This window comes from Plantactinospora sp. ZYX-F-223, from assembly GCF_039649625.1.
In the GTDB taxonomy this organism is placed as follows: Bacteria; Actinomycetota; Actinomycetes; order Mycobacteriales; family Micromonosporaceae; genus Plantactinospora.
The window spans coordinates 115,343-173,013 of the sequence record NZ_JBDJAV010000004.1; the positions used below are offsets into that span (position 1 = coordinate 115,343).

At 70.1% G+C, this 57,671-nt stretch carries 46 protein-coding genes and 1 pseudogene (2 of these 47 running past the window's edge); 26 read left to right on the forward strand and 21 right to left on the reverse strand.

Annotation, left to right across the window (positions count from 1 at the left end; genetic code table 11):
- Positions 1 to 382, forward strand: partial view of a glycosyltransferase gene (locus tag AAH979_RS05570; RefSeq protein WP_346256936.1) — the final stretch only. It extends 689 nt beyond the left edge of the window; the window shows 382 of its 1,071 coding nt (coding positions 690–1,071); the start codon falls outside the window, past its left edge; the stop codon is at positions 380 to 382.
- A gap of 152 nt (positions 383 to 534) precedes the next feature.
- Here the strand turns inward: AAH979_RS05570 and AAH979_RS05575 are convergent, their stop codons facing one another.
- The gene (locus AAH979_RS05575) at positions 535 to 1,755 is read right to left on the reverse strand and encodes a DUF6596 domain-containing protein (protein ID WP_346256937.1); all 1,221 of its coding nucleotides are present in this window, start codon (positions 1,753 to 1,755) and stop codon (positions 535 to 537) included.
- A complete protein-coding gene (locus tag AAH979_RS05580; protein ID WP_346256938.1) occupies positions 1,752 to 2,084 on the reverse strand; it encodes a YciI family protein in 333 nt (110 codons plus the stop codon). Before AAH979_RS05580 ends, AAH979_RS05575 begins: the two co-directional genes overlap by 4 nt.
- A gap of 253 nt (positions 2,085 to 2,337) precedes the next feature.
- Here AAH979_RS05580 and AAH979_RS05585 point away from each other — a divergent pair, with 253 nt between their 5' ends.
- Positions 2,338 to 2,778, forward strand: coding sequence for a hypothetical protein (locus tag AAH979_RS05585; RefSeq protein ID WP_346256939.1), 441 nt, complete (start codon positions 2,338 to 2,340; stop codon positions 2,776 to 2,778).
- A gap of 7 nt (positions 2,779 to 2,785) precedes the next feature.
- Here the strand turns inward: AAH979_RS05585 and AAH979_RS05590 are convergent, their stop codons facing one another.
- Complete coding sequence (locus tag AAH979_RS05590) at positions 2,786 to 3,265, reverse strand: MarR family transcriptional regulator (RefSeq protein WP_346256940.1); 480 nt, start codon at positions 3,263 to 3,265, stop codon at positions 2,786 to 2,788.
- Positions 3,266 to 3,377: 112 nt separating this feature from the next.
- Here AAH979_RS05590 and AAH979_RS05595 point away from each other — a divergent pair, with 112 nt between their 5' ends.
- On the forward strand, positions 3,378 to 4,484 hold the full coding sequence (locus tag AAH979_RS05595; RefSeq protein WP_346256941.1) for an epoxide hydrolase family protein: 1,107 nt from the start codon (positions 3,378 to 3,380) through the stop codon (positions 4,482 to 4,484).
- A gap of 124 nt (positions 4,485 to 4,608) precedes the next feature.
- Here AAH979_RS05595 and AAH979_RS05600 read toward each other — a convergent pair whose 3' ends face one another.
- Positions 4,609 to 5,616 carry a hydroxyacid dehydrogenase gene (locus AAH979_RS05600; RefSeq protein WP_346256942.1) on the reverse strand — a complete coding sequence of 336 codons (1,008 nt, stop codon included), beginning with the start codon at positions 5,614 to 5,616 and terminating at the stop codon, positions 4,609 to 4,611.
- 163 nt (positions 5,617 to 5,779) lie between these two features.
- Here AAH979_RS05600 and AAH979_RS05605 point away from each other — a divergent pair, with 163 nt between their 5' ends.
- The 3 genes from AAH979_RS05605 to AAH979_RS05615 are packed head-to-tail and all read left to right on the forward strand — an operon-like array spanning position 5,780 to position 9,322.
- Entirely contained in the window at positions 5,780 to 6,757 is a 978-nt protein-coding gene (locus AAH979_RS05605) for an ABC transporter permease subunit (protein ID WP_346256943.1), read from the forward strand.
- Entirely contained in the window at positions 6,754 to 7,653 is a 900-nt protein-coding gene (locus AAH979_RS05610; RefSeq protein WP_346256944.1) for a carbohydrate ABC transporter permease, read from the forward strand. Before AAH979_RS05605 ends, AAH979_RS05610 begins: the two co-directional genes overlap by 4 nt.
- Positions 7,654 to 7,681: 28 nt before the next feature.
- Complete coding sequence (locus AAH979_RS05615) at positions 7,682 to 9,322, forward strand: extracellular solute-binding protein (RefSeq protein ID WP_346256945.1); 1,641 nt, start codon at positions 7,682 to 7,684, stop codon at positions 9,320 to 9,322.
- Positions 9,323 to 9,334: 12 nt separating this feature from the next.
- On the opposite strand, the gene AAH979_RS05620 is transcribed toward AAH979_RS05615, so the two are convergent.
- Together AAH979_RS05620 and AAH979_RS05625 are read right to left on the reverse strand one after the other, a co-directional pair.
- The gene (locus tag AAH979_RS05620; RefSeq protein ID WP_346256946.1) at positions 9,335 to 10,378 is read right to left on the reverse strand and encodes a LacI family DNA-binding transcriptional regulator; all 1,044 of its coding nucleotides are present in this window, start codon (positions 10,376 to 10,378) and stop codon (positions 9,335 to 9,337) included.
- A gap of 80 nt (positions 10,379 to 10,458) precedes the next feature.
- The gene (locus tag AAH979_RS05625) at positions 10,459 to 12,399 is read right to left on the reverse strand and encodes a DUF2264 domain-containing protein (RefSeq protein ID WP_346256947.1); all 1,941 of its coding nucleotides are present in this window, start codon (positions 12,397 to 12,399) and stop codon (positions 10,459 to 10,461) included.
- A 172-nt stretch (positions 12,400 to 12,571) separates the two neighbouring features.
- Between AAH979_RS05625 and AAH979_RS05630 the strand changes: the two genes are divergently transcribed.
- Together AAH979_RS05630 and AAH979_RS05635 are read left to right on the forward strand one after the other, a co-directional pair.
- Entirely contained in the window at positions 12,572 to 15,349 is a 2,778-nt protein-coding gene (locus tag AAH979_RS05630; RefSeq protein WP_346256948.1) for a hypothetical protein, read from the forward strand.
- Entirely contained in the window at positions 15,346 to 17,580 is a 2,235-nt protein-coding gene (locus tag AAH979_RS05635; RefSeq protein WP_346256949.1) for a carbohydrate-binding protein, read from the forward strand. Before AAH979_RS05630 ends, AAH979_RS05635 begins: the two co-directional genes overlap by 4 nt.
- A gap of 245 nt (positions 17,581 to 17,825) precedes the next feature.
- Here the strand turns inward: AAH979_RS05635 and AAH979_RS05640 are convergent, their stop codons facing one another.
- Entirely contained in the window at positions 17,826 to 19,292 is a 1,467-nt protein-coding gene (locus AAH979_RS05640; protein WP_346256950.1) for a fibronectin type III domain-containing protein, read from the reverse strand.
- 262 nt (positions 19,293 to 19,554) lie between these two features.
- Here AAH979_RS05640 and AAH979_RS05645 point away from each other — a divergent pair, with 262 nt between their 5' ends.
- Positions 19,555 to 20,574: a DUF3500 domain-containing protein gene (locus tag AAH979_RS05645; RefSeq protein ID WP_346256951.1), complete on the forward strand. Its 1,020-nt coding sequence runs from the start codon at positions 19,555 to 19,557 to the stop codon at positions 20,572 to 20,574.
- Positions 20,575 to 20,604: 30 nt separating this feature from the next.
- Here the strand turns inward: AAH979_RS05645 and AAH979_RS05650 are convergent, their stop codons facing one another.
- Positions 20,605 to 21,225, reverse strand: a complete 621-nt coding sequence (locus AAH979_RS05650) for a TetR/AcrR family transcriptional regulator (protein ID WP_346256952.1) — start codon at positions 21,223 to 21,225, stop codon at positions 20,605 to 20,607.
- A 106-nt stretch (positions 21,226 to 21,331) separates the two neighbouring features.
- Between AAH979_RS05650 and AAH979_RS05655 the strand changes: the two genes are divergently transcribed.
- Positions 21,332 to 23,545 (forward strand): MMPL family transporter, encoded by a 2,214-nt coding sequence (locus tag AAH979_RS05655; protein ID WP_346256953.1) that lies wholly within the window; start codon positions 21,332 to 21,334, stop codon positions 23,543 to 23,545.
- 85 nt (positions 23,546 to 23,630) lie between these two features.
- On the opposite strand, the gene AAH979_RS05660 is transcribed toward AAH979_RS05655, so the two are convergent.
- The 3 genes from AAH979_RS05660 to AAH979_RS05670 all read right to left on the reverse strand — a co-directional run bounded on the left by AAH979_RS05660 (position 23,631) and on the right by AAH979_RS05670 (position 26,215).
- Positions 23,631 to 24,002 carry a hypothetical protein gene (locus AAH979_RS05660; protein ID WP_346256954.1) on the reverse strand — a complete coding sequence of 124 codons (372 nt, stop codon included), beginning with the start codon at positions 24,000 to 24,002 and terminating at the stop codon, positions 23,631 to 23,633.
- Positions 24,003 to 24,152: 150 nt separating this feature from the next.
- Entirely contained in the window at positions 24,153 to 24,623 is a 471-nt protein-coding gene (locus AAH979_RS05665) for a DUF2690 domain-containing protein (RefSeq protein WP_346256955.1), read from the reverse strand.
- Between the two features lie 221 nt (positions 24,624 to 24,844).
- The gene (locus AAH979_RS05670; RefSeq protein WP_346256956.1) at positions 24,845 to 26,215 is read right to left on the reverse strand and encodes a hypothetical protein; all 1,371 of its coding nucleotides are present in this window, start codon (positions 26,213 to 26,215) and stop codon (positions 24,845 to 24,847) included.
- Between the two features lie 612 nt (positions 26,216 to 26,827).
- Here AAH979_RS05670 and AAH979_RS05675 point away from each other — a divergent pair.
- The 11 genes and pseudogenes from AAH979_RS05675 to AAH979_RS05725 form a co-directional block, all read left to right on the forward strand.
- Positions 26,828 to 27,901 (forward strand): LacI family DNA-binding transcriptional regulator, encoded by a 1,074-nt coding sequence (locus tag AAH979_RS05675; RefSeq protein WP_346256957.1) that lies wholly within the window; start codon positions 26,828 to 26,830, stop codon positions 27,899 to 27,901.
- Positions 27,898 to 29,535: a sialidase family protein gene (locus AAH979_RS05680; protein ID WP_346256958.1), complete on the forward strand. Its 1,638-nt coding sequence runs from the start codon at positions 27,898 to 27,900 to the stop codon at positions 29,533 to 29,535. The genes AAH979_RS05675 and AAH979_RS05680 overlap by 4 nt, the downstream gene beginning before the upstream one ends.
- Before the next feature lie 49 nt (positions 29,536 to 29,584).
- On the forward strand, positions 29,585 to 30,520 hold the full coding sequence (locus tag AAH979_RS05685; RefSeq protein ID WP_346256959.1) for a DUF6772 family protein: 936 nt from the start codon (positions 29,585 to 29,587) through the stop codon (positions 30,518 to 30,520).
- A gap of 62 nt (positions 30,521 to 30,582) precedes the next feature.
- On the forward strand, positions 30,583 to 30,888 hold the full coding sequence (locus tag AAH979_RS05690; RefSeq protein WP_346256960.1) for a DUF6385 domain-containing protein: 306 nt from the start codon (positions 30,583 to 30,585) through the stop codon (positions 30,886 to 30,888).
- Between the two features lie 149 nt (positions 30,889 to 31,037).
- Complete coding sequence (locus AAH979_RS05695) at positions 31,038 to 31,967, forward strand: ABC transporter permease (protein WP_346256961.1); 930 nt, start codon at positions 31,038 to 31,040, stop codon at positions 31,965 to 31,967.
- 43 nt (positions 31,968 to 32,010) lie between these two features.
- Positions 32,011 to 32,895 carry an ABC transporter permease gene (locus AAH979_RS05700; protein WP_346256962.1) on the forward strand — a complete coding sequence of 295 codons (885 nt, stop codon included), beginning with the start codon at positions 32,011 to 32,013 and terminating at the stop codon, positions 32,893 to 32,895.
- 73 nt (positions 32,896 to 32,968) lie between these two features.
- A complete protein-coding gene (locus AAH979_RS05705) occupies positions 32,969 to 34,468 on the forward strand; it encodes an ABC transporter substrate-binding protein (RefSeq protein ID WP_346256963.1) in 1,500 nt (499 codons plus the stop codon).
- A complete protein-coding gene (locus AAH979_RS05710; protein ID WP_346256964.1) occupies positions 34,461 to 35,501 on the forward strand; it encodes an ABC transporter ATP-binding protein in 1,041 nt (346 codons plus the stop codon). The genes AAH979_RS05705 and AAH979_RS05710 overlap by 8 nt, the downstream gene beginning before the upstream one ends.
- Entirely contained in the window at positions 35,498 to 36,319 is an 822-nt protein-coding gene (locus tag AAH979_RS05715) for an ATP-binding cassette domain-containing protein (protein WP_346256965.1), read from the forward strand. Before AAH979_RS05710 ends, AAH979_RS05715 begins: the two co-directional genes overlap by 4 nt.
- 85 nt (positions 36,320 to 36,404) lie before the next feature.
- Complete coding sequence (locus AAH979_RS05720; RefSeq protein WP_346256966.1) at positions 36,405 to 38,228, forward strand: right-handed parallel beta-helix repeat-containing protein; 1,824 nt, start codon at positions 36,405 to 36,407, stop codon at positions 38,226 to 38,228.
- A 30-nt stretch (positions 38,229 to 38,258) separates the two neighbouring features.
- Positions 38,259 to 38,480: pseudogene (locus AAH979_RS05725) on the forward strand (alpha-amylase family glycosyl hydrolase); the annotation flags it as partial.
- A 165-nt stretch (positions 38,481 to 38,645) separates the two neighbouring features.
- Here the strand turns inward: AAH979_RS05725 and AAH979_RS05730 are convergent.
- The 10 genes from AAH979_RS05730 to AAH979_RS05775 are packed head-to-tail and all read right to left on the reverse strand — an operon-like array spanning position 38,646 to position 50,679.
- On the reverse strand, positions 38,646 to 40,193 hold the full coding sequence (locus tag AAH979_RS05730) for an arylsulfatase (protein ID WP_346256967.1): 1,548 nt from the start codon (positions 40,191 to 40,193) through the stop codon (positions 38,646 to 38,648).
- 46 nt (positions 40,194 to 40,239) lie between these two features.
- Positions 40,240 to 41,880, reverse strand: coding sequence for a glycoside hydrolase family 13 protein (locus tag AAH979_RS05735; protein ID WP_346256968.1), 1,641 nt, complete (start codon positions 41,878 to 41,880; stop codon positions 40,240 to 40,242).
- Positions 41,873 to 42,799, reverse strand: a complete 927-nt coding sequence (locus tag AAH979_RS05740) for a dihydrodipicolinate synthase family protein (protein ID WP_346256969.1) — start codon at positions 42,797 to 42,799, stop codon at positions 41,873 to 41,875. The genes AAH979_RS05735 and AAH979_RS05740 overlap by 8 nt, the downstream gene beginning before the upstream one ends.
- Positions 42,799 to 44,424 carry an FAD-dependent oxidoreductase gene (locus tag AAH979_RS05745; protein ID WP_346256970.1) on the reverse strand — a complete coding sequence of 542 codons (1,626 nt, stop codon included), beginning with the start codon at positions 44,422 to 44,424 and terminating at the stop codon, positions 42,799 to 42,801. The genes AAH979_RS05740 and AAH979_RS05745 overlap by 1 nt, the downstream gene beginning before the upstream one ends.
- An 11-nt stretch (positions 44,425 to 44,435) precedes the next feature.
- Positions 44,436 to 45,242 (reverse strand): ABC transporter ATP-binding protein, encoded by an 807-nt coding sequence (locus AAH979_RS05750; RefSeq protein ID WP_346256971.1) that lies wholly within the window; start codon positions 45,240 to 45,242, stop codon positions 44,436 to 44,438.
- Positions 45,239 to 46,270, reverse strand: a complete 1,032-nt coding sequence (locus AAH979_RS05755; protein ID WP_346256972.1) for an ABC transporter ATP-binding protein — start codon at positions 46,268 to 46,270, stop codon at positions 45,239 to 45,241. The genes AAH979_RS05750 and AAH979_RS05755 overlap by 4 nt, the downstream gene beginning before the upstream one ends.
- Positions 46,267 to 47,790, reverse strand: coding sequence for an ABC transporter substrate-binding protein (locus AAH979_RS05760; RefSeq protein ID WP_346256973.1), 1,524 nt, complete (start codon positions 47,788 to 47,790; stop codon positions 46,267 to 46,269). Before AAH979_RS05760 ends, AAH979_RS05755 begins: the two co-directional genes overlap by 4 nt.
- Before the next feature lie 32 nt (positions 47,791 to 47,822).
- Positions 47,823 to 48,689, reverse strand: coding sequence for an ABC transporter permease (locus AAH979_RS05765; RefSeq protein WP_346256974.1), 867 nt, complete (start codon positions 48,687 to 48,689; stop codon positions 47,823 to 47,825).
- The gene (locus AAH979_RS05770) at positions 48,686 to 49,612 is read right to left on the reverse strand and encodes an ABC transporter permease (RefSeq protein ID WP_346256975.1); all 927 of its coding nucleotides are present in this window, start codon (positions 49,610 to 49,612) and stop codon (positions 48,686 to 48,688) included. The genes AAH979_RS05765 and AAH979_RS05770 overlap by 4 nt, the downstream gene beginning before the upstream one ends.
- Complete coding sequence (locus AAH979_RS05775) at positions 49,609 to 50,679, reverse strand: LacI family DNA-binding transcriptional regulator (protein ID WP_346256976.1); 1,071 nt, start codon at positions 50,677 to 50,679, stop codon at positions 49,609 to 49,611. The genes AAH979_RS05770 and AAH979_RS05775 overlap by 4 nt, the downstream gene beginning before the upstream one ends.
- Before the next feature lie 263 nt (positions 50,680 to 50,942).
- Here AAH979_RS05775 and AAH979_RS05780 point away from each other — a divergent pair, with 263 nt between their 5' ends.
- The 5 genes from AAH979_RS05780 to AAH979_RS05800 all read left to right on the forward strand — a co-directional run.
- Positions 50,943 to 52,769 carry a glycosyl hydrolase family 28-related protein gene (locus tag AAH979_RS05780; RefSeq protein WP_346256977.1) on the forward strand — a complete coding sequence of 609 codons (1,827 nt, stop codon included), beginning with the start codon at positions 50,943 to 50,945 and terminating at the stop codon, positions 52,767 to 52,769.
- Between the two features lie 16 nt (positions 52,770 to 52,785).
- Complete coding sequence (locus AAH979_RS05785; protein ID WP_346256978.1) at positions 52,786 to 54,144, forward strand: sulfatase; 1,359 nt, start codon at positions 52,786 to 52,788, stop codon at positions 54,142 to 54,144.
- Complete coding sequence (locus tag AAH979_RS05790) at positions 54,141 to 55,010, forward strand: alpha/beta hydrolase (protein WP_346256979.1); 870 nt, start codon at positions 54,141 to 54,143, stop codon at positions 55,008 to 55,010. Before AAH979_RS05785 ends, AAH979_RS05790 begins: the two co-directional genes overlap by 4 nt.
- A gap of 155 nt (positions 55,011 to 55,165) precedes the next feature.
- Complete coding sequence (locus AAH979_RS05795; protein ID WP_346256980.1) at positions 55,166 to 56,260, forward strand: SGNH/GDSL hydrolase family protein; 1,095 nt, start codon at positions 55,166 to 55,168, stop codon at positions 56,258 to 56,260.
- Positions 56,261 to 56,820: 560 nt separating this feature from the next.
- Positions 56,821 to 57,671: the beginning of a family 78 glycoside hydrolase catalytic domain gene (locus tag AAH979_RS05800; RefSeq protein ID WP_346256981.1), read on the forward strand. Its footprint extends 1,996 nt past the window's final position; the window shows 851 of its 2,847 coding nt (coding positions 1–851); its start codon is at positions 56,821 to 56,823; the stop codon falls past the right edge of the window.

The window sequence follows — 57,671 nt, forward strand, 5'->3', positions numbered from 1 at the left end:
GCGGTCCGGGCAGTGGTTGCTCGACGTCCACCCGAAGCGGGGCCGGCCCAAGCTGAACCGGACCGGGGTGCTGGTGCTGGCCGCGATGGCGGCGCTGCCCGGACTGCGGCACTCCCGGGGGCGTACCGCGCTGCTGGTGCCGCTGGTCGCCGCCGCGCTGCTCGCCCGGGACACCCGGGAGCGGCTCGGCCCGACGGACGAGTCGCTGACCTCGGTCGCCGAGGCCGCCGCCTGCGCCCTGCTCGACTGGTCCTTCGACCTCGGCGAGTTCATCGGCGCGCTGCAACTGGGGCGGCCGGACCGGATCTTCACCGGGTTCGGCTGGACCGATGACGAGGCGTTCGAGTGGGACAGGACGCCGGACCGGCCGTACGGCGGGTGACGCCGGTCGGGCCGGCTCGGCCGGACCGGGGCGGCCGAGGCGACGGCGGCCAGTTCAGCGCAGCGACGGGCGGTCCCAACCGGGGCAGGGTCGGCACCGGCGGCCGGGATACCGGGGTATGCGATCGAGGCGGTGACCGGGGTGGGTGCGGCTCAGGGGCCGGCCAACTGGTCGCGGCGACGGATGAGGTACGCCGTCTCGGCGGTGTTGCCGGCCAGCGCGATGGCCCGGTCGTACGCCGCCCGGGACTCGTCGCCGCATCCCAGCCGGCGCAGCAGGTTGGCGCGGGTGGCGTGGAAGGCGTGGTAGCCCTCCAACGGCAGACCGTCAACCTCCGCCAGCGCGACCTCCGGGCCGTCGAGCTGGGCGACCGCGATCGCCCGGTTGAGCCGTACGATCGGCGAGGGTTCGAGGCGGACCAGCTGGTCGTAGAGCGCGACGACCTGCGACCAGTCGGTGTCCCGGACGTCGCGGGCGTCGGTGTGGACGGCGTTGATCGCGGCGAGGATCTGGTAGCGCCCCGGCGCCTCGCCGGAGGCGAGGCGCGCGCGGACCAGGGCGTGGCCCTCGGCGATCAGCTCGCGGTCCCAGGCGCCGCGGTCCTGCTCGTCGAGGGTGACGAGCTCACCGCTCGCCGACACCCGCGCGGCCCGGCGGGCCTCGGTCAGGAGCATCAGCGCCAGGAGTCCGGCGACCTCGCCGTCCGCCGGCATCAGCTCACGGACCAGCCGGGTCAGCCGGATCGCCTCGGCGGTCAGGTCGCCACGGACCGCCTCCTTCTCGGGGTCCGAGGCCAGGTAGCCCTCGTTGAAGATCAGATAGAGGACGGCGAGCACTCCGGTGCCCCGGGCCGGCAGGTCCGCATGTGACGGCACGCGATAAGGGATCTTGGCCGCCTTGATCTTCGCCTTCGCGCGGGTGATCCGCTGGCCCATGGCGGTCTCCTGGACCAGGAAGGCGCGGGCGATCTCGGGCACGGTGAGCCCACCGACCATCCGCAGGGTCAGCGCAACCCGCGCCTCCATGGCGAGCGTGGGGTGGCAACAGGTGAAGACGAGGCGGAGCCGGTCGTCGTCGATGGCGCCGATCGGCTCGGGGGTGCCGGACAGCATCAGCGCTTCCCTGTGCTTTTCCTCGCGCCTGGCCTCACGTCGGATCCGGTCGATGGCCTTGCGGTGGGCGGTGGTGGTGAGCCACGCGCCGGGATTCGGCGGGACGCCGTCGGCCGGCCAGCGCTCGACGGCGGTCGCGAACGCCTCGGCGGCCATCTCCTCGGCGATGTCGAGGTCCCCGAACCGCCTGGCCAGGGTCGCGACTACCCGGGCCCACTCCTCGCGGTGGGTCCGGGCGATCGCCTCGTCGACGTCGGTCATGCACCCAGGAACGGCCGGAGCTCGACCCTCCGGTTGCAGTGCTTCGACCCCAGGGCGGCGAGCCGGAGCGCCACGTCGAGGTCGGGGGCCTCGATGATCCAGAAGCCGCCGATGTACTCCTTCGACTCCAGGTAGGGCCCGTCGGTGAACACCGCCTCCCCGTCCCGGCCGTCGACGACGGTGGCCGTACTGGGCGACGCGAGGCCGCCGGCGAAGACCCAGTAGCCCTCGGCCTGGAGCTGCTCGTTGAAGGCGTTGATCGCGACCATCTCCTCCGCGGTGGCGGAGTTGGTCGTGTCGTCGAGCACGGACATCAGGTACTGCGCCATCGGAATCATCTCCTGTCGTCGGGTGGCCGCCCCTCGGGCATGATCCGCGGCCTCGATGCTATCGGTGCCAAGCGGCCAGGATCCGTCGCCGGTAGTCCTGGGCGAGGTCGTCGTCGCCGGTGGCCGCCACTCAAGCCGCCCTCGTGCCGGCCGGCGCCGTCACCGCGGCAGACCCGGCCTACCGGGCGCCGCGCCTTGTGAGAGCGGTAGGGGTGCGGCAGGGTGGTTCCATCGTGACTCCCCGGGAGGGCTCGTGACGGTGGAGATCCCCGAGCCGGTGCCGGTGGCGGACCTGATCGCCCGGCGGCGCCGCGGTCGCTACTACGCCACCGACGGCTACCTCAGCGCCGAGGAGGTCGCGCTCGCCTGGCCGGTCGTCTGGCACTACGACGCGGTGATCCGGGCCAACGGGGTTGGCACCACCCAGGCGCAGGCGACCGGCACGTACGGCACGACGACCTGGACCGAGTACCGCGCCGAGGACGTGCAGCGGGTCGCCGACGCGATTGCCGAGGGTACGGCGGTGCTCGAACCCGACTGGCGCCGCGACACCGAACCGGGCCGGGAGTCACAGCGCCGGATGTGGCAGGAGGAGCGCGGGCGGCGTGCGCGGAGGAGAGCGATCCAGGGCGCGGCGATCCTCCTGGTGGTACTGGCGTGTCTCGGCTTGGTGGTGCTCAGCGCAACCCGCTAATCGGCCGTCAGCGCCGCGACTCGTCGGCGATGCCGGTTCGTCGGTCGTGGTGGCCCAACAGCCGGGACAGCAGCTCGGTCAACCGCGCTCGCTCCTCGGGTGACAGCGGGGCCAGCAGTTCGTCCTGGCATTCGGCGAGCCGCTTCTCCAGCCGCCGCAGCTGCCGCTTGCCCGTCGCGGTCAGCGAGATGATGTTGCGCCGCCGATCGGAGGGGTCCGGGGCGCGCTCGACCAGGTTGCGATCGGCGAGCTCGGTGATCGTCGCGACCATGTCGCTGAGGTGGATGCCGCTACGGCGGCCCAGCGCGGCCTGGCTGGCAGGGCCGAACTCCTCCAGCGTCGCCAGCAGGCGGTAGTGGTAGCCGCGGGCGCCGACCGACGAGAACCCCTCGGCCACCAGGCGGTGCGCGTGGTTGCCCGTCTGGGTGAGCAGCCAGCTGGGCAGGCTCTCCCACCTGGCGGGCGCCTCCTCGGACGGGTTCTCCATGTGACGAGTCTAACGAACCGTTCGGAGAACTAATGACAGTGATATCGTTAGGGCGGCGAACGTTAGTGACCCAAATGTTTAATAGGCGAACGAAACCCCCGGAGCTGAGCGCATGATCAAGCCGTTCCGCATCGACATCCCCCAGGCCGACCTCGACGACCTGACCGACCGGCTCGCCCGCACCCGTTGGCCCAACGAGGTCGCCGGCGCCGGGTGGGACTACGGCTTCCCGTTGGCGCGGCTCAAGGAACTGGTCGAATACTGGCGCACCGGGTACGACTGGCGCGAGCACGAGGCCAAGCTCAACGAGCTTCCGCACTTCAGCACAGAGATCGACGGCCAGAACATCCACTTCGTCCACGTCCGGTCCTCGAAACCGGACGCGCTCGCGCTGATCCTCACCCACGGCTGGCCCGGTTCGTTCCTGGAGTTCCTCGACGTGATCGAGCCGCTGTCGCGCGACTTCCACCTGGTGATTCCGTCCATCCCGGGTTACGGCTTCTCCGGTCCGACCCACGAGCGCGGCTGGGACGTCGTCCGGATCGCACGCGCCTGGGCCGAGCTCATGCACCGTCTCGGATACGAACGGTACGGCGCGCAGGGTGGCGACTTCGGTTCGGGCATCTCGACGGCGCTCGGCGCGGTAGCGCCCGAGCAGGTCGTCGGGGTGCACGTCAACTACCTGCCGACCCGGCCGGTACCGGACGTCGACGTCGAACTGTCCAAGACGGATGAGGCCCGGCTGGACAAGATCCGGCAACTGATAGCGAACCGCCCGCCCTACCAGGCGCTACAGGCCAGCACTCCACAGACCATCGGCTACGCGCTGACCGACTCGCCGGTCGGCCAGCTGGCCTGGATCGCCGAGCGCTTCGCACAGTGGACCGACCCCCGCTCGCAGATCAGTGACGAGCGGATGCTCACCAACATCTCGCTGTACTGGCTGACCGCCACCGCGGCCTCCTCGGCGCGGTTGCACCGGGACACCCCGCGGCGAATCGAGCCGTGCCCGGTACCGGTGGGCGTGGCGGTGTTCGCGCACGACATCACGCTCTCGGTGCGACCGCTGGCCGAGCGACTGTACGACATCAGGCACTGGTCGGAATTCGAGCGCGGCGGCCACTTCGCCGCGATGGAGGTACCGGAGCTGCTCGCCGAGGACATCCGGGAGTTCTTCCTGAACCACATCGAGCCCCACTACCGGGTCGCCACCGGCTAGCAGACACTCGACTCGACGATGCGTGCTCCCGGAGGCCGGGACGGGACCGCAGTGCACCGAGCTCGGGCATCGCACCTGGGACGAGCGAACGTCGTACGCGCGGGCGTCGACTGCGGGCCCCGGATCAGGCGATCCGATGCAGATCGCCGCCTCGTACCCGCCCGTCCAGCGGCTGGCCGTTGACCAGGCGTGCCACCTCGGCCACCGCGTACTCGCCAAGGCGCCCGAGTTCGTGCCCCTGTGACCCGGCCAGGTGGGGGGTGACCAGGACGTTCGGCAGGCGCAGGAGCGGGTGGTCCGCCGGCAGCGGCTCCGGGTCGGTGACGTCGAGCACGGCGTCGATCCGGCCGCTGCCGCAGTGGTCGGTGAGCGCCGCCGTGTCCACGAGGGAGCCGCGGGCGGTGTTGACGACCGTCGCGCCGTCCGGGAGCAGGCCGAGTCGCCGGGCGTCGAGCAGGTGGCGGGTCTCCGGCAGCGCGGGCGCGTGGATGGTTACCACGTCGCTGCGGCGGCACAACTCGTCGGTGTCGACGAGTTCGGCGCCGAGCTGCCGCGCCTCGGCCCTGCTCAGGTACGGGTCGGCGAGCAGCGGCGCGACGTCGAAGGCGCGGAGCCGCTCCAGGACCAGCCGGCCGATCCGGGACGCACCGATGACCCCGACCGTCCGCCCGTACAAGCCGGTGCCGGCGCCGGAGCGCCAATCGCCGCCGGCACGGTCGTGGGCGTACCAGTGGGCCCGGACGAGGGCCCGCTTGGCGGCGAAGACGATGGCTGCCACGGTGTACTCGGCGACCGGTACGGCATTGGCCTGCGCGGCCGAGGAGACCGCGACGCCGCGCACGAAGACCGCCGGAGTGACGTGCGCCTTCACCGAGCCGGCGGCGTGTACGACGGCGCGCAGCCGGGGCGTGGCCACGAGCACCTGCTCGTCGATGGGCGGGCAGCCCCAACCGGTGACGAGGACCTCGACCTCGCCCAGCGCGGCCCGGGCCGCTGGCGTGTCGAACGACGTGAGAACCGGGTCCGGTGCCAGTCGGACCAGCGTCCGCAGCCGCTGCAGCAGAGCCTGGGGAAAGAGGGCGGGCAGCGCCCAGGTCTGCATGGCGAGGGCGGCGGCAGGGCGGTCCGGCACGGGTCGATCTCCTGAACTGGCGGGTGTGTAAACGGTTACTTAGCAGGAAGCCTAGGCAAACGGAGGGCAGGAGGTCCATGGGTTGACTCACCTAGGTAAACGCTTTATCTTCGTGCCACCTTGTTTCGGTCACATGACGATCGTGATGATGGGAGGCCGCCGGGTGAGTGCCATCGAGACCGGGCGGCCGTCGGAGATCCGGGATCCCGAGGGCGCCACCGCCGCCCGGCGCCGGCTCGGTCATCGCCAGCGGATCCGGCGCGACCTGGTCCTCTTGCTGCTCATGGCGCCGGGTGTGGCGTACTTCCTGGTCTTCCACTATGGGGCGCTGTTCGGCAACACGCTCGCCTTCCTCGACTACGTGCCGTTCCTCGGGCTGGCGGACAGCCAGTGGGTCGGGCTGGACAACGTTCGGCAGATGGTCGGCGACCCCGAGTTCTGGAACGCCGTCCGCAACACGCTGGTGATCGCCGCGCTGCAACTCGTCTTCTTCTTCCCCGCTCCGCTCGCCCTGGCGCTGCTGCTGCACAGCCTGGTGGGCAGCACTGTCAAGCGGTTCGTGCAGAGCGTCGTCTACCTGCCGCACTTCCTCTCCTGGGTGATCGTCCTGGCCCTCTTCCAGCACATGCTGGGCGGCGCGGGCGTGCTCAACGGATGGCTGGGCGAGCTGGGTCTCGGCCCGGTCCACGTGATGGGCAACCCGGACGCCTACAAGCCGCTGGTGGTCGCGCAGCTGATCTGGAAGGAGTGCGGCTGGGCGACGATCATCTTCCTGGCCGCGCTGTCACAGGTGGACGAGCAGCAGTACGAGGCGTCGGCGCTGGACGGTGCCGGCTGGTGGCGGCGGCTGTGGCACGTGACGCTGCCCGGCATCCGCCCCGTGCTGGTGCTGCTGCTGGTACTGCGGCTCGGCGAGTTCCTCGACGTCGGCTTCGAGCAGTTCTTCCTGCAGCGGCAGGCGGTCGGCCCGGAGGCCGGCGAGGTACTCGACACGTTCGTCTACTTCACCGGCTTCGCCAACGGCGAGTTCGGGTACGCGGCCGCCGCCGGCCTGTTCAAGGGTGTCATCGGGGTGGCTCTCGTCTACACCGCCAACAAGGTCGCGCACCGGCTCGGCGAGCAGGGGGTGTACCACCGATGAAGGCCGTGACTCGGGGCAGGCAGCCGGGCTATCCCACTTGGCAGGGCCGGCCGGGGCCGGGAATCCGGATCGCCAAGGCGGCCGCCCTCGCCGTCGTCGTGCTGCTCGTCTTGTTTCCGATGTGGACGGTTGTGGCCACGAGCCTGGCCGCGCCGCAGGACGTGATCGCCAATGGCGGCTGGGTGGTCTGGCCACAGCGGGTCAGCTTCGACGCGTACGCGGAGATCCTCGACGGTGGCATCGTGACGCGGGCGCTGCTGGTCAGTGCGGGCGTCACCGTGATCGGCACGGCACTGAGCCTGACCTGCACGGTCTTCCTGGCCTACGCGCTGAGCCGCCCCGGCCTGTACGGCGGCCGGCCGATGCTGCTGCTGGTGCTCTTCACGTTCCTGTTCCCGCCCGGGATGATCCCGCTGTTCCTGGTGGTGCGTACCACCGGGCTCTTCGACCAGTACGCGGCGCTGATCCTGCCGTTCCTGGTGAACGTCTTCAACCTGGTGGTGATGCGGGGGTTCTTCCAGTCGATCCCGGCCGAGCTGCTGGAGGCGGCCCGCATCGACGGTGCCGGCGACTGGGCGGTGCTGTGGCGGGTGGTGCTGCCGCTGTCCAAGGCGGTGCTGGCGGTCGTCGGACTGTTCTACGCGGTCGCGTACTGGAACCGCTTCTTCGAGGCCATCATCTACTTCAACGACCAGTCGAAGTGGCCGATCGGCACGGTGCTGCGGCAGTACGTGACCAGCGGGGCCGACATCACCGGCGAAGCCTCCGCGGTCGCCGCGCCACAGTCGACGCAGATGGCCGTGGTCGTGCTCGCCACCGCACCGATCGTCTGCGTGTACCCGTTCCTACAGCGGTATTTCGTCAAGGGCGTACTCACCGGAGCCCTCAAAGCCTGATCTCCACCCTCCTGAGAGGACGGACGTCATGACTGTTCACGCTACCCGGCGGTCGGTGCTGAAGCTGGCCGGCGTCGGCGCGCTCGCCGGGACCACCGGCCCGCTGCTCGTCGGCTGCGGCGACGGCTCCGGTGGTGACGTCGGCAACGCCGGCAAGGACCTCGCGCCCTGGCCCGCGTACCTGCCGTTCGCCGGCCCGCCGCCGGACGCGCCCGGCGACGAGACCGGCGTGCAGCCGCTGTACCTGACCTACCCGAAGCAGGTGGTCCGGTCGGTCAGCGACACCGTCGGCGACGGCTCCGACGTCACCGCGCTGGTCGTCACGTACGGCGCCCCGCCCAAGCCGGTGGAGGCCAACCGGTACTGGCAGGCGATCAACAAGGCGCTGAACGTCAATCTGAAGATCATCGTCGTCCCGGACGCCGAGTACGGCCAGAAGATGACCACCCTGATGGCCTCCGGCGACGACCTGCCGGACATCATCATGTTCACCAACCTGACGCTGCCCCGCGCGGCCGAGTTCATCCAGGCCCGGTGCGCCGACCTCTCCGACCTGGTCGGCGGCGACGCGGTCAGGGACTACCCCAACCTGGCCAACATCCCGACCCGCACCTGGCAGGGCATGGGCCGGATCAACGGCCGGATCTACGGCGTCCCGCTGGAGCGGCCCGTGCCCGGAAACAGCCTGTTCGTCAACCGCACCGCGCTGCACCAGGCCGGCGTGCCGAAGGACTGGGACGTCGAGGGGTACGTCGCCGCGACGACGAAGGTCACCGGTGGCCGGCGATGGGGTATCGCCGGTTCCAAGTCGCTGTTCGGCGGCCTCGGCGCGGTCACCTACCACGCCGGCTCGATGGGTGCCCCCAACGGTTGGCGGGTCGACGACGGGACGTTCGTCAGTACGCTGACCACGCCGCAGTTCGCGGAGGCGCTGGGCGTGATGCGCCGGCTCGCCGAGGCCGGGGCTTACCATCCGGACACCCTGACGCTGAGCGCCACCGACCTGCAGACGTTCTGGTACAACGGCACCGTCGTGTCGATCACCGACGGGTTCGGCACCGTGGCGTTGTCGAACATCTCCAAGATCGACCGCCGGTTCGAGTTCGACCTCGGCCGCCCGTACGGGCCGAACCCGACGCCCTGGCGCGGCAACAGCCTCTTCGGCTACGTCACCTTCAAGAAGGCCAGCACCGACCGGGTCAGGATGCTGCTCCGGATCGCCAACTACCTCAGCGCGCCGTTCGGCACCGCCGAGTTCGAGCTGGCCAACTACGGCGTCGAGGGCGTGCACCACACGAAGGACGGCGGCGGCATCAGGACCACCGAGCTGTACAAGGTGGAGAACAGCACCAACCTGCCGGTCAAGTACCTCGGTGTGGCGCCCGCGGTGCTGTACCTCCCCGGATTCCCCGAAGCGGCTCGGGCCGCCTACGAGTGGGAGAAGGAGGTCCTGCCGAAGAGCGTCGCCAACCCGGAGGTCGGCCTGCGATCGGCGGCCGTGAGCAGTAAGGGCGCCGAGCTGAACCGGATCGTCGGCGACGCGGTCTCGGCGATCGTGTTCGGCCGCAGGCCGGTCTCCGCCTGGACGGACGCGGTCACCCAGTGGCGCCAGGCCGGCGGCGACAAGGTCGCCGAGGAGCTGGCCGTCGAGTACGCGGCGGCGAAGTGATCGCCGGCGGCGCTACCGGAAGCGGGGGCGGACCGAGTCGCGCACGACCAGGTGCGTGCCGAGAGTGACGTGTGGTGGTGTGCCGCCGCGTGCCTCGTGCTCCAGCGCGAGCCGCACGGCGGTGCGCCCCACCTCCTCGTGCGGCAGGTGCACGGTGGTCAGGCCGAGGTCGAGCGAGGGTGGCAGGTCGTCGAAGCCGACCATCGACACGTCGTCGGGCACCCGCAGCCCGTGCTCGGCCAGCGCCTTGTGCGCACCGCCGGCGATGAGGTCGTTGAGGCAGAAGACGGCGGTGAAGTCCGGCGGGCCGGCGGCGAGCCGCTCCTTCATCATCCGGTAGCCCTCGTGCCACTCCATCGTGCCCTCGACCTCCAGCGCCGGGTCGTGCGGCACGCGGTGCGCGTCCAGCGCCCGCCGGTAGCCGGCCAGCCGCCCGTCGGCGGTGGTGTAGCCGGGACGGCGGCCGACGAAGAGGATCCGCTCGTGCCCTGCGGAGAGCAGGTGGCTGGTGGCCGCGAAGGCGCCGCCGGCGTTGTCGTACTCCACCATCACCGCGGGCACGTCCGGGCCGAGCGGAGGCCGGCCGCACAGCACCAGCCGGGAGCCGATCGCGGCCAGGGCGTGCGCGTACTGGCTCATCCGCTCCCGGTACCTGTCGTCGGCCACCACGTTGCCGACCAGGATCACCGCCTCGGCGTGCTGCTCCCGCATGAACTTCACCATCGCCAGTTCGCGCTCCGGGTCACCGCCGGTGGTACCGATCAGGCACAGCCGACCCTCGGCGGCGGCCTGCGTCTCCACCCCCTGGGCGACGTGCGCGTAGTGCGGCGAGATCACCGAGTTGAGCACGATGGCGACGCTCTTGCTGGGCGTACCGGCCAGGGCGCGGGCGTGCGCGTTGGCCACGTAGTCAAGTTCCTTGACCGCCCGCATGACCCGGGCCCGGGTCGCCGGCGCGGCCGGGTAGCTGCCGCTGAGGATCCGGGAGACGGTCGCGACCGACACGCCGGCCCGGTCGGCGACCTCGCGGATCGTGGAGCGCCGCCGACCGCCCACAGGTTCAGCCGCCCGCCGTGCCATCGTCCCCCATCCCGTGCAACTGTTCCGGAAAACGGTTACAGAAACGTGCGGCCGTGTCAACCCGCCGGCCATCGCACGGGCGCGCCGCCGCCGGCGGGCAGGCGGGTGTACCCGGGCTCGGCGCCGAGGGTCACCTCGACGCGCTCCCCGTCCGGGAACGTCACCGCCACCCGGTCGCCGTCGACCAGCACGGTGACCGACTCGGCGACCGCGACCGGGTCGACGCGGTCGCCGGTGAGCGCGACCATGCAGACGTAGACCGCGCTCCCGCCGGGATGGTCCGGCGCCGTCAGGTACGGGGTGGCGGAGCAGACCCCGTACGCGTTCGCGTCCAGCGCGCGGGCCGCGGCGGCATCCCGCAACCCGTGCCGCGCGATCGCGACGCTGGCGAGGCCGTCCGGCCGCCGCACCCGGGCCCACCCGGGCCCGGTGTCGACGGCCGGCGGGCGGGCACCCGCCAGCGCGTACCCGCCGTCGCGCACCGAGTGGCCCGGCGGCGCGGTCACCCGGTGCACCCGCAGCTCCCACGGCCCGCGCACGACCGACGCCGTCTGCACCCGTACCGGACCGCCCGGCAGGTCGTCGGAGTACGCGGAGGCGGCGAACCGGTCGTAGGCGGCGATCGGTTCGATGCGGCGGCGGCGGGATATCGTGCCGTCCGGCGCGACGACGGCGAGGTGCCCGTCCACCGCCCGGGTGCGGGCCTCCGCACCGGTCTCCGGGGCGGCGTGCGAGGCGTACCCGAAGCGGGTGTAGTGCGGGTCCTCCAACCCGTTGGCGGCGAGGTGGCGGGCCCGGTCGCTGCCGTGGTTGACCAGCCGGACGATCCCGTCGTGGCCGGTGGCGTGCAGCAGCCAGCCGGGGGCGGGCATCGCGACGGTGTGGTCAGCCTCGTCGATCGGGGCGGCGGCCTCGCGCACCGTCCAGGCCGGATGGTCGGCGGGCAGCAGCAGCCCGAGGAACGCCTTGCTGGCCCAGTACGGCGACGCCGGCCCGGAGTAGTGCTGGGTGCACGGCAGGAACCGCTCGTACCAGCCGAGGTCGAGCAGCCCCCGCTCGTCCGGCACGCCCCGCTCGTGGAAGTGCCGCAGCACACCGCTGGCGATCCGGCGGGTACGACCGGCCGGCAGCGGGCTGGCGTCGGTCAGCTCGCCCAGCCAGAGCGGGGCGACGCTGGCGAAGCGGTAGCACAGCGAGCGGCCCTGGTGCACCGGGGCGCCGTCGCGGGCGAACATGTGCTGGTACTGCGCCAGGAAGAGGCGCAGCCGCTCCCGGTACCGGTCGCCCCGTTCCCGGTCACCGGACATCCGGGCCCACATCAGCGGATAGAGCTGCATCGCCCAGCCCGCGTAGTAGTCGAAGCACTGCCCGGCGCCGTCGGTGTACCAGCCGTCCCCGACGTACCACTGCTCGATCCGCTCCAGGCCGGCGTCGATCCCGGCCGGGTCGTGCGGCGCGCCGAGGTTGGCCAGGAACTGCTGGACCATCACCGGGAACAGCACCCAGTTGCTCTGCCAGGTCCGCTTGCCGGCGACGCCGGCCAGCCAGTCGACGACCCGTTGCTGCACCCTCGTGTCGAGCCGGTCGAACAGCCACGGCCGGGTCTCGTGCAGGGCGATCGCGATCGAGGCCGCCTCCACGAGGTGTTGGGAACAGTCGCCCGGGGCCGGCCACGCGTACCGGTGTGCCGGGTCGGTGCCGTGGGCGAGGCCGTCCGCGTACCGCTCGACGAGGGCCGCCGGCACGTCGCCGCCGGCGCCGGCGATCCGGAACCCGGCGAGCAGGAACGTCCGGGCGTACCCCTCCAGGCCGTCGCTGGACAGGCCGGCGCCGCTCGGCCGGCCGGGTAGGCGCACCTGGGCGAAGCCCGGCACGGCATAGGGCACCACCGCGTCGAGCAGGTGGTCGGCGGCGGCTTCCCAGTGCGCCCGGGTCCACCCGGTGAAGGGCGAGAGCCAGCCATCGACAGGTGGGAGCGAGGTTAAAGCGTTTGTCACGATGCGGAGGAGCATATAGCAGAGCCGCGGCGGTGATCAACGACGCCTCAGCAGCGCTCTCATGCACCAATCTCGCCGTTGACATCGATGCAACTCTCTGGTTACGTGCACGCAATAGTAAGCGTTTCCACAGCGAGCCTCCGAGCCGCGATCCCCCGAAGTGGAGTGCGCTATGCCCCAACTGCCCAGACGTAGCCTGCTGATGGGCGTCGCGATGGCCGGCGTCGCAGCCCAGATCCCCGGCGCCCGACCAGCCGCAGCCCAGACCCGGACCGCGCCGGTGGGTCCGGAGGCCGTCCCCTCCCCCAGCGTCGACGCCGGCGTGCCGCTTCGCTGGCTCGACGGCGGCACACCCCGCGCTCTCGTCGGCGCCACCTGGGGCGTGCCCTGGCCCCGCGGCGCCCTCCCCCGCGGCCGGGAGCTCTCCCTGACCACCGCCGCTGGTACGGCCGTACCCGTGCAGTCCTGGCCGATCGGGTTCTGGCCGGACGGCACGGTGAAGTGGACCGCTCACGCGATCGGCACCGGCGTCCCGCCGGCCGCGGACTACCTGCTGCGGCCCGGCCAGCCGGCCGCGCCGGAGACTCCGTTGCGGGTCACCGAGACCGCCAGGGTGATCGAGGTGGACACCGGCGTCGTCCGCTGCCGGATCGCCCGTCGCGGTCGGGTGCTGGTGCCCTCGATCGTCCGCGCCGACCGCACCGTCGCGGCGAACGGCACGCTCGTCTGCCTGCGCAAGGACGGCCCCGGGGACCAGGAGGCGGGCACCCTGCGCCAGGAGCGGTTCACCAGCGACATCCGCGCGGTGACCGTCGAGCAACGCGGCCCGGTGCGGGCGGTGGTGCGGGTCGACGGCCGGCACCGCGCCGACCGGGGCCGCCGCGAATGGCTGCCGTTCACCATCCGGCTGTACCTCTACGCCGACAGCGACGGCATCCGGATGGTGCACAGCTTCGTCTTCGACGGCGACGAGCGCAAGGACTTCATCAGCGGTCTCGGCGTCCGCTTCCAGGTGCCGATGACCGACCAGCCGCACGACCGGCACGTGCGGTTCGCCGGGGAGGGCATGGAACGGACCGAGGGGCTGGCTGGGGTGCTCGGCGAGGCCGTCCGGGGCATCACCGGCCTGCGCCGCGACCCGGGTGCGGCGGTACGGCAGGCGCAGATCGCCGGAGAGCGCACCCCCGACGTCTCCACCTGGGACACCCGGGTGACCAACCGGCTGCACCTCGTGCCGGCCTGGGGCGACTACAGCCTGCGGCAGCTCTCCGACGGCTGCTTCGACATCCGCAAACGTACCCGGGCCGGGCACGGCTGGGTGCAGGTCGACACCGGCCGGCGCGCCAGCGGCCTCGGCTACGTCGGCGGTGTCTCCGGCGGTCTCGCGTTCGGCATGAAGGACTTCTGGCAGCTGCACCCGACCCAGCTCGACATCCGGGGCGCGGCCGGGGACACCGCCGAGGTCACCGTCTGGCTCTGGTCGCCCGATGCCACCCCGATGGACCTGCGCTTCTACCACGACGGGATGGGCCAGGACAGCTACCCGGAGCAGCTCGAAGGGCTGGAGATCACGTACGAGGACTACGAGCCCGGCTTCGGCAGCCCGTACGGGATAGCGCGCACCACCGAGCTGTCCTTCTGGGCGCTCGACCGCACGCCGTCGGCCGAGCGGTTCGCCGAGCTGGCCGCGGCTGTCCGCACCCCGCCGCTGGTCGTCGCCCCGCCGGCGCACCTGCACGCGGCCGGCGTCTTCGGCGACTGGAGCCTGGTCGACCGGAGTACCCCGGCACGGCGGGAGATCGAGGACCGGCTCGACTTCCTCTTCGACTTCCACCGTGACCAGGTGGACCAGCGTTCCTGGTACGGATTCTGGAACTACGGCGACATCATGCACAGCTACGACCCGGACCGGCACGTGTGGCGGTACGACGTCGGCGGGTACGCCTGGGCCAACTCGGAGCTCTCCCCCGACCTGTGGCTGTGGTACCAGTACCTGCGCTCCGGTCGGGCCGACGTGTTCCGGTTCGCCGAGGCGATGACCCGGCACACCGGCGAGGTCGACGTCTACCACCTGGGCACGTACCGCGACCTCGGCACCCGGCACGGGGTGCTGCACTGGGCCGACAGCGCCAAGCAGCTGCGGATCAGCAGCGCCGCGTACCGGCGTTTCTACTATTTCCTCACCGCCGACGAGCGGACCGGCGACCTGATGCGGGACCTCGTCGACGCCGACCGCACGTTCCTGGCCCTGGACCCGATCCGCAAGATCCGCACCGAGCCGTACCAGCCGGACCCGCACGCGCTGGGGATCGGGTTCGGCACCGACTGGAGCGGCCTCGCCGCGGCCTGGCTCACCGAGTGGGAGCGCGGCGGCGACCCGATCGCCCGGACCAAGCTGGTCAACACCGCCCGCTCGATCGCCGCCCAACCCAACGGGTTCATCCAGGGCGACGGCCTCTACGACCTGGCCACCGGGCTGTTCGCGATCGGCGCGCCGAAGGTGAGCGTGGGCTCGCTCGGCGCGGTGTTCGGCCTGGTCGAGATGTGCAGCGAACTCGTCGACCTGCTCGGCCTGCCGGACTTCACCGACGCCTGGTTGCAGTACTGCCGGCTCTACAACGGCACGGCCGCCGAGCAGATCGCCGAGACCGGGCAGTCGTTCGGCAACCTCAACCTGCGCCAGGCCCATGCCCGGCTCACCGCCTATGCCGCCGCCGGGACCGGCAACCCGGCGCTGGCCGCCCGCGCCTGGCAGGAGTTCCACACCGGCCACGCCGGCTACCCAGGCAATCTCGACTGGCGCTCGGTCCGCATCGAGGCGCCGGCCGTACTGAAACCCGTCGACGAGGCCAGTTTCGTCTCCACGAACGCGAGTTCCCAGTACGGCCTGGCCGCGATCCAGTGCCTGGCGCTGGTCGGAGACCACCTACCCGCTCAGGAGGACCGATGAAACGTTTGTCGAAGCTCTCCGTGGTGACCGCCGCGGCAACCCTGCTCACCGGCGCCGGGGTGGTGGTCGCGCTCGACGCGGCCGCCGCGACAGCCCGGTACGAGGCCGAGAACGCGCCGGCCACCTGCGACGGCACCATCGCCGCGAACCACTCCGGATACTCCGGCAGCGGGTTCTGCGACAGCTTCGCCACCACCGGGGCGGCGGCCCAGTTCACCGTCGACGCGCCCAGCGCCGGCACCGCGACCCTGGACATCCGCTACGCCAACGGCGCCGCCGCCGGCCGGCCGGCGGACATCAGTGTCAACGGCGGCCTGGTGCAGCCCGGGTTCGCGTTCGACGGCACCGGCGGGTTCAACCGGTGGGCGACCCGGACGCTGACCGTGCCGCTGAACGCCGGCAACAACACCATCCGGCTCGCCGCGACGACCGGCGCGGGACTGGCGAACATCGACTACCTCGACGTCACCACCGGCGGCACCACCCCACCACCGGCTGGCGCCCGCCGGATGGAGAGTCTGGGCCGTGCTGTGGTGGCCGTGCGGTCGAGCAGCACGCAGGTGCTGGTCTCCTGGCGGCTGCTCGGACTCGACCCCGCCGGGATCGGCTTCAACGTCTACCGCTCCACCGGCGGCGGTGCGGCCGTCAAGCTCAACCCGTCGGTGCTGACCGGCGGGACGAACTACACCGACACCACCGCGAACCTGGGCCAGTCGAACACCTACCACGTACGTCCGGTGGTCGACGGTGCGGAGCAGGCGCCGAGCGGGTCGTTCACGCTGACCGCCAACCACGCCACCGAACCGGTGGTCCGGGTACCGCTGCGCGCCGGCGGCGCGGTCAAGTTCGTCTGGGTCGGCGACCTCGACGGCGACGGCGAGTACGACTACGTGCTCGACCGGCAGACCTCCCCGCAGACCGTAGAGGCGTACCGGAGCAACGGCCAGTTCCTCTGGTCGGTCAACATGGGCCCGAACAGCACCAACCAGGACAACATCGAGGGTGGCTCGGCCACCATCGACGTCGGCCACAACGACGGCGTCACCGTCTACGACCTCGACAGCGACGGCCGCGCCGAGGTCGCGCTGCGGATCGCCAACGGTGTGCGGTTCGGCAACGGCACCACCTTCACCAACAGCGACAACAACCGACAGTTCATCGCCATCCTCGACGGCCTGACCGGAGCGCCCCGGGCCACCGCACCGGTACCGACCGACTACCTGGCCGACGGCCCCATGTACGCCCGCTTCGGCGTCGGCCACCTCGACGGGGTCAACCCGAGCCTGGTCGCCTTCATGAAGAACCGGATCGGTAGCGGCGACTTCAACCTGATGATGGCCGCCTGGCGGTTCACCGGCCAGTCCCTGACCCAGCAGTGGAAGTGGCTGCGCGGCAACCAGAACACCCCCGACGGGCACAACACCCGGATCATCGACGTCGACGGCGACGGCAAGGACGAGGTCGCCGAGATCGGCTTCGTCCTGAGCGGCAACGGCACCCTGAAGTACTCGCTGGGACCGCAGGGCATCATCCACGGCGACCGCTTCCACATCGCCAAGATGGACCCCAACCGGCCGGGCCTGCAGGGCTACGGCGTCCAGCAGGTCAACCCCAGCGGCCTGCGCCAGTACTACTACGACGCGACCAACGGCGCCATCATCTGGCGGCACGTCGAGTCCGGCACCGCCGACGTCGGGCGCGGCATGGCCGGCGACATCGACCCGCGCTTCCCCGGCATGGAGGTCTGGTCCTTCTCCGGCCTCTACAACGCGCCCACCAACCGGCTCGCCGAGCCGAACACCTCGCTACAGCCGTGGCCGCAGCTCGGGCTGTGGTGGGACGGCGACGTCACCATGGAACTGCTCAACGACGGCAAGATCGAGAAATGGAACCCGAACAGCCCGACCGCGAGCGGCAGCGTCCCCCGGCTGGTCAGCACGTGGAACTACGGCGCGGTCAACGCGAGCCAGGGAGTGCAGCCCACCCTCGTCGGCGACATCCTCGGCGACTGGCGTGAGGAGGCCGTCTACACCAACGCCAGCTACAACGAGCTGATCATTTTCACCACCGACCAGCCCAGCGGCACCCGGCTGTACACACTCGCGCACAACCCCGCGTACCGCAACGCCATGACCCTCAAGGGGTACATGCAGTCACACCACGTCGACTACTTCCTCGGCGCCGGCATGAGCGCACCGCCCCGCCCGAACATCACCTACCCCGCCAGGTAGGGCGAACCGCAGCTCAGCAACAGGCGCCACTGCGCACCACCGACAACCGGGAGGTCGGCACCGTGTTCCTGAACCGAAGAGCATTCGCACCGCTCGCCACCATGTCCACGCTGGTCACGGCAGACGCCGCACGGACCGGGCCGCCAGCGGCGTCGGCGGCGCCCAACCCGGCGTACGTGTTCGCGTACTTCACCGAGACCAGCCACCGTCGCAACGCCGGCCCGGTCCTGGCCGGGCGGCCCGAGCTACGGCGGGGGCAGGTACGGCACCCGGACCGTCAGGTCGGCGCTGCGGGCGGACTCCATCCCGTGCTCGTCGACCGCGACGACGGTGAGCACGTGGGTCGTTGCCTGCGGGAGGGCGAGCACGACCACCGGTGCGGCCGTTGCCTCCGCGATGACCTCGGCACCGCGGTACACCCGGTACCCGACGGCGGGATCGTCCCCTGCCGGTTGGGTCCAGGTAAGTGTCAGCGCACCGGTCATCGGGTTGGCGGACGCCACCCGGAAGTCGGTGGGGCGGGCGGGGCGGGCGGTGGGGCCGGCCGGGGTGGTGACGGCTACCGCCGGGCTGGCCGGGCTCTGGCCGCACGTGCCAGGCAGGGTGGCGATGACCCGCAGGCGCAGTGCCGTGGCGGAGGGTAACCCGCTGAGCACGGTCGTCGTACCGGCGCTTGTGCCGACCGCCACGTCGCCGGTGTGGATCGTGTAGCCGCTCGCCCAGGCGTCGTACTCCCAGGAGAGCCGGACCGACGACGCGGACAGAGCGGTGGCCGTGAGAGCGGCCGGGCGCGGCGGACGGGTCTGGCACTCGGCGGTGTTTCCGGCGACCGCGACGGCGGGTGACTCGTTGCCTCGGGCGTCGAATGCCGTGACCTGGAAGGTGTACCCGGCGGCGTGGTAGAGACCGCGCACCGTCGCGGACGTGCCGGTGGAGATCGCCACGCGGCGTCCGGACTCGTAGACGGCGTAGCGGGTGGCTACGGTGGACGGCGGCCGCCACCCGAGGGTGAGCGTGGTGTCGGTACTCGCGGTGACGGCCGGGTCGGCGGGTGGCGCCAGTGTGCTGGCCGTGCCGGCCGCGGTCACCACGGCCACCCGCATGGCCGGCACGGCTGGGCCGGAGCAGCGGGGGTAGTGGCTGACCTCGAAGGTGTACGGCGTGCCAGGGCTGAGGCCGCCGACGCGGATTCCGGATTGGGTGGTCGTGAGCGGGCCGGCGGGGCCGCCGGTGACCACGGTCGTGCCCGGGTCGCCGTCAAGGGTCCAGGTCAGCGTGACGGCCGAGGCGGTAACGGCGGTGGCGGCCAGGCCGCTGAGGGTGCCCGGCTCGCAGGTCGGCGGCACGCCGGAGATGCCGAGGTGGCGACTGATCGGGGCGGAGTGGGCCGACTCGCGACCCTGGTCGTCAACGGCGGTGACGGTGTAGGTGCGGGTGCGCGCGAAGCCCAGGTTGGTGAGCGGCGCGTGGGTCGTCGTGTTGCGGGTGATCTCGACTCCGCTTTCGTAGACGCGGAAGGCGCGGGCCCGCCCGTCCGGCGGCTGGCGCCACGAGAGCACCCCCGACTCACCGCCCGCGCTGACGGCCAGGTCGGTCGGTGCCGCCAGCGGGCCGGCCGCCGTCGAGGCGGGTGTGCCGCCGGCGGGAGCCGCCGTGGCAGCCGCGCTAGCGAAGGCCAGGAACGCCGCAGTCACCATTGCCGCATGTCGCACGCCGCCTCCCACATCTAGGATCACATCGAAGAATGAGGATGCCTGGCTTGTCAAGAGCCAGGGCGAATCTTCTCAACCACTCCCATGGCGGCCTGATACACCCCCTCGGGACGAGGCGAACGATGCCGGCTGCGGCACTAGCATCAGACCTGCCGCCACTCTTCCGGGCGCACCTGCGACCGTAGCCTGATCGGCCCGAGACGTCTCCTGCCATGCGGGGACACGCAAAGGGCGTCACGCAACCAGTCTCTTGGGGGACTCCATGACGACCGCCGCCGATGACGCCCGCCGATGCGCGCGTGCCCTCGTCGCGAGCCTGGATGAACAGCAGCGCCACCTGGTCCGCGGCGACCTCACCGACTCCCACCTGCGGCAGTGGACCTATCTGCCCGGGGACCGGCCCGGCCTGTCGATGGAGCACCTCACCGCCGCCCAGCACGCACTCGCGATCGATCTGCTCCGGTCGGCCCACTCCCCCGACGGCGGCGATCTCGCCGTCGGTGCCGTCGAGATCGAGCGGGTCAGGCGGAAACTGGCGACCGGCTCGCCGCCCGGGGGTGACCGCTACTGGCTACGGGTGCTCGGCGACCCGGACGGCGACGAGCCGTGGGGCTGGCGGATCAACGGCCACCACCTGGCCGTGCACGTCGTCGTAACGCCCGGCGGCACCACGTTCACCCCGCACTTCGTCGGGTCCGAACCGGCCGTCGTACCCTCCGGACCGCACGCCGGCCGCCGGATCCTCGGCCCCGAGGAAGACCTGGCCCGCCAGCTGGCGATCGGGCTCGACCCCGACCAACGTGCGCTTTGCATCAGCGCCGACGTCGCTCCGGACGACATCCTCACCCGGGCCGACCCGGTGGCCGACCCGACGCTGCTGCCCGAAGGTATCGGCCGTGACCTGCTGCGTCCGGCACAACGGGAGGTCCTCGACCAGTTGGTCCATCGCTACCTCCACCGCGTACCGGCACCGTACGCGCAAGCCTGCTGGCGCGACGCCGAGGCGGCGGGCCTGCACCGGATCCGGTTCGCGTGGGCGGGCCCGACCACACCCGGTGCGGGTCACTACTACTGCATCCAGGCACCCCAGTTCCTCATCGAGTACGACAACACCCAGGACGACGCCAACCACGCCCACTCCGTATGGCGGCATCTACGCGACGACTGGGGCAGCGACCTGCTACGCGACCACTACGCACGGCTCCACAACGCGCCTGACCAAGACTCGCAGAGCCACGGTTTCCGTCAGCACCAACCGACGCGGCCGCGACGACCGCGTTAGGACGAAAGGCAGTCGGGGGCGGACCAGTTGTCAGCTACCGGCCGGGTCCAGCGGGGCGATGTAGCCGTACAGTGCCTTCTTCAGTTCGGCGGTCAGCGCTCGGCGCTCGGCGCCTTCGACGGCGACGATGGGCGGCATCATGGCCGCGACGATGCGGACCGAGACCATGGCGGCGAGGTCGCGTTCGGCGGCCGGCAGGGTGGGGATCCGGGCCTGGATGACGGCGGCGACCCGGTCGACCACCGCCTCGTGCAGCGGGCGGGTGGCCGCGTGCGCGCCGGCTGGCATGTCGGTGTTCGCCAGCAGTGCCTTCGCCCCCGGATGGCTCACGTTGAACGTGACCAGCGGGTCGACCATCCGGTCGATCAGCTCGTGCAGGGTGAGGTCGGTGACCCGGGAGAGGTCGAACGCCGAGGAGTGGGCGGCCCGCATCTCCTCCACCAGGTGGGTGGAGAGCGCCTCGGCGATGGCCTCCTTGTTGGGAAAGAACTGGTACAGCGAGCCGGGTGACATGCCGGCGCGGGCGGCGATCGCGTTGGTGCTGGTGCGCTCGTAGCCGTTCTCGGCGAACAGGGCCAGCGCGGCGTCGAGGATATCGGCGATCCGCTGCCGACCCCGCGCCTGCCGTTTGACCTCCTGCGGCTGTTTCACCGGCGTCCCATCCCGACCGCGAAGCCACCTTGACGAATACGAGTGACCGCTCGTATGGTGGCGAACACGGGCGACCGCTCGTATTTGAGCCTAGCAGGGGACCGTCATGCCTGTGCTGCACCGCCTCGGCACGTTCGTCGCTCGGCACCGCCGCGTCACGCTGGTCGTGGGCCTGATCGCGACCCTGGTCTTCGCCGCCGTCGGAACGGGCGCGATGGGCGCCATGGTGCTCAGCCGGTGGGAGGCCCCGGGTACCGAGTCGGTGCACGCCCAGCGAATGCTGCGACAGCAGTTCCACACCGGCAACGCCAACCTGATCCTGCTCGTCACCGCCCGCACCGGCACCGTGGACAGTGCGCCGGTCCGTGACGCCGGGCAGCGCCTCGCCGCAGACCTGGACGGCCGGCCGCTGGTCCGGGACGTGTGGTCGTACTGGTCGGAGGGGAACGACCCGACGCTGCGCGGCACGGACGGCCGTCAGGCGCTGATCCTGGCCTATCTGGAGGGTGACGCCACCACCGCACGGCAGGAGATCAGGGAACGCCTGCTGCCCGCGTTCACCCTCGTCGACCGGGCGATCGACGTACGGGTAGCCGGTGCGGAGGCGGTGTCCGCGCAGATCAGCGAGCAGGCGGCGGCGGACTTCGTCCGGGCCGAACTGCTCATCGTGCCGCTGATGTTCCTGCTGCTGTACGCCGTGTACCGCCGGGCCCGGCTCGCGCTGCTCACCCTCGGCGTGGGGCTGTTCTCCGTGCTCGGCACGCTCGCCGGCCTGCGCCTGCTGGCGAGCCTGACCGAGGTGTCGACGTTCGCGGCCAACATCACGCTGGTCATGGGGATCGGTCTCGGCGTCGACTACTGCCTGTTTGTCATCGCACGCTTCCGCGAGGAACTGCACGCCGGCGCACCGGTGTCCCATGCGGTCGCCACGACCGTGCGTACCGCCGGCCGCACGGTCATCTTCAGCGGGCTCACCGTGGCCGCCTCTCTGTCGGTGCTGCTGGTGTTCCCGTACTCGTTCCTGCGCTCGTTCGCCTACGCCGGCGTTCTGGTCGTCGCCATGGCGGTGATCGGCTCGCTCACCCTGCTGCCCGCGGCATTGGCCGCGCTCGGCCCCCGCGCCGCACGGCGTGGATCGGCGCCCGGTGCGCCCGGACAGTACTGGCACCGCTTCGGGGCGCAGGTCATGCGCCGGCCGCTGCCGTTCGCCGTCGCCGGTCTGCTCCTGGTCGGCGCGCTCGGCGCACCGGCGTTGGGACTCCGGATCGGGCTGCCCGACGACCGGGTGCTACCACCGTCGGCGTCCACCCGGCAGGCGTACGACCAACTGCGCGCCAACTTCGCCCAGGAGCCGAACGACGCGATCCAGGTCATCGCCCCCGACGGGCGCCCCGACGCCGCCGCGGGGTACGCCGCCGAACTGTCGCGGATCGACGGCATCGCCCAGGTCAACTCGGCCGCCGGCGTCTTCGTCGACGGAGCGCTGGCACGCACCGCGCCACGCCCGGAGCGGCTGACCAGCCCGGACGGCAGCCGTCTGGAGGCGATCCCGACGCGTGAGGTCCTCGCCAGCACCGAGGTCTCCGCCCTGGTCGAACGGATCCGCGCCACCCCGACGCCGTACGACCGGGTGGTGGTCGGTGGATACCCCGCCGAGCTGACCGACTTCCGATCCACCCTGATGCAGCGGGTCCCGCTGGTGGTCGCGCTGATCCTGACGATCACGTTCGTGCTGCTGTTCCTGATGTCCGGAAGCCTGCTCATCCCGGTCAAGGCCACCGTGCTGAACCTGCTGAGCCTGTCGGTGATGTTCGGTGCCTTGGTCTTCGTCTTCCAGGAAGGAGCCTTCTCCTCGCTGCTGGGCTTCACTCCGATCGGCACCCTCGATCCCGCGTTCCCGATCCTGATGTTCTGCGTCGCGTACGGGCTGTCGATGGACTACGAGGTGTTCATGCTGTCCCGAATCAAGGAGCGGTACGAGATCACCGGCGACAACACCCGGGCGGTCCTCGAAGGACTCCAGCGCAGCGCACCCCTGATCACGGCCGCCGCCGTCATCCTGGCGGCGTCGTTCTCCCTCTACGCCACCGGCCGGGTCATGTACCTCCAGATGATCGGCGTCGGTGTCACGGTCGCGATCCTGGTCGACGCCACCGTCATCCGCGCGGTGCTCGTGCCCGCGTTCATGCGGCTGTCCGGCCCGGCCAACTGGTGGGCGCCGGCGCCGCTCCGCCGGCTCCAGCGCCGGATCGACCCACACGGTTCGACTCCACCGGCCCAGCCCGTTCCGGAATCTGACACGACGCTTCCGGTGAGATGACCCTCGGGCCGGTGGTCCGCCGGAACCACCGGCCAGCCCGGTCAGCCTCGATCTGGAGATCGTCGCGTTGCGGTCGCCGGGTTGGCTACCGCATCGCAACAGGTTGATCGGCCGCGATCGGTGGCCGGGCGCCGCCGGCCAACAGGCCGCCGATCAGCAGCCCGAGCCCGACGGCCTGGCAGAGATTCAGCATCAGGGCTACACCCGCACTGATGATGCCGAACTCTGCCGCAGAGTGGTCGGCACGCAGCAGCGTGGGGATCGACGCCAGCCACGCCACGTTTGCCAGGACTCCGAACAGGAGCACGCCGCAACCCGCGACGGCGAGACCCTTGGCCAGTCGGGAGAGCCGGTCGCGACGGGCTGCCAGCAGGATGAGACCAACCACCAGCACCAGCACGATGGGTACCTGCACGACGCCCTGCACAAGCACGAACTGGACCTGCTCCTCGAACACACCGCCTCCGATCCTTGGGCACGACGACGGACACGCTAGCCGGCACGAGCAAGCAGGTTCTAGCGGTGCGGACACGGCGTAGTGAACGACCGAGGTCGGAGGACGCTGGTGGGCCGGGGCGCCCGGCCCACCAGATCCTGGCGTCGCCGCTCAGGCACAGGCGAAGAAGCTCCAGGTCACCCACTGGTTTGATGGGTACCGGTAAACCTGTGCACCGGCGCACGCGGCGTTGCTGCCGTCGACCATCCGCGAGTACACCGGGTTGAGCCACAGGTTGGGCGAGTACTGGTCGGTGCCGGAGACACCGTCCTCCCACGCGGACGGGTGCGCGCTGTAGTCGTTGTACGCGGCCGCGTTCTCGTAGTGGAACTCGCTCCAGTTCGCCACGCAGCCCCCGGAGTACCGGAGGTACCCGGTGCCGACCTTGCGCGACCCGTCGTACACTGCGGTCCCGCTCGAGCTCCACTGCCAGCCGTTGTTGTAGCAGCCGGTGGAGTACGGATCCAGGCCGGTGATGCCGGAGACTGCGGCGGCTGGTGTGGCAGCGGCGGTGAGGATCGCTGTGGTGATCGCCAGGGCGGCTGCTATCCGGCCCAGTCGTACCCGCACGTTGTCGGTCATGTGCCCTCCTCGTTCACTGAACCTTTTTCAACCTCCCCTTGCGGTCCGGCGGACCGCAAGGTCGGCCGCGGTGCGTAAGCGCCGCGCGGTCCAGGTTGAAAAAGGTTCACTTCTGCGGGCGTTCGCTTCTGCTCGGCCCGTGAATTCACGGTAGGAAGTGCCGACCGGTGGCCCCGAGTGGCTTTGCGGCGGAAGAATGGCAGGCAAAGTGCCTTGCGCCGTCAGGCGTCTAGTGATAGCTGCCAATCGGCGGTGGACCGGCACCCTGGCGGCATGCCGGGATCGGCACGAATCGACGCCAATAAGCCGGTGCAACCGTCGGTGCCGATGCCGTAGACGATGGCCCGGAGAATGTCGGCCCCGAGCCGGTCTGCGCTCCGAGATTGTGCGAGCTGGCGGTCGAGGATCGTCCGCCAGACCGGCTCCGAAAACCGTCCCGCACAGTGCGGTAGGGCCCGGGCCGCCGCGTGCCGCAGGGTTGGGCTGAAGCCCGGACTCGCGAGGATACGCCGAACCAGTGTCCGATGAGTACTGACATCGAGCACGGTCATCACCGGCAGGGCGGCGACCGCGAAGGTCTCGTCACGCCGGCCCAAACCAGCGGTCATCTCAGTCAGGACCGCTTCCCCCAGCGTCTCGCGTAACGGCGTGGCGGCGAGGAGCTGGCCGTGAAACAGCCGCCGGTCGGGGTTCGAGCTGTAGAGCGCCTCCTCGATCAGGCTGACGAGGACATCGTCGAGCTCTGCCACGTCGCCGCACCCACGGGCTTGGACGAGACGGGCCAGCTCGCAGCTGACCGTGCGTGCCGTGCCGGGCTCGGCGAGCCGGTCCGAGGTCCACACCCAGTGGGCGATCGGATCGCGTGGCACCGCCCCCTGCAGAACGGACCGTTGGCCGGCGCGGCCCGCCAGCCGGCGAGCCACCTCGACGGACAAGGCGATCCGGCCCGGATCGGACGGCGTTTCGCACATCCTCTCGCGAACGACGGGGACGAGCTGCCGCAACTCGGCCTCGACGAAGTGCCCGTACTCGATCTTCCGCAGCGCGGCGCGCAGTGCGCCCTGGAAGGCCGGTTCACCCTCGGGATGCGTGATCTGCTGGACGATGTACCGGTTGGCGGCGCCGTCCGAGACGACATCGAGCAGGCCCAAGGGCTCGATCACGGCCGGTGACGTGCCGTCCTCGGCCAGTGCGATACACGCGGCGACGGCATGGGACCGGGCGGCCGGATGCTCCAACAGCCGGCTCATGGCTTCGTTGCGCAGCAGCCACTCCAGCTTGTCGGCGGCGACCAACTCGGTCAACAACCGCTCCGCGAGCACGCTCCACAGTTTCGGCGGATGCAGCACGAGCCCCGGAGCCGACTCGATCTGCTCGGTCAGTCGGGCCCATTCTGCGCCGTCCAACGCGTCTCCGGCGCTAATCTTTTCGACCGTGATATGAAATGTGGCACCGTCGAACCGCCCGGCGCTCGGCTGCCGTCGAGTTGGCGTTTCGAGGCGCAGCAACGCGTCGGCGATTGTCGTCAGCTGTCCTGCCGGCAAGCCGAGCAGTTGCTCGTACCGTCGAATGACCTGCCGCCCGGGAGCCACCTCGCCATGCTCCCACCGCGTGACCGAAGAGGACGCCGAGTGCCCCAGGGCGCGTGCGAACTCGCGCCCGGAACGCAAGATCCTATCGGGGCCGAGTTTTCGGTTCGTCCCGAGTAGCCAGCCGATCTTACGGCGCACCGAAACCTGAGCCACGCGTCATGGTCCCATCCCATCCGCGACGGCACAGTCGCGATGCGGACTCGCGCGCAAAGCCGGAGTTCCCGTTCTTCGGGACGTATTCGGTGGCCAGCTCAGCGACGGGGTCGGGACGACGCGGAGCGAGATCGGTCGACTCGGAGTGATCGGCGGCGACGTCGTACAGCTCCGATGGCCCGGGGTGCTCGCGGACCAGCTTCCGCCGCCCCCGGCGTACCGCGGCATTGCCGAGGTGTTCCCAGCACAGGGGCACCTCCGGTAGCTGCTCTCCGCAGTGCACGAGGAACGGGGTGGCGACGCCACCCTCGTGCACCCACCGCTGGTGCCAGTACGCGGGAGCGTAAGCACCTCCACGAGCGGCGCCGGACGGCGCCAGACATGACCTCTTGACGGAGCGGAAATCTCTCCGTAACGTCGGCGACGATCTTCTTCATACGTATTAAAGAGGTTCTCGACATGACGACGCCACGTCGGCGAGCTACCCAAGTCGACATTGCCCGTCGCCTCGGCGTGTCCCAGGCGACGGTGTCCCTGGTGATCAGCGGTGGGCCGGCGAGCGCGAACGTCGCCGAGCAGACTCGGCGGGCTGTGCTGGAGGCAGCGGCCGAGCTCGGCTATGCGGTGAACCCCGTGGCAAGAAGCCTCAAGGGTGGCCGCAACCGGTTGCTCGGCGTGTTCACCTTCGAGCCGGTCTTCCCCGTAGATCAACGGGACTTCTACTTCCCGTTCCTGCTCGGCGTCGAGGGGGCCACCGCCGAGTACGGCTACGACCTCCTGCTGTTCAGCTCGGCGACCGCCGGCGATGATCGCCGCATCTACGCCGGCGGAGTCAACCGGCTCAAGTTGGCCGACGGCTGCGTCCTGCTCGGACGTCGTCTCCACCACGACGATCTGACGGCGCTGCTGCGCGAGGACTTTCCGTTCGTCTTCATCGGTCGGCGCGAGGTGCCCGGCCAACAGCTGTCCTATGTAGCGGCCGACTACGTCGGCGCGACACGCGCAGCGGTGCAGTCCCTGGTCCGTCTCGGACACCGCCGGTTCGCGTACTTGAAGGCGACCGACGACAAGGAATGGTTGCGGGACCGCGAGGCGGGCTTCTGGGCGGGGCTCGCCGCTGCCGGGATCCCGGGTGACGACGTCGTGATCCACCCGCCGGACGAGCATCCCGCCGACATCACCCGGGCCCGGTTCGAAGATTGGCTTGCCGCGGGCATCACGGCGATCCTGGTAGAGCACAGCGAAGAGGACAGCGCAATCCTCGCCGTGGAGCGGGCGGCCGCCGAGGCTGGCGCAAGCATTCCGCAGGACTGCTCGGTTTTCCTTCTCGGTGACCCACCGTTGGTCCACGCGACCGCCCGCGACTGGACCCGGTTCAGCATCCCTCGGGAACAGATGGGCCGCGAAGCCGTGCGCCTGCTGCTCGAACTGCTCGACGCCGGGGTCGGACAGCACCGGCAGATCTATCTGGACTGTATTCAGGTCCCGGGCGATTCGGTCTCGGCACCGCCCTCGACGGGAGTGACGAGATGATCGAACGCGATACGGCACCGGCGTGGTTGACCAGACGACAGGCGATCGCCGCCGGGTTGGGTGCGGCCACCGCCGTCCTGGCCGGGACGCCGTCGGCGGCCCGCGAAAGCCTCCGGCGCACCGATGCAGGATTCCTGGATCCGACGACGCTGTGGTCCCGTGGCGAGAACGGATGGGTCGACTTCCGGGTGCACGCCGTGGACGTGACGCCGAAAGGCACGGTGCTGGCCTTCAGTGAGGCGCGCTTCGGCTCCAGCGCCGACGATGGCCCGAAGGACCTGGTCCTGCGGCGCAGCACCGACGGCGGTCGGACCTGGGGTCCGACGCGGTACCTCGAACACCACGACGGCGGCGCCTGGGCCAATCCCACACCCGTGGTCGACCGGCGCACCGGACGCATCACACTCTTCTATGCGCTGAACGACAGGGGCGAGTCCTCGAGGGTCTTCCGGCGCACCTCGACCGATGACGCCCGCACCTGGAGCAACCCGGTCGAGGTGACGGACCTGTTCGCCGCGAACGGGCGTGGATGGACCTTCCACCTACCCGGGCCGGGCCGCGGCATTCAGCTCGCCAGCGGTCGGCTGCTGGTCGAGGTGTGGCATCGGCGGACGCTGAGCCTGCCTGCCGCCGAACGCGACTACGGCGCGAGCGTCATCTACAGCGACGACGGCGGCCGCAGCTGGGCCGGTGGCGGCGTCGTGCCGGACCCTGCGGGGCTCGGCCTGGACGAGGCGCGGATCGCGCAGCTCGCCACGGGCGAGGTGGTGGTGCACTCCCGGCTGGCCGGCGGGGTGAGCAACACCAGCCGTGCCGTGGCCCGTAGCCGCGACGGCGGTCGGACCTTCACCGAGGCCGTCATCGAGACGAACATCGCCCCGCACGCGGGGATCGCGGCCGGCCTCGCCGCCCGGGTCGACCGGCGCGGCGTCGAGCGCATCGTCTACACCAGTCCCGTGACCGGCACCGCACGGGAGACCTTGTACGCGCGGATCAGCTACGACGGCGCCGAGTCGTGGTCGTGGGGCCGGATCGTCGAGGGTGCGCGGGCCGGCTATTCCGATCTCGTATGGCTGAGCGACAGCGAACTGCTCGTCCTCTACAGCAGGCTGGGACCGACCGGAGTCGAGACGCAGGACGTCGTGGCAGCCCGGTTCGACCTGGCCTGGCTCACCGAGGACCGCGACAGCGTCCACCAGGGGCCGGCGCAGCTGCACAGGCTCCACCAGGTGGAGGGACTGCGGGTCGAAACGACGATCCCGCGGGCACCGATGGTTCTCGACGCGGCGGCGGCCGGCTCCGCCGTGGCCCACATTCCGGCGGTGGCCCGCGGTGACGGGTACGCCGTGACGATCGTGCCAGCCGTGACCGGTCCCCGCCGTCTGCGATGCCGCTTCCGCGCACCGCAGGAAGCGGGCGGCGGCGATGTCGCCGTCACCGTGGACGGTCGCCGCAGGGGCGGTGTCGTCACCACCTCATCCGGCACCCCCTACCTGGACGCCGACCTGGGGCTGATCACCGTCCGCGCGAAACGGCCGGTGCGCGTCGAGTTCGTCGCGGCCGGTGCGGGTCCCGACGGCACATACGCATTCCAGCTCGATTCGATCCGGCTCGACCCACCCGGCAGGGCTTAGCAGTACTTCACATCCCCCATCCGGCACATTTCGCTATCGCCACGGAGGCATGGTGCAGAAGGTTATCCACTATGAGCGCGGCCTGGAAAAGTTCAAGCCATTGCGCAACATCGTCACCTACGACGACTTCGACAAGGGCTTCAACGGGTGGCTGGACCTGACGCCCAACTTCGTCAACGACGACTACCGGCATTACCCGTCGGAAGTGGACCTGGCGAGTTGGGCACCGTCGATGATCAGCGCGGCGCCGATGCGGTTCGCCGCCACGCACGGATCGATGGAGGGCACGTACTCGCTGAAACTGAACACCAGGCCGGTCGCCAACCGGTACGAGGAAAAGCCGGCCAACGGCAGCATGGGTGTCGCGTTGAAGCGGCTGTCGAACTTCGACCCGGCGATGCGGTACATCCAGATCGAGGCGTGGTACGCGTACACGCCGCAGCAGGACCGGCTCGGTTTCGGCGAGGAGGACATTCGCGCGTTCGGGTTCTACTTTGACCTGCAGGACGCGCAGTACCGCTGGATGCCGGGAGTGCGGTACGTGAACTCCGTCAACGGCACGCTCACCAAGAAGTGGCAGTACTGGCGGGTGGCCGACGGGGTGACGAAGAAGGACTGGTGCTACGGCCGCGAGGACGGCTGGCAGCGTCCCGGGATCGACAACCTCTGGTACGGCCGCCGCTACCCCGACGGCTCGGCCGATGCCTTCCAGTGGGTGCCCGACGGTGAGCAGGACCTGCTGTACAACGAGAGCCCGGACAAGCTCAACTGGCTCTATTTCCGGCTGCTGGTCGACTACCAGCGGCGTGAGTACGTCGAGATGCAGAGCATGGACCGCACGTTCGACCTGCGTGGACTGGCACCGACGCTGACCGAGCCGTACAAGAACATCACCAACCTGATCAACCCGATCTTCTTCGTCGAGACCGACACGGACCGGTCCGTGAATCTCTTCCTCGATTCCGTCGTGTACTCCACGGACTGACCGCTGCCGGCCAACCGTCGTTCCACTGGGAAAGGTCCTTCGTGCTCACATTCGCTACTTCCGTGATCGAACGCCGTCTCACGATCACCGCCGACCACGCCACCCATTCCTACGAAGCGGGTTGGGCCGGCGAGGCGGTCTTCTTCGTCCAGGTCGAAGGCGACCACCCGGATCTGTCCGTCCAGGCACAGATCTCGCCGGACGGGCTGCACTGGGTGGACCGGGGCGACCCTCGGGTGATTGCGGCGGGCGAGAGGATCGCCGCGATCGAACTGACGAACTTCGGTGGGTGGCTGCGGCTGGCGTTCAGCGGCGCCACGCAGCAGCAGCCGGCGACCGTCCTGGTCCATCTCGCCCTGAAGGGATGACCCGCAGGCGGCCACGCTTTCGGGCCCGTTAGTGAACCTTTTTCAACCTCCTCTTGCGGTCCGTCGAAGCGCGAGGTCGGACGCGGTGTGTGAGCGCCGCGCGGTTCAGGTTGAAAAAGGTTCAGTGACAAGAAGGAGGAGAGATACTGATGTTTCCCCGGCTGGTCCGGCGACTCGGCCTCATGGTCTTCACCGTCTGGGGGACTCTGAGCCTCACCTTCGTTATCCTGCGGCTCGCGCCTGGCAATCAAGCCACCGTCCAGTTGGGGCCTGAGGCCACCGCGGCAGAAGTAGACGCACTGCGTGAAGAGCTCGGACTCGACCGGCCGATCTTCGCGCAGTACCTCAGCTACCTGCGCGAAGCCGTCACCGGTGACTTCGGAGAGTCGTACCGCTTCCACGAGTCGGCGATGACAGTCATCCTCGACCGCCTCCCGGCCACCATCCTGCTCACAGCGACGGCGACGCTGCTGGCTCTGGTGCTCGGCCCGCTGCTGGGCATCCTGGCCGGCCGCGCGCCGGGGCGGCTCGCCGACCGAACGATCTCGGCCGTCACCCTGGTGATGCAGGCGCTTCCGTCGTTCTGGTCGGGCATCATGCTGATCCTGCTGATGGCGCTGACCCTGCGGCTGCTACCCAGTGCGGGGTCCGGGGACTTCCGGCATCTGGTGCTGCCGGCGATCACCCTCGCCATCCCGTTCACCGCCCTGGTGGCCCGGATCACCCGCAGCAGTCTCGCGGAGGTCACCAGCGAGCCGTACATCCTGACCGCCCGGTCGAAAGGCCTGTCCGAGCGGACGGTGCTGGCCCGCCACGCCGTACGCAACTCGGTGATCCCGGTGGTGAGCATCGTGGCGCTGCACATCGGCACCCTGATGGGCGGCGCGGTGATCGTCGAGCAGGTGTTCGCCTGGCAGGGTGTCGGCTCGTTGCTGGTCAGCGCCGTCGGCAACCGCGACTACGCCATCGTGCAGGGGGCGACCGTCCTCATCGCGATCGTCGTCGTGGCGCTGAACCTGCTCGCCGACGTCCTCAACGCCCGGCTGGATCCCCGGATCCGGGCGGGGGTGGCGTCGTGACGGCGCCAGCCAGCGCCACCGGGCGTAGGACGGGAGGCGCCGAATGACCGCGCTGGAGCTGGCGCATAGCCCGGTCACACCGGTCCCGGTGACGGCCGCCCGGACCAGGGTGGGCCGGGCAGTACAGGCCCTCCCGATGGTGGTCTTCGGGCTGTACGTGCTGGTCGGCGCCATCGGCCCGCTGATCGTCGACTACTCCCCCGTACGCGGCGACCTCGACGACCGGCTGCTCAGCCCCGGCTCGGTCACCAGCGACGGCAGCACGGCGGTCTTCGGCACCGACGCCCTCGGCCGGGACCTGCTCGGCCAGGTGGTGTACGGCGCCCGCACGTCGATCGTCATCGGGCTGCTGGTGGTTGTCTTCAGCGGACTTGTCGGCATCGCCGTCGGCACGTTCGCCGGGTACCGGCGAGGGATCACCGACGTGGCGGTGTCCCGCGTCATCGACGTGCTGCTCGCGTTCCCGGGCATCCTGCTGGCCATCGTCATCGCCGGCGTCTTCGACCGGAGCCTCGTGATCGTCGTCATCGCGCTCACCGTCACCAACTGGGTCAGCTTCGCCCGCCTGTCGCGGTCCATGGCGATGAGCCTGCGCGAGCGGGACTGGGTCAGGTCGGCGACCGTGATGGGGCTGCCCCGGCGGACCATCGTGACCCGGCACATCGTGCCCTTCCTCGCCGGGCCCGCGCTCGCACTGGCGACGACCGAGTTCGCCGGCGCCATTCTCGCCGAGGCGAGCCTGAGCTTCCTCGGACTGGGCCTGCCACCGTCGTCCGTCTCCTGGGGACAGACGATCGCCTCCGGCAAGGAGTACCTCGCCAGCGCCTGGTGGATATCCACCATCCCGGGCATCGCCCTCGCCCTGCTCGTCATCAGCGTGGGACTCACCGGAGACCTGTTCACCCGCCACGTCGGCCGCCGGCGATGACGACACACGACACCACCGCACACACCCCCATCCCCGCAGCACAGTCGAACGCAGCACAGTAAGGAGCACGACCATGAGGTCTATCCGGCTCGCCGCCGTCGCGACAACGACGGTCCTTACCCTGGCAACAACCGCCGCATGCGGCGCAGATGACAACTCCGGCGGCGGCAGTGGCGGCCAGCTCGTCGTGGCCGGCCAGTTCCCGATCGAGTCGATCGACCCGAACGGCAAGCTCGCCATCGACGGCGGCACCGGTCTCGCCTCGTTGCAGCTGTACGCCCCACTGCTGGCGACGGTCGGCCCCGGCGAGTTCCAGGGCGTCGCGGCCGAGAAATGGGAGTCGAACGACACCGCGACGCAGTTCACCTTCACCTTGAAGGACGGGATTACGTTCTCCGACGGCTCCGCGCTGACCGGCAAGGACGTCGCGGCGTCGTTCACCCGCACCGTGGAGGCGAAGAGCCCGTTCTCGGCGAACTTCGTCAACGTCGCTGTCGAGTCGACCGATGACACGGTGACGTTCAAGCCCGCCGAGCCCGACCCGGCGCTGCTGGCGAAGCTGACCGGACTGAGGATCACCCCGGCGAGCGCCACCGAGGACAGCTACACGGGTACGCCGGTGACGTCGGGTCCGTTCAAGGTCAAGTCGTTCAGTCCCGGCGGGGACCTGGTGATCGTTCCCAACGAGAAGTTCTGGGGAGAGAAGCCGAAGGTGGACCAGGTGACCATCCGGTCCATCCCTGAGGTGGCGGCCAGGGTCACCGCCCTGCAGACCGGCGAAGCGGACATCATCTGGGGCATCCCCGATGACCAGGTGACCCAGCTACGCAGCAACTCCGACATCAAGTTCGTGACCGCCGACGGAAGCGGGGTCATGACAATGTGGATGAATGCCTCGACGCCGGCACTGAACAAGGCCGAGGTTCGGCGGGCCCTGTGGCAGGCGGTGAACTTCGACAAGATCATCAAGGCGCTGTACCCAGAAAGCGGCCAACCCGCCGACTCGGTGCTGGCGCCGACGGTGTTCGGCTACGCGCCGCAGAAGCCGGTCGGCTACGACCCGCAGGCGGCGAAGCAGGCACTCGTCAACGCCGGCTTCGACTTCAACACCACCCTGCGCTTCCACTTCTCGCAGACGCAGTTCAAGCAGTGGGTGGAGTCGGTCGTCTCCGACCTGGCCGCCATCGGGGTCAAGGTCGAGGCGTTGCAGAAGGAGCAGGCCGTCTACACCGAGGACCTGCTGAACCTGAACTGGGATATCAACATCCAGCAGGTCGGCACGCTCGGCCTGGACGCGTCGTACAACCTGGGCAGGCTCTACACCTGCGCGGCGAAGCGGACCGGGTACTGCAACCCGGAGCTGGACGCACTGCTGAAGAAGGGCAACACCTCCACCGATCAGGAGACGCGCAAGCAGGCGTACGGGGACGCGACCGCGCTGATCTGGAACGAGGCGGTCGGCATGTACCCCATGTTCGTCAAGGTCGTCTTCGCCACCCGGTCCGGCATCTCCGGACTCGCACCCACCCTCGAAAGCCTGCCGCCGCTGAACATGGTCTCGGTTGATGATTGACCGGCGCCGGCCGACGAGTGCGACGGCACTGATGTCCACCCAGCTGCCCGCGGCATCCCAGCCATCGGCCGCGGCGACCCTGCGGGTCAGGGACCTGTCGATCCGGCTGCCCGGCCCCCGCGGCATGGCCACCGTGGTCGACGGCGTCTCCTTCGACATCGCGCAGGGTCGCACCACGGGGGTGATCGGCGAGTCCGGCAGCGGCAAATCGCTCACCGCGATGGCGCTCGTCCGCCTCACCCCGGACACCGCCGTACTCAGCGGGCAGGTGCTGCTCGGCGAGGAAAACCTGCTTCGGGCCGGCCCCACCCGCATCCGGCAGGTCCGGGGCCGGGAGATCTCCGTGGTGTTCCAGGACCCGTCGACCGCGCTGAACCCGACGATGACGATCGGCGACCAGGTCGGCGAGATCCTGTGGGACCGCGGACTGTCCCGGCGCCAGGCCCGCCAGCGTGCCGTGGAACTGCTCGACCATGTCGGCATCCCCGATCCGGGCAACCGGGTCCGCGCCTACCCGCACGAGTTCTCCGGCGGGATGCGGCAACGTGCGATGATCGCGCTGGCGCTGGCCGGCGGGCCGAAGATCATCCTCGCCGACGAGCCGACCACCGCGCTGGACGTCACCGTGCAGGCCCGGATCCTGGACCTGCTCGCCCGGCTGCGCGACGAGGACCGCCTGTCGATGCTGCTCGTCAGCCACGACCTGCGGGTGATGTCGCACGTCGCCGACGATCTCGTCGTCATGTACGCCGGCCGGGTCGCCGAGAGCGGACCGGCGAAGGCCGTACTCCGCCGGCCGCTACACCCCTACACCGCCGCGCTGGTGCGCAGCGTCCCGTCCGTGCACAAGCCGACCGCGATCGCCGACCCGCTGCCGGGGAGCCCGGCGAACCCGTTCGACCGACCCGCCGGCTGCCCGTTCCACCCCCGCTGCCCTCGCGCCGAGGACCGTTGCCGGGCCGAGGTGCCGGCACTGCGCGAGGTGGTGCCGGGACGGCTCAGCGCCTGCCACCTCGCGGAGGAGTTGCCGTGACCACCGCCACCGGACTGCAGATCACGGATCTGACCGTGACATACCCCGGGCCACGCAGCGGTGGGCTCGGCCGACGGACAACGATCACGGCGGTACGCCACGTGGCCCTCGACGTCGCGCCGCAGGAGACGGTCGCCCTGGTGGGCGAATCCGGCTCCGGGAAGTCGACGATCGCCCAGGCCATCGTGGGACTCGTCAAACCGGCCTCGGGAAGCATCCACTACGACGGGAAGTCCCTGCTGGGCCGGCGATCCGGCGACCGCGGCATGCGGCGCACCATCGCCATGATCTTTCAGGATCCCCGGTCCTCGCTGAACCCCCGACTATCTGCCGAGGCCTCCATCGCCGAAGCCTGGCAGGCACACCCGGACGCGGCCCCGGACGGCGTGCGCCGCAACCCCCGCCGCCGCCGCGACGCCGTGGTCGACCTGCTCGCCCAGGTCGGGCTGGACCCCGACGTCGCCGGCAAACGCCCGACCGCACTCTCCGGAGGTCAGTGCCAACGCGTCAGCATCGCCCGGGCACTCGCCCTCAACCCGCGGCTGCTCGTCTGCGACGAGGCCGTATCCGCCCTCGACGTCTCCGTCCAGGCGCAGGTGCTGCAACTACTGGTGAAGGTACGCCAGGCGCGGTCGCTGTCGATGCTGTTCATCACCCACGACCTCGGTGTGGTGCGCCAGGTCGCCGACCGCGTCCTCGTCATGCGCCGCGGCGAGATTGTCGAAAACGCCGAGGCACAGACGCTGTTCACCGCACCACGACACGACTACACCCGAGAACTCCTCGCGGCCGCCGTCGACCTCGACGCGGCCAACTGAGCCTCCCCGGTACCACCCACCAGTCCCATCCATACCAACCCACCGAATGGAGCAGGACGCAGTGACCGATCGAATCAACCGCCGCATGATGATCCGTTCCGCCGCCGCGGCAGGTGCCGCCGGCATCGGCGGACTCGCCCTCACCCGGCCGGCACACGCCGAAACCCCACCGCCGAGCCTGGTCGACGCCGATGGATCCCCGGTGCTCACCCCGCAGCAGTTCGGCGCGGTCGGCGACGGCGAGGCCGACGACACCGCCGCCATCCAGGCCGCCATCAACGCCGCCCGTACCCAACGGAACAAGATCGTCGTGCTCCCGCCGGGACTCTACAAGGTCACCTCGACTATCGTCGTCGGCGACCACGAATACGACACCCCGGGCGCCCACCTCAACCGGTTCGTGCTGCGCGGCTACGGCATGTTCGGCGAGGAGTCGTCAAAGATCACCTTTCATCACGACGGCGTCGGCATCCGGTGGGAGGCGTCGCTGGGCGGCATCCACGGCGTCGCGTTCGACGCCCCGGTGAAGACGGCCAACAACGTCGGAATCCACGTCGTGCGCCGGGCGAACACCGACGACACCGACATCATCATCGTCGAATGCTCGTTCCTGCGCTTCCACACCGCCGTCCAAAGCGTCGGGCGGGGTTTCCTGTTCACCAAGAACAAGGTCGCCGTCTGCACGAACGGCATCAGCATCTCCTGGCCCACCGAAGGGATCCAGGGCAGCGGCGTGCACGTGCTGCCCTACGGTACGCGCAAGTGGCTCATCACCGACAACCACTTCCACTCCAACTTCGACGCCATCATCTTCAACGGACCCCCGGACGGCGACTTCCGCGGCGCTGTCATCAGCAACAACCTGCTCGACATCGGTCGGCGGCTGTTCAAGGGCAGCCTCACCAACTCCACCATCACCGGCAACATGATCGAGAACGGCACCGGCAACGCCGTCATCCAGATCGACTCCGGCGGCCACAACCTCACCATCACCGGCAACATCATCGGCGGGTTCGACACTGACCCCGGGGCCTGGGAGCCGCCCCGCTACGCGATCCACTTCACCAGCGGGGTATCCGCGAAGAACGTCACCATCTCGGCGAACTCGTTCAACTGGATCCGCGGCTCCGCCATCCGGTTCGACCAGTCCGTGGACAAGGTCAGCATCACCGACAACTCATTCGACCACTTCAACCTCGTCAAGGCGGCCAGCCACGGCGCCGTGCACCTCGGCGCGGACGCCACCAGACTCGCCGTCCTCGGCAACGTCCTGTCGGCCAACCCCAACGGGCAACCCGGGGTCAACGTCGTCGGCACCCTGCGCGAGTCCAACGTCGTCGGCAACACGTTCGAGCAGGACGCCCTCGTCGCCGCCGGGACGATCAGCCCCGACTCCTACGTGGAGACCGAACCGGGCAGGTTCAGCAAGCTCCAGGTCGCCGCCGCGAAAGCCGCCGCCGTACGCGTCCTCAGCACCGCCACCGGCGGCATCGCAGCCGGCGACAGCTACGGCGGCTACCTCGTCGAAGGCGCACTGGCCGGCGGCTCCGGGCCGGGCGTCAAGGGCGGCGTCGAGGTGGTCGCGGTCAACGCATCCGGATCCGCGGCCACCAACCTGCTCTGCTCCACCACCAACACCAACGAGGTCGTCGCCTTCCAGGCCAGCGTCGCCGGGCTCATCCCCCCGACCGACAACGCCCGCGACATCGGCAGCCCCGACGCACAGATCCGCACCGTCTACACCCATGCCACCCGCCTGCACCCGTACACCGTCAAGACCCTGCCGCCCGCCGCCAGCAACACCGGCGCAATCATCCACGTCAACGACGGCCACGACGGCAAACCCTGCCTCGCCATGTCCGACGGCACGTCGTGGCAGCGCGTGCCGCTCGGCAACGCCATCCAGTAAGAACACAGTGGACGGCACGACATCGGCCGCGTGACGGCGCACCGCGGCGATCCACCGGGTGTAAAGCGCTCCTTTGCCACCGGCTACCCCGGCGGGATCGGCGACATCACCGGGCTGCGCAGCCGGATCTACCACTTGTCGCCGCTCGGCATCGACGCCATCTGGATCACGCCCTGGTCCGACTCGCCGCCGCGCGACGCAGGCCACGACGTGGCCGACTGTCGTGCCGTCCACCTCCGCTGCGGATCCACGAGGAAGCTCGCGAGCGCGTCGAGGAATGCCACCGGGCAGGCATCCGCGTCATCCTCGACATCGTCCCGAACCTCCTGCGACCACCTGTGCTCCCGGGCGTCTCCGCACTCGTCCCCCGCATCGGCTGCGATCGCTGCCGGATCGATGGGCCGGCCCGGGCGGGGTCTAGCCGCGGGGTATGACGCCGACCCGCTGCGCCCAGCGCTGGTACTCGGTGGCCAGCTCGACGACAAGGCCGGGGTGTCGCTGGGCGAGATCGTTCACCTCAGAGCGATCGACGTCCATATCGTACAGTTCCCACGGCTGCGAGTGCTCGCGGACCAGTTTCCACCGCCCCCGGCGTACCGCGGCGTTGCCGAGGTGTTCCCAGAACAAGTCGGAATCCGGTTCCGACTCTCCCCGCAGGGCGGGCAACATGCTCCGTCCCTCGGGCGGCAACACCTCCCGCCCCCGGTACTCGCGTGGGTAGTCGACGCCGGTAGCACCGGACAAGGTAGGTAACACATCGGTGAGCTGGAACGACGTCCGGACGATCCGACCGCCGGCCAGGCCGCCCGCCGGCCAGTGCGCGAGAAACGGGGTGGCGATACCGCCCTCGTGCACCCACCGCTTGTACAGCCGGAACGGCGTGTTGGACAGGTTTGCCCAGGCGACGCCGTAGCTGGCGTAGGTGTCCTCCGGGCCGGGGTCGATGCCCGGATCGTTGCCGACCCGCAGTGGCGCGCCGTCCCGGGTGGCGGCCGGGATCGTCGCCCGCCTGCTGCGGAACTCCTCGGGGTCACCGAGCGGCAACTCCTCGGCGCAGCCGCCGTTGTCGGACAGGAATACCACCACGGTGTCGTCAAGGACCCCGGAGCGCGCCAGTTGGTCCAGGATCCGCCCGATGCCCCGGTCCATCCGCTCGACCTGGGCGGCGTACACCTGCATGCGGCGTGCCTCCCACGCCTGGTGCGGCACCGCTGACCACGGCGGCTGTGCCGGGTCCCGCTCGGACAGTGGCGACTCCGCGCCGACCAAGCCTTCGGCACGCAGCCGCTCCAGCCGGCGGCCGCGCAGCTCGTCCCAGCCCGCCTCGTAGACACCGTCGTACCCGGCGATGTCCTCCGCTGGCGCGTGCAGCGGCCAGTGCGGCGCGGTGTAGGCGACGTAGGCGAAGAATGGGCGGTCACTGGCGGCCTGCCGGCCGATGAACTCCACCGCGTGATCGGTGATCGCGTCGGTGTAGAAGAACCGCGGATCGCGGGCCTCGGCACTCGCATCCGCCTCGCCCCGGCGCAGCGTCCCCGGGTCGTAGTAGCTGCCGCAGCCGCTGAGTGTGCCGAAGAAGTCGTCGAATCCCCGCCGCGTCGGCCACGAGTCGGACGGCTCCCACACCGACCCGCTCAGGTGCCACTTACCCGACAGGCTCGTGGCGTAGCCGGCGTCCCGGAGCAGTTCGGCGATGGTGACGCAGCGGTCGTTGAGGCTACCCGGGTACCCTCCGGGCCGGTTGGGGCTGGCCAGGACACCGATGCCGGTCTGGTGCGGGTGCAACCCGGTCAGCAGGGACGCGCGCGACGGGCTACACCGTGCCGTGTTGTAGAACTGCGACAGCCGCACCCCGGACCGCCCCAGCCGGTCAAGGTTCGGCGTGCGGATCTCGCCGCCGTAGCACCCGATGTCCGAGTACCCGAGGTCGTCGGCGACGATCAACACGATGTTCGGCCGCTTCATGGTGTCATCCTCTGCGAGTGGCCCGAGCGAAAGCTGATCCGGTGAGTTATCCCCTCGGCCGCAGCCATACGGCCGTGTCCGGCCCGAGCGGGTCGGGCGTCACGTCGATGGTGTCGCTGCGCAGGAGGGGAACCGCACCCGCTGGCACCGGCACCTCGGTGGCGCCGAGATTGACGATGCACTCGAAGGCCGACCCCCGCCGGAAGCGCAGGACCGAATCGGGTCGGACCACCCACTCAAGCTCCTGGGGGGCACCCAGGCTCCGGCGGATCCGCAGCGCCCGCGCCACGAGGTGGTACGTGGAGGTCGGGTCGTCCAGTTGGCTCTGGACCGAGTGTGTCTCCCAGCCGTCGGGCTGCGGGAGCCACGGGTCCGCGGAACCGAACCCGGCACCCTTAGGGTCCAGCGTCCACGGGAGCGGAACCCGGCAGCCGTCGCGTCCTCGGCGCCGCCCGCCGGAGCGGGTCCAGATTGGATCCTGGATGCGGTCGACGGGGATGTCCATGTGGTCGGGCAGGCCGAGCTCCTCGCCCTGGTATAGGTAGGCCACGCCGGGCAGGGCGAGCATGAGCAGGATCGCGGCCCTGGCCCGGCGCCGGCCCAGCTCGACGTCGACCGGTCCGAGCTCGTGGCCGGATCTGCCCGGCTGCTTCCGGGTGTTCGCACGCCCGTAGCGGGTCACCGTCCGTTCCACGTCGTGATTGGACAGTACCCAGGTCGGCGGTGCCCCGACCCGGGACATCGCGTGCAAGGTGGACTCGATGACCGAGGACAACTCGCCAGCGTCCCAGGCGGACTGCAGAAACGGAAAGTTAAAGGTGGTGTGGAGCTGGCCCGGCGCCACATAACGGGCCAGCCGCTCAGAATCGGCGACCCAGGCCTCCGCGACGAAGATCCTTGGTGGGTCGTACTCGCCGGCGAGTCTTCGCCAGTCACGGTAGATCGCATGCACCCCGTCGCGGTCCCGGTGCGGGTGGTCCGGCACGTTCGTGAGGACGAGCAGGTCCTCCTCCCGGTAGCCCAGGTCGGGATAGCCAGGGTGCTTGACCAGTCCGGTGGCGACGTCGATGCGGAACCCGTCGACACCACGGTCGAACCAGAACCGCAGGATGTCCAGGAACTCTCGGTGTACCTCGGGATGTGACCAGTTCAGGTCGGCCTGAGTGGGGTCGAACAGGTGCAGGTACCACTGTCCGGGCTCTCCGTCCGCCTCGGTCACCCGCTGCCAGGCGCTGCCGCCGAAGGTGCTGCGCCAGTCGTTGGGCGGCAGCTCACCGCTGGCTCCACGCCCGTCCACGAAGTGGTACCTGGCGCGCTCCGGTGAGCCGGGTGGGGCAGCGAGCGCGGCCTGAAACCAGGGATGGTCGGTAGAGGTGTGGTTCGGCACGATATCCAGGATGACCCTCAAGCCGTGCTGGTGTGCCTCCCCGATAAGCAGCTCGGCCTCCCGCAGGTCACCGTAGGCCGGGTCGATGGCGCGGTAGTCGCGTACGTCGTAGCCGCCGTCGTTGTTGGGCGAGGCGTACCAGGGGGTGATCCAGATGGCGTCGACACCGAGCTGCGCGAGGTAGCCGAGCCGGCTGCGGATTCCGGCGATGTCGCCGATGCCGTCGCCGTCGCTGTCCGCGAACGACCGGATGTATATCTGGTAGATGGCGGCGGTGCGCCACCACTGCGCGTCAGCCATCCGAGGTACCGATCAACTCGTGCTCCACCGTGGAGAGGAACCGCCGCAGGTCGGCGGTCTCGTCGTCGTCGAGGATCCGCAGCGGCGGGGCCAGGTCCGCCGGGCACAGCCCACGCAGCGCCAGCGTCGCCTTGACCACCGGAACACCCGGCCGGACGCTGTGTATCTTCATCAGCCGCACGATCCGCTCCTGAGCACGAGCGGCGCGCACGTCGTCGTCGCCACGATGGGCGGCGACCAACTCGACGGCGACGCGCGGCGCGATGTTCGCGATGCCGGGCGTGATTCCGTCCGCGCCTGCGGTCAACGCGTCGTACAGGTACTGTTCGGCGCCCTGGCTCACCCCGAAGTCCGGCCGGCGGCGGGCTACCTCCAGCCATTGGGCGAGGACGGCGGCATCGCCGGAGCTGTCCTTGACGCCGACGATGTGCGGCATCTCGGCCAACGCCCGGACCGAGCCGGCCACCAGCGGAGAGGCGTATCTCGGTGTGTTGTAGGCGATGACGGGAAGGGACGCCGTGCGGGCGGCGTGGTAATGCGCGGCGATGTCGCGCTCGTTGTGCTGGAAGTAGAACGGTGGGCTGAGCACCAGCGCGTCGGATCCGGCCTCGGCAGCGACCTCTGCCCGCAGCAGCGACTCGCGGGTCCCGGCGGCGGAGACGTTCACGACGACAGTTCCCCCTGGCACCCGCCGCTTCCACTGCCGGACGGCGTCGGCCAGGAACTGGCCGATGGACTGCGTGTCGAACAGCGGCCCCTCGCCGTTGGTGCCCAACAGCATGATCTTCTTGACGCCGACGGCGGCCAGCGCGTCGAAGTACCCACTGCCGGCGGCGAAATCCGGAACGCCGTGCCCGCCGATCGGCGTGACGGCCGGGACAACCACGCCGCTGAGCAGATCCTTGCCAGACAGCGCCATCAGTAACCCCGAATCTCTGGCCAGCCGAGCTCGACGCCGTCGGCGACCAACGTGTTCTGGAACATCCGCAGGTGCTGCTCCTTGCGGCGGACGTCATGCGGCTCCACCGCCTCGCGGTGGCAGTACGCCACCAGCGAGCCTGCCGCCTCGCCGATGTTCCACTCCACCGGGTGCAGCCGGTAGCAGCCGTTGGTGATGTGTGTGGTGCCGATGTTCTTCCCGGCCGGCAGCAGGTTGCGGATCCGGACCGGCAGCAGCGCGCCGAGCGGGATCTGGAAGGGACAGCTGGCGATGTCGATGTAGTTGTCTCCCCCGGTCGAGGGGTGCAGGTCGATCCGGTACATGCCGATCCCGACGGTGTCGTCGTACGCCACCGCGCCTGCGTCGCCCCGTACGGCGAGGGAGAGATCCTGCTCCACGATCGTGTATTCGGCCCGGATCCGCCGCGACTCCCGGATGTACGGCGCCGCGGCGAAACCGTCGACGGTGTCCATCACGTCCGGCCGCAGCCGTAGCCCCGGCCATCCCCGGCCGCCGTCCGGTCGTGGCGCCTCGGTCTGCAGCCAGTAGAGCATGCTGGCCGACAGCTCCCGGGCACCGCGCAGATGCTGTTGCTTCTCCTCCTCGCCGACCCCGATCAGCGGGCCGTCCAGGTAGTCGATCATCGGCCAGTTCACCAGGGTCACGTCGCTGGCGACGAAGCCCGGCTCGTACAGCTCACGGGCGACCACCCGGCGGAACTCCCACAGCTCCCGGTCGCCGGGATCCTGGCTCTGGTCGGCGATCACCTGCCCGGACCGCGCGTTCGGGGTGAAGGTCCGGGTCAGCGGCGCGAGCGTCCGGGGGTCGGGCGCGGTCAGCCCGATCTGCGGACCCGGCCAGTACGCCGGGCGGTAGCCGCGCCAGTAGTCGTACCGGGCCGGGCGCTCGATCACGTGATCCTCGCCCTCCCGGTGCTCGACGGCGAAGACCCACGAGATCGCCTGCATGTTGTCCGGCTGTGCCACCTCGGGTCCACTCGGCTCGCCGGTCTCGTGCCGGGACTCGAATCCCGTCACGTGCTCCACGTCGGCCAGCGGCAACACGTCGCCCAGCTCGGTGGCGTCCAGGTAGTACGGGCTGACGATGTGCACCCGGCCGGCGTCGGCGCGTTCCACGGTGATGCCGGTGGCCCGATCGCCGCGCAGTTCCACCGCGACCGGCCTGGTCCGGAGCAGGATGCGCAGCCGCCCGCTGCTCAGGTACGGGTCGATAAGGGACCGCAGCACCGCGCCGCTCACCCTCGGCTCGTGACACAACGGGCCGACCCGACCCAGTCCCGGGTTGAGCCGCGGGTCGTTCCTCGCCGTGACGGTGAGGGGGTACCACCGACGGTAGTAGTCCCGGACGGCGGACCGGTACCTGCGGTACGAGGCGGTACAGCCGAACTGCTCGATCCATCTGTGCTCGTCTGGCGGCACTCCCTGACTGGTGAACTGACCACCGATCCGGTCGGTCTCCTCCGTCAGCACCACCCGCAGGCCGCGCCGTAGCGCGGCGAGTGCCGCGGCAACGCCGCCCACGCCGCCACCGATGATGGCAAGATCGACGTCCGCAATCTGCGACTCCAATGTGCTCCGTTCCATCGTCTTGGGTGTCACGCGCCCTCTAGGTCGAGGGCGGCGTCGAGCAGGGTCCTGGTGTAGGGATGCGTGGGCTGGTCGAACAGGTCGTCGGCGCTGGCGGTCTCGACAAGCTGACCGTGCTGCATCACCGCCACCCGGTCCGCGATCTGGCGGACCACGCCGAGGTCGTGCGTGATGAACAGGATGGCGAGTCCGCGGGAGGCGCGCAGGCTGACGAGCAGGCGCAGGATCTGGGACTGGACGGAGACGTCGAGGGCGGAGACCGCCTCGTCGCAGACCAGCAGGCGCGGCCGCAGCGCGAGGGCGCGGGCGATGCTGACCCGCTGGCACTGCCCACCGGACAGCGACGGCGGGCGCCGGGCCGCGATGCCGGCGTCCAGGCCGACGTCGTTCAGCAGGTCCTCGATGGCGGCGTCCCAGGTCCGGTCGGTCGGGGCGACCGATCGGTGGGTACGCCACGCCTCGGCGATGATGGCGCGGACCGTCATGCGCGGGTTGAGCGAGGCGGCGGGATCCTGGAAGACCATCTGGATGGCGCGGCGGGTCGCCGGAGTTCGGGTGGTGACCGGGCCGACCTGGACGCCGTCGAATCGCACCGTCCCCCGCTGCGCCGCCTGTAGGCCGACGACGCAGCGGGCAACCGTGGTCTTGCCCGAGCCGGACTCGCCGACGACGGCGAGGGTCTCGTCAGGACCGACCGTGAGCGACACGCCGTCGACAGCGTTCGGCTTGAGGCCGCGCCGGCGCTCCCGCCGGGTGCCGAAGTTGACCACGAGGTCATCGACCTCCAGCAGCGCGGGCTGCCCCGTGGCGGTCACGCCGTCTCCTCGGGAAAGTGGCAGGCGACCTGCCGGCCGGTGGCGAGGTGCCGCAGTTGCGGCACGTCGGTGCGGCACCGCTCGCGAGCCTTGGGGCACCGGGGGTGGAACGGGCATCCCGGTGGCCGTTCGGCCGGGTTCGCCGGGCTGCCGGGCAGCGGGTCGGCGATGGCCGTCTTGTTGCGCACCGCCGGGACGCTGACGACCAGCGCCCTGGTGTACGGGTGCGCCGGCCGGTTGAACACCTCGCGGCTGGGGCCGATCTCGCACACCCGGCCGGCGTACATCACGACGACCTCGTCGGCGACGTGCGCCATCACCCGTAGGTCGTGGCTGACCAGCAACATGGCCATGCCCTCTTGCTCGCGGATGCGCTTGAGCAGCCCCAGGATCCGGGCCTGGACGGTGACGTCGAGCGCCGTCGTCGGTTCGTCGGCAAGGATGAGCTGTGGCGAACCGGCGAGGGCGGTCGCCACCATCGCGCGTTGCCGCAGGCCGCCCGAGTACTGGTGCGGGTACTGGGCATGCCGTTTTTCCGGATCGGGAACCCCCACCCGGTCGAGCAGGTCGATCACGGCCCGGCGTACCTGGCCGGCCGGCATGCCGCCGCGGCGGAGGATCTCTCCGACCTGCCGGCCGATCGTCTGCGTCGGGTTCAGTGCGGACTGGGGGTCCTGGTAGATCATGGCGATGCTGTGCCCGCGCAGCCGGCGCCGGGCCTTCTCCGGCATGGCCACCAGGTCCTCACCGTGCCACCAGATCCGGCCGGAGGCCACGCCACCGGCCGGAAGCAGGCCGATGATCGCCGAGGCGGTCATCGTCTTCCCGCTGCCCGACTCCCCGATCAGGCCGGTGGTCCGGCCCGCGTCGACGGCGAACGACACGTCGTCCACCACCCGGACCGGACCGGCCGGGCCGGGCAGGTCGATCGACAGGTGCTCGATCCGCAGCAGCTTCGCCGAACCACCGCCGGGGCCGGGCTCGCTCGGCGCCGGGTCGGTGACCGGGGATGTCGGGAGCGGCTTCACTGTGCGCCGCTGCCGATCCGTACCTTGGCGAAGTCCGGCACGCCGTCCACCGGGAGCGTGAAGTCCTGCAGCGTCTTGCTCCGGGCGTACGGGATCTGGACGAACATCGGGTACATGCCGACGGCGTCATCCCAGATGATCTTGGACGCCTTCGCGTACAGGTCCTGGCGTTTGGCGGTGTCGCTGGTCGAGCCGGCCTGGGTGAGCAGGTTGTCCAGCTCCGCGTTGCAGTAGCCGGTCCGCTTGGCCACGCAAGGGTACAGCCGGCCGAGGTTGGTGGCCGCGTCGAAGCCGGCGGTACCGAGTTGCTGGATGTTCAGGTCCCAGTTGAGCGCCAGCAGATCCTGGAGGAAGACCGCGGACTCCTTCTGGGTGGGGTCGACCTTGACGCCGATCTTGGCGAGGTCGCTCGCCACCGCGTCGGTGAACTGCTGGAACTGCGGTTGCGAGAACTGGAACCGGATCGTCTGCCCGTAGTCCCAGCCGGCCGCGTCCAGCGCCGCCTTGGCCGCGGCGGGGTCGTACTTCACCGGGGTCTGCGGCGCGTAGCCGAGCACGTTGGTGCCGATCACCGAGTCGGCGAGAGCGCCGGTCTCCGGGTACAGCGACTTGATGATCGTCTCGAAGTCGACGGCCTGCCACAGCGCCCGCCGGACGGCCGGGCTGGTCAGCCCCTTCGCCGAGCTGTTCATCCACATCGTCACCACGGCGCCGCCATCCAGCTTCTCCACGACGAGGTCGGGGTTGCTGCGCAGGGCCGGGATCTGGTCGTCCGGCATGGCCCAGGTGAGTCCGACCTCGCCGGTCTTCAGCGCGGTCATCCGGGCCGAGATCTCCTGGATGCTGCGCAGCTCCAGCCGGTCCAGCGGCGGCTTGCCCGCCCAGTACTTCGGGTTGGCGCTGAGGACGAGGTTCTGGCCAGGGGTGAACTGCTGGAGGACGAAAGGCCCGCTGCCGATTGGTTTCTCCCAACCCGCCTTGTCCTGGTTCGCCGGCGTCACGTAGAGGGTGACGAGCTTGCCGAGCAGCGCGGGATCCGGGCCCTTGCTGGTGATGACGACCGTGTCCGTGCCCTCGACCCTGGCCTGGTGGTCCTTGAAGTTGCTCGCCATCGGACCGGCGAGGCTGGCCACCCGGTTCAGGGAGGCGACCACGTCCGCGCCGGTGACCGGGGACCCGTCGGAAAAGGTGACGTTGTCGCGCAGGTTGAAGGTCCACTCGGAGGCGTCGGTGTTGACCTGCCAGGACTCGGCGAGGACGCCCTCGAACTGGCCCTTTCCGGCGATACGCACGAGCGGGCTGAAGATGGCCTTGGCGGCGATCTGGGTGCCGTTGTCCATCGCGGACGCGCCGTGCGGGTCGAGATTCTCGATCGGGAACTGGACGGCGACGGCCAGTTCCTGCGCGACGTCGCCGCCGCCTTCGGACCCGCCGGAGGTGGTGGTGCAGCCGACGAGCCCGACGAGTGCCAGGGCCGCGACGGCGAGGACCTCCGTACGCATTCGTCGCTGTAGCGTCATTGCATCTTCTCCTGCGTTAGGGGTATGCGTTGTCAGCGCCGGGCGCCGAAACGCTGGGTGAGGTGGTCGCCGAGCAGGCCCGTGCTCACCACGAGCCCGGTCAGCGCGAGCCCGGGAAAGGCGGATATCCACCAAGCGGTATCGAGGTAGTCCCTGCCGTTCGCGATGACCTGGCCCCAGGAGACCGCGGAGGGCGGCAGGCCGAGCCCGAGGAAGCTCAGACCGGCCTCGGACAGGACGGCGCCGGCGAATTCGGTGGTCGCCAACGCCGTGACCGGTCCGATCACGAACGGGATGATGTGCCGGACGATCATGATCGGGGTGGGCACCCCGATCAGCCGTGCGGCGTCGATCCACGGCCGTTCCCGCAGCGAGAACGTCAGTCCGCGGGCCAGCCGGGCGAACGCCACCCAGCCCGCCACGGACAGCGCCAGCACCACGACCAGAAGGCCCCGGTCGAAAAGTCCGGCGATGACGACGGCGAGCAGGATGCCCGGGAAGGCCATCAGGACGTCGATGAGCCGGGAGATCCCGACGTCGGTCCAGCCGGACAGGTAGCCGGCCAGCGTCCCGAACATCATCCCGACAATCACGCAGATGACCACCACGGAGGACCCGATGACGATCGAGGTCCGGGCCCCGTAGACCAACTGGCCGAGCATGTCCCGCCCCACCCCGTCGGTGCCCAGCACGGCGACAGTTCCGTCGGCGGTCGTCGAGCCGGGCGGGAGCAGGCGGTCCGACACACTCGTCGCCACCGGGTCGTACGAGATCAGCAGCGGGCCGATCAGGCCGGCGACGAGGTAGCCGGCGAGGACGACGGCGGCGATGGCGGGGACGGCCGGCGGGTAACGCCGGACCCGCGGCCGGACCCGCTCCAGTACGGCGATTGCACTCATGCCGCGCCTCCCAACCGAATCCGCGGATCGAGCCTGGCGGCGACCAGATCCGCCGCGACGTTGAGGCACACCACGATGACCGCGATCACGAGCACCGCCGCCTGCACGATGGAGTAGTCCCGGTTGGCGACCGCGGAGACGAGCAGTGAGCCGAGGCCGGGCCAGGCGAAGACGGTCTCGATGATGACCGCGCCGCCCAGCAGGGTGCCCACGTGCAGTGCCCCGATGGTGACCACCGGCAGCGCCGCGTTGCGCAGGACATGTCCGGTGACCACCTGGCGGGTGGTGAGCCCCTTGGCACGGGACCGCTGCACGTACGGCTCGGCCATGGTGTCCGCCACGCTGCTCCTGCTGATCCTGATCAGGAGCGCGGTGAACGGGGCGGCGAGCGTCAGTGCGGGGAGCACGATGTGCGCTGGCGTCCCGGTGCCGGCGCTGGGCAGCAACCGGAACTTCAGCGCCAGTACCAGGATCAGCATGATGCCGATCCAGAACGGCGGCATGGAGTACAGCGCCAGGGCGAAGCCCGATATCCCGCGGTCGACCCACCGGCCACGGTACGCGCCGGCCAGGGCACCGATCGCCGCGCCGAACATCGCGATCGCGGTGGCCATCAGCGTGAGCTCCGCCGTGGCCGGCAGGCGGGACAGCACCAGGCCGAGGGCGGGGCGGCCGAAGCGGTAGGAGTCGCCGAAGTCGAGGGTCGCCAGCTGGGTGAGGTAGTGCCAGTATTGGACCGGCAGCGACTGGTCCAGGCCGAGCCTGGTCCGCATCGACGCCACCTCAGCGGCCGTGGCGTCCGGGCCGAGCAGCACGGTCGCCTGGTCGCCCGGGGCGATCCGCATGATGAAGAAGACAAGGGTGGCGGCGCCGAGGACGATGACGATCCCGGTGCCGACGGTGCGTAGCACGTATCTGGTCATCGTGGCGTCACCTGCGCTCGCGGTGCCCGGCTGATCGAGTTGCCCCGCACGTCGGTGCACGGGACGAGCAGTTGGATCGGCCGTTCCTGCACACCGTCGAGCAGTTTGACCAGCAGGTCGACCGCTGCCCGGCCCATCTCGACCCGGGGCAGCTCGAAGGAGGTCCAGATCCGGGTCGCCGTCGGTGCGGGCGCGGAGCCCAGGAAGGCCACCGAGATGTCGTCGGGTATCCGGATTCCCGCCGCCCCGGCGACCTCGGCCAGCGCCACGCCCGTGGCGTTGTCCTCGGACGGCTCCACGAGGATCGCCGTCACGCCGGCCCGGATCCAACCGCTCACCCGCTCGGCGGTGACGTCCGCCGCGCCGGAGGAGAACTCGACGAGCAGGTCGGCGGCGGGTAGGCCGGCCGCCTGGGCGCCGGTGCGGCTGCCCAGTTCACGGTCCTCCCCCGGCTCGGCGCCGTCGGTCTGTCGCAGCAACAGCAGGCGCCGGTGACCGAGCGCGACAAGCTCCTCCACGAGGCCCCTGGTCGGTGCGACGTAGTCCGGGGCGACGTAGGAGAGCTCGGCGCCCTCCACCGTGCGTCGACCGATGAAGACGAACGGGAAGTCCTCCCGGACCAGGTTCGCCAGGTCGTCGCGGGAGATGTGCCGGCCCAGCAGGACACAACCGTCCGCCTTCAGCAGCGCGTTGTGCCCCCGGGCGTAGACGCCGTCCCGGGCCGTGTTGGCCGAGGTGAACAGCAACAGGTCGTAGCCGAGGCGGGCCGCCTCCTCCTCCACGCCGAGCAGGAACGGGTAGTAGAAGTCCCGCTGGTCGACCGGGAAGACCGACTCGAACGTGTAGAGCCCGATGGTCTTGACGGTCATGCCGCGCAGCGCCCGGGCGGCCGGGTTCACCGCGTATCCCAGGTCCTCGATCGCCTGGTGGACCCGCTGGCGGGTCTGCTCCGAGACCGGCACACCGTCGGTCTCGTTCAGCACGAGCGAGACCGTGGCCTGGGAGACCCCGGCCCGGCGAGCAATCTCGACCTGGGTGGGCCGTCTCGGCCCAACACGTTTCCGCATCTCGACCCATCTGACTAATACGTAACGAACTTCGGCACACAGTAGGGGTCCCGGGGCGTCTTCACAAGGGGTCAGGATCACGGAACGATGACAACGATGCTGCCGAGGCGTTACAGAAGGACCACTCGCCGCCTCTTGTGACACCTGGACGATCTTCTGTACGCTGCCGCCTCAATACGTATCAGTTGATCGCGCCGGTGCTGACCCGGAACGCACGACGACCGGGCACTCCGCCCAACCCACTCCATGAGGGGGCCAATCGCATGGGCACCGTCAACCGCCGTCACCTCTTGCGCTCAGCCGGCATCGCGGGTATCGCCACGGCTGCCGTCGGCGCAGTCAGCCCTCCCGCCCACGCGGCGCCGGTCAACCCGGCCGACGCGACGACTCCGCAGGACTTCGGCGCGGTCGCGGACGGGGTGGCCGATGACACCGATGCCATCCAGCGGGCCATCGACGCGCAGCTCCAGCGGGCGACCAAAATCGTCTACTTCCCACCGGGCACGTACCGGATCACCCGGACCCTGGTCATCCCGGACATGGAGGGGGCGGGAGGCCCGCACTTCAACCGCCTCGTCCTCGCCGGCGCCGGCACGATGGGCTCGCGGACCTCGATCATCGACGTCGACTTCGACGGGACCGGCATCCTGCTGCGGGCACCGCTGGCGGCCGTTCGCGGCCTCTGCTTCGTCGTTGCGGCGAGCCTGAAGAACTCACAGGCCATCCACATCGCCCGGGATCCCGATGCCGAACGGGCGAACACCGACGACATGGACGCCACGATCACCGAGTGCACCTTCGTGGAGTTCTACACCGCCGTCAAGCACGTCGGGCGCGGACTCGTCTTCACCAACAACCTGGTCGCGGTCGGTGACTTCGGGCTGGACATCTCATGGCCCACCGCCGGGGTCTCCGGCAGCGGCGTCCACCTGCTGCCCTACGGGATGCGCAAGTGGCTCATCGAGGGAAACCACTTCCACAGCATGGGCACGGCCATCGTCACGTCGGGCGCGGACGCCCACAACTTCCGCGGCGCGGTCATCTCGAACAACGTTCTCGACATCGGCCGGCGGCTGTTCTCCGGCGGGATCGTCAACTCGACGTTCGCCGGCAACGTCGTCGAGAACGGGTCCGGCGGATCAGTCGTCGCCATCACGTCCGGCGGCACGAACCTCACCTTCACCGGCAACATCTTCGGCGGCGGTGAGCCCACCGGCGGAGGCCGCCCGTCGCACGCGATCGAGTTCCGCCCCGAGGCGGCCGTGCGGAAGGTCACGATCACCGGTAACAGCTTCAACTGGGTCCTCCGCTCGCCGGTCTACTTCGCCTCGTCGGCGTCCGAGATCACGGTTGCCTCGAACTCGTTCGACAACTGGAATCTCGACCGGGACGAACGGTGGGGTGCTGTCCGGATCAACGGCGACGCGGCAAGCGTGACGGTGATCGGCAACGTGTTCGGCGACAACCCGGTGGCCAGCACGGCTCCGGTACGGGTCGTCGGTGCGATCTCCGGGTCCACGGTCGCGGGCAACACGTTCGGCAACACCGCCGGTGTCCTGCACGCCGGCACGGTCGGCGCCGACAACTATGTCGAGCGGCGCAGCGCCGGAGCCAACCAACACCAGCTCACCGCCGCCGTCAATGGCTCCGTCATCGTCCGGTCCACCACCACCGCCGCACCCAACGTCGGCTCGGACGCCTACGGCAGTTTCGTCGTGGAGGGCAGCAACGCCAGCGCCGGCGTCAAGGGCGGGCTGCGGGTGGTCCCGGTCAACCAGTCCGGCTCGGCCGCCACCGAGTTCCTGTGCGCGACCAACTCCAGCAACGAGGTGGTCTCGATGACCTCCAACGTCAACGGCCTGGTCCCGCCCGCCGACAAGGTGCGGGATCTGGGCAGCGCCGATCGGCGGATGCGGTCCGTCTACACCCATCAGGTGGTGCTCGCCGAGCACGCGCCGGACTCCCTGCCGGACCCGGCAGACAACGTCGGCGGGCTCGTCATGGTCCGCGATCCGTTGACCGGCAAGCGCGCCCTCGCGCTCTCCGACGGCCAGTCCTGGCGCAACGTCGTCCTCGGCTCGGCTGTCTGACGGGCGACCGATCGAAATGGACAGTCGCGGGCTGAACGTCCTTGTACTGCACTGCCACGACCTCGGTCGTTTTCTCGGCTGTTACGGCGTGCCCACAGTCGACTCACCGAATCTGGATGGGCTGGCCGCCTCGGGCGTCCGCTTCAGCCGGGCGTTCAGCACCGCCCCCCAGTGCAGCCCGTCGCGGGCGTCACTGTTCACCGGCCGCTTCCCCCAGCAAAACGGAGTACTCGGCCTGACCCACGCCCAGTTCGGCTGGGACCTTCGGCCGGGCGAGCGCCACCTGGCGGACAGGCTGGCGGAACTTGGCTATCTCACCTCGCTCATCGGTGTTCACCACGAGTCCCGGGTCCGACCCGACGGAGAGGTTGCCCGGCGGCTCGGCTTCGACGAGGTGCTGACGGGAGGTCAGGGAGAAGTCGTGGCAGACCGGGCGATCGACCGGCTGGTCCGGTTCGCCGACCTCGGCCGGCCGTTCTACCTTCAAGTCGGGTTCCGTGAGCCGCACCGGCTGCCGGGCCGCCGCGACCCTGCCGACGTCATGGGATTCGTCGGGGACCACATGTCGCCGTACGCCGAGCGGGGAGTTGCGGTACCCGACTATCTGGTCGACGACGCGAGCGCCCGGGAGGAGATCGCGGAACTGCAGGGCGCAGTGCGGTACATGGATGCCTGCGTGGGCCGGGTTCTGAGCAAGCTCGACGATCTGGGGCTGGCCGAGAACACCATCGTGGTCTTCGTCACCGACCACGGCCTCGCGCTGCCAAGGGCGAAATGCACCCTCTACGACCCAGGACTGGAGATCGCGCTACTGGTCCGGGCACCCGCGCTCGGCTGGCAGGGCGGCCGGATCGTGACCGACCTGGTCTCCGGGATCGACCTGGTGCCGACGCTGCTCGACGGGCTCGGACGACAGATCCCGGCCGACGTGGCGGGCCTTAGCCAGGCGCCGGCCATGACGGGGACGGCCGGCCGACGTCACCAGGCGGTCTTCGGCCAGCTCACCTACCACGACTATTACGATCCGCGCCGCTGCGTGCGAACCGGTTCGCGAAAGCTCATCGTGAACTTCAGCTCCGCACCGTCGATCATGGACGCGAGCCAGTCGTGGCACCGGCGGTGTACGCCGCGCGTCGGACTGAGTGGCCCGGCAGCCAGCCATCCCGTTGCGGAACTGTACGACCTCGACGCCGACCCGACCGAAATGTCCAACGTGATCGACGATCCACACTACGCCGACGACCGGGCAGCACTGATGTCCCGCTTGCGCCAGTGGCTGATCGAGGTCGGCGATCCGCTGCTCGTGGGCGCGGTTGGGTCGCCCTCGCATGACGAGGCGATGAGCGCGCTCGGGCCGGGCAGGGGACGTTCGTGACACGACCACCACCCGCCACCACTCCTTCGCGGCGCCGGGGATATCGATGGCGATCGGGCGTCGTCTACGGGACAGCGGGCAAGGGAGGACGGACCCTGACTCTGGACCTCCACGCCGGCGATCCCGCACACCAACGGCCGGGGGTCGTCTTCATCCACGGCGGCGGGTGGAATTCGGGTAACCCGGGTCTGCTTGCCCGACTCGCCGACGAGCTCGCCGCCGACGGTTATGTGACCGCCACGATCAACTACCGCCTGTCGGGGGAAGCCCGGTGGCCGGCAGCCCTCGAAGACGCGAAGTGCGCTGTGCGTTGGATGCGCGGCCACGCCGCCGAGATCGGCCTCGACCCCCGGCGGCTCGCGGTAGCCGGCGGATCGGCCGGAGGGCAGCTGGCGGCCATGGTCGCCCTGACCCCTGGGCGCTTCGAGGGATCCGGCGGCTGGACGGAAGTCTCCAGCCAGGTTCAGGCGGCGGTGCTCTACAACCCTGTCGTCGACCTGCGCAGCGAGGCACTCGGGCGGCCGCCGCTCCCGGAGCGGGTCCAGGCGTTCCTCGGCGACGACAGCGACCAGGTGACGGCCGCCCAGGCATCCCCCATCACCCACGTCACCCCGACCTGCCCGCCGATCCTCACCCGCGTCGGTGACCAGGACGAGGCCACGCCGCCGGCCGCGGCTGAGGCATTCCACGCCGCGCTCGACGCCGCCGGCGTGCCCAACCGGCTCGAAATCGTCGTCGGAAAAGGGCACGCACTCCCGGTACACGACCATGCCGGCTGTATGAGCGCTACGACCCGCTTCCTCGGCGAGCACTTCACGTCGGTGATCGGCCCGCCGGCGTCCACCGCGCCGAGCCCCACCAGGTAGGAAGGAAGACGCGCATGTTCGCATCCAAGAAGGAGTCGCCGAGTCGCGTCGGACGGCGCGCGTTTCTCAGTGGAGTCGGCGTGGCGGCCGTCGGCGCGCAGCTCGCGACCTCACGGCCGGCGGCTGCGGTCGTGACACCGACGACCCACGGACCGGTGACCATCTGGGGAACGTCGCCGGACGCGCTGCCCTACCCGATTGCCGACCAGACCGTCCGGGTCACCGTGCGGGCGACCATCGGCGCCCGCAGGCTACGGGTCCGGCTGAGCAACGCCTTCGGCACCGCGCCGCTCACCGTCGGCTCGGCTTATCTCGGCCGCCGATCGGCCGGCGCGGCCCTGGTGCCAGGCACGAACAAGGCGCTCACCTTCGGCGGCTCGACGGCGATCACCATACCGCCGGGCGCCGAGGTGATCAGCGACCCGGTGCCGCTCCTCATCGGGCCGGGCGATGACCTGGCGATCAGCGTCTACACGCCCGGCCGGTTCGAGCAGGTCACCGGGCACCTACGCCCCAAGGACTTCTCCTTTCTGTCCCCACCGGGCGACGCCGGTGCGGACGAGTCCGGGGCGGCGTTCCCCACACCGGTGGAGCACTGGTTCTGGGTGGATGCGGTCATCGGCGAGGGTGAGCCGTCCGCCGGTACGATCGTCGCGCTCGGTGACTCGATCACGGACAGCGGCAGCCTGCCCCGGGGCGGCTACCAGGGGTGGTGCGACTTCCTCGCCGAACGCATCGCCGCCACCCTGCCCCCACCCCGCAGGCCGGCGATCCTCAACGCGGGCATCTCGGGCAACCGGCTCATCACCGAGCGACCCGGTGCCGGCGTCACCGCCCAGGCCCGGCTGGACCGCGACGTCCTGTCCCATGCGGGCGTGCGCACCGTGATCGTGTTGGAAGGCATCAACGACATCTACGGCTCGACCGCCACCGCCGCGGACCTGATCGCCGCGCACCGGCAGATCGCGTACCGTGCGGCGGCCCGCGGCCTGCGGGTCATCGCCGGCACCGTCCTGCCGTCTCACCGAGGCGCGTACACCGAACAACGGGAGCGGATCCGCACCGAGTTGAACGCTTACCTCCGCAGCGGCACCGACCACGACGGAGTGATCGACTTCGACGCCGCGCTACGCGACCCGGAAGACCCGACATCGTTGTTGCGCGAGTACGACAGCGGCGACCACACCCACCCCAGCCCGGCCGGATACCGCGCCATGGCCGACGCCGTCGACCTGCGCCTGCTCCGTTAGCTTGAGCTTCGACCGCTGCGGCGTGGCCTCGGGGTATACGAGGTCTTCGTTTTCATACCGCGATTGTTCGATCTGTTGGTGGTAGCGGCGGTGTGCCGATTTGTCCATTGGTCCATGCACCGATCTGTGTAGGAGGCATTGTGTTCCGACTCCGGGTTCGTGCGGTTGCCGTGCTGGCGGTGCCGCTGCTGGTGGCGTCACTGGTGCCGCAGCCGGCGCCAGCGGCTGATCGCGGACTGGTCGTGGCCGATATGACGGTGGAATATGCACACAATCCGTTGGGGATCGACGAACCTCATCCTCTGCTGAGCTGGGTATTGGAGTCGTCGCAGCGGGCCCAGGTGCAGACGGGCTACCGCGTTCAGGTGGCGTCCACGTCCGACCGGTTGACCGACGGCCGACCGGATGTGTGGGACTCCGGCTGGGTGGCGTCGTCCCAGTCGGTCAACATCGCGTACGCGGGTCCGAGTCTGCGTGCCGGTACCCGGTACTTCTGGCGGGTGCGGGTCGCTGACGGTGACGGCGACGTCCGGGCATGGAGCGCCCCGGCCTGGTGGGAGATGGGGCTCCTCGACGAGTCCGACTGGAAGGCCGAGTGGATCGGCATGCCGGAGGGACCGAACAACCTGGCCGGAGCCTGGTGGATCTGGAACCCGGAGGGCGACCCGGCAACCTCCGTGCCCGCGGGCGCTCGCTACTTCCGTCGGACGCTCGACCTGCCGGCGCAACCCGTCGAGCGAGCCGTGATGGTCGTCGCGGCGGATGACGCGTTCGTGTTGTATGTCAACGGGGCGGAGGCCGCGCGTTCTCATTCGCGTGTCTTCGGCGGTCGGATGGCCATTGAGGTCGACCTCGCCGACATGCTGGTGGCCGGGCCCAACACGCTGGCGCTCTTGGCCCGCAACCGGTATGTGGGCCCGGCGGGCCTGGTCGGCAAGCTCAAGGTCGAACTGGCCGGCGGCGAGCGCGTCGAGGTCATGACGGACTCGTCCTGGCGCGCGACGCAGCAGGCCGAGTCGGGCTGGAACCAGCCCGGTTTCGACGACACCGGCTGGTCCGAGGCGCTCGGGGTGGCGGCCTACGGGAAGGGGCCGTGGCTGAACCAGGTACGGCTTCGCCCTACCCATCCACCGGCGCCCTTGCTCCGGAAGGAGTTCGGTGTCACCAAGCCGGTCAAACAAGCTCGGCTCTACGCGAGCGGGCTCGGATATGGTGCGTACTACCTCAACGGCGCACGGATAGCCGCGGCCACGAGGAGCGAGGAACGCAGCGGTGACCGAGTCCTCGACCCGGCTTTCACCGACTACAACCAGCGGGTGCTGTACTCGACCTACGACGTCACCGGGCAGATCAAGCGGGGCGCCAACGCGATCGGCGCCGAACTGGGTCGAGGTCACTTCGGATTCGTCAG

Excerpts from the sequence above, each read along its gene's own strand:
- AAH979_RS05770 (WP_346256975.1), bottom strand. The coding sequence starts at position 49,612 with ATGACCAGATACGTGCTACGCACCGTCGGCACCGGGATCGTCATCGTC.
- AAH979_RS05645 (WP_346256951.1), top strand. The coding sequence starts at position 19,555 with ATGACGACCGCCGCCGATGACGCCCGCCGATGCGCGCGTGCCCTCGTC.
- AAH979_RS05720 (WP_346256966.1), top strand. The coding sequence starts at position 36,405 with ATGATGATCCGTTCCGCCGCCGCGGCAGGTGCCGCCGGCATCGGCGGA.
- AAH979_RS05655 (WP_346256953.1), top strand. The coding sequence starts at position 21,332 with ATGCCTGTGCTGCACCGCCTCGGCACGTTCGTCGCTCGGCACCGCCGC.
- AAH979_RS05680 (WP_346256958.1), top strand. The coding sequence starts at position 27,898 with ATGATCGAACGCGATACGGCACCGGCGTGGTTGACCAGACGACAGGCG.
- AAH979_RS05700 (WP_346256962.1), top strand. The coding sequence starts at position 32,011 with ATGACCGCGCTGGAGCTGGCGCATAGCCCGGTCACACCGGTCCCGGTG.
- AAH979_RS05635 (WP_346256949.1), top strand. The coding sequence starts at position 15,346 with ATGAAACGTTTGTCGAAGCTCTCCGTGGTGACCGCCGCGGCAACCCTG.
- AAH979_RS05665 (WP_346256955.1), bottom strand. The coding sequence starts at position 24,623 with ATGACCGACAACGTGCGGGTACGACTGGGCCGGATAGCAGCCGCCCTG.
- AAH979_RS05580 (WP_346256938.1), bottom strand. The coding sequence starts at position 2,084 with ATGGCGCAGTACCTGATGTCCGTGCTCGACGACACGACCAACTCCGCC.
- AAH979_RS05615 (WP_346256945.1), top strand. The coding sequence starts at position 7,682 with ATGACTGTTCACGCTACCCGGCGGTCGGTGCTGAAGCTGGCCGGCGTC.
- AAH979_RS05705 (WP_346256963.1), top strand. The coding sequence starts at position 32,969 with ATGAGGTCTATCCGGCTCGCCGCCGTCGCGACAACGACGGTCCTTACC.
- AAH979_RS05745 (WP_346256970.1), bottom strand. The coding sequence starts at position 44,424 with ATGGAACGGAGCACATTGGAGTCGCAGATTGCGGACGTCGATCTTGCC.
- AAH979_RS05595 (WP_346256941.1), top strand. The coding sequence starts at position 3,378 with ATGATCAAGCCGTTCCGCATCGACATCCCCCAGGCCGACCTCGACGAC.
- AAH979_RS05775 (WP_346256976.1), bottom strand. The coding sequence starts at position 50,679 with ATGCGGAAACGTGTTGGGCCGAGACGGCCCACCCAGGTCGAGATTGCT.
- AAH979_RS05590 (WP_346256940.1), bottom strand. The coding sequence starts at position 3,265 with ATGGAGAACCCGTCCGAGGAGGCGCCCGCCAGGTGGGAGAGCCTGCCC.
- AAH979_RS05785 (WP_346256978.1), top strand. The coding sequence starts at position 52,786 with ATGGACAGTCGCGGGCTGAACGTCCTTGTACTGCACTGCCACGACCTC.
- AAH979_RS05735 (WP_346256968.1), bottom strand. The coding sequence starts at position 41,880 with ATGGCTGACGCGCAGTGGTGGCGCACCGCCGCCATCTACCAGATATAC.
- AAH979_RS05760 (WP_346256973.1), bottom strand. The coding sequence starts at position 47,790 with ATGACGCTACAGCGACGAATGCGTACGGAGGTCCTCGCCGTCGCGGCC.
- AAH979_RS05630 (WP_346256948.1), top strand. The coding sequence starts at position 12,572 with ATGCCCCAACTGCCCAGACGTAGCCTGCTGATGGGCGTCGCGATGGCC.
- AAH979_RS05685 (WP_346256959.1), top strand. The coding sequence starts at position 29,585 with ATGGTGCAGAAGGTTATCCACTATGAGCGCGGCCTGGAAAAGTTCAAG.
- AAH979_RS05740 (WP_346256969.1), bottom strand. The coding sequence starts at position 42,799 with ATGGCGCTGTCTGGCAAGGATCTGCTCAGCGGCGTGGTTGTCCCGGCC.
- AAH979_RS05710 (WP_346256964.1), top strand. The coding sequence starts at position 34,461 with ATGATTGACCGGCGCCGGCCGACGAGTGCGACGGCACTGATGTCCACC.
- AAH979_RS05675 (WP_346256957.1), top strand. The coding sequence starts at position 26,828 with ATGACGACGCCACGTCGGCGAGCTACCCAAGTCGACATTGCCCGTCGC.
- AAH979_RS05765 (WP_346256974.1), bottom strand. The coding sequence starts at position 48,689 with ATGAGTGCAATCGCCGTACTGGAGCGGGTCCGGCCGCGGGTCCGGCGT.
- AAH979_RS05575 (WP_346256937.1), bottom strand. The coding sequence starts at position 1,755 with ATGACCGACGTCGACGAGGCGATCGCCCGGACCCACCGCGAGGAGTGG.
- AAH979_RS05610 (WP_346256944.1), top strand. The coding sequence starts at position 6,754 with ATGAAGGCCGTGACTCGGGGCAGGCAGCCGGGCTATCCCACTTGGCAG.
- AAH979_RS05780 (WP_346256977.1), top strand. The coding sequence starts at position 50,943 with ATGGGCACCGTCAACCGCCGTCACCTCTTGCGCTCAGCCGGCATCGCG.
- AAH979_RS05730 (WP_346256967.1), bottom strand. The coding sequence starts at position 40,193 with ATGAAGCGGCCGAACATCGTGTTGATCGTCGCCGACGACCTCGGGTAC.
- AAH979_RS05695 (WP_346256961.1), top strand. The coding sequence starts at position 31,038 with ATGTTTCCCCGGCTGGTCCGGCGACTCGGCCTCATGGTCTTCACCGTC.